The sequence below is a fragment of the Streptomyces sp. NPDC002742 genome (assembly GCF_042888885.1).
Lineage (GTDB): Bacteria > Actinomycetota > Actinomycetes > Streptomycetales > Streptomycetaceae > Streptomyces.
Genome location: NZ_JBIAQF010000015.1, coordinates 55,942 through 112,576 on the forward strand (window position 1 = coordinate 55,942; position 56,635 = coordinate 112,576).

Consider the following 56,635-nt stretch of genomic DNA (forward strand, 5'->3'; position numbering starts at 1 on the left):
GCGCACGACCCGCGTCTTGCCGGTCCAGTCGCCCTCGTTGAGGAACTTGACGATGGTGTGCCGGGCGTCGGGCTTGGCCAGCGGCGCGCACGCGTCCTCCAGGTCGAGGAAGACCTGGTCCGCGGGGAGCCCCTGGGCCTTCTCCAGGAAACGCGGGTTGCTGCCCGGTACGGCCAGACAGGAGCGCCGCGGACGAAGGCGGTTGACCTGGGGAACAGGGCTGGTCATGCGGGGACCTCCAGGGGGTCGAGCTTGTTCGCTTTCCGGATCTCGTCGACGATACGGCCGATGATTCCGGTGATGTCGAAGTCCTTCGGTGTGAAGACCGCGGCCACTCCCGCGGCCCGCAGCTGTTCGGCGTCGGCGTTCGGGATGATCCCGCCCGCGATCACCGGAATGTCGCCCGCGCCGGCCGTGCGCATCTTCTCCAGCACGTCCGGCACCAGCTGGGCGTGCGAGCCGGACAGGATGGACAGGCCGACGGCGTGCACGTCCTCGGCCACGGCCGCGTCCACGATCTGCTCCGGGGTGAGCCGGATGCCCTGGTAGACGACCTCGAACCCGGCGTCGCGGGCCCGCACGGCGATCTGCTCGGCGCCGTTGGAGTGCCCGTCAAGGCCCGGCTTGCCCACCAGGAACCGGAGGTTGCCGGCGCCGAGGTCCTTGGCGGTCAGCTCCACCTTGCGGCGCACCAGCGCGAGCGCCGTGCCCTCCTCGGCGGTGACCGCGACGGGCGCCGACGAGACACCGGTCGGGGCGCGGAACTCGCCGAACACCTCGCGCAGCGCCCCGGCCCATTCGCCGGTCGTGACACCGGCGCGGGCGCACTCCAGGGTGGCCTCCATGAGGTTGGCGGTGCCCTTCGCGGCCTCCTTCAGCCGCTCCAGCGCCTTGCACGGGCGCGGGTGGTTGAAGGGCGGCTGGTAGCGCGTGTCGCGCCAGTTCTGCAGTGCGGAGATCACCCGGGCCTCGACCGCGGGGTCGACCGTCTGGATCGCCGCGTCGAGGTCGGCCGTGAGCGGGTTCGGCTCGGTCGACTCGTAGATGTTGACGCCGACGATCTTGTCGGTGCCGCCCTCTATCCGGGCCCGGCGCTCGGCGTGCGAGGAGACGAGCTGCGACTTCAGATAGCCGGACTCGACGGCGGCCATCGCCCCGCCCATCTCCTCGATCCGGTCGATCTCGGCCAGCGACTCCTCGACGAGGGCCGCCACCTTGGCCTCGATGACGTGCGAGCCCTCGAAGATGTCCTCGTACTCCAGCAGGTCGCTCTCGTGCGCCAGCACCTGCTGGATGCGCAGCGACCACTGCTGGTCCCATGGGCGGGGCAGGCCCAACGCCTCGTTCCAGGCGGGCAGTTGGACGGCACGTGCGCGGGCGTCCTTGGAGAGGGTGACGGCCAGCATCTCCAGCACGATGCGCTGGACGTTGTTCTCCGGCTGCGCCTCGGTCAGGCCGAGGGAGTTGACCTGGACCCCGTACCTGAAACGCCGCTGCTTGGGGTTCTCGATGCCGTACCGCTCGCGCGTGATCTCGTCCCAGATCCGCCCGAACGCCCGCATCTTGCACATCTCCTCGATGAAGCGGACGCCCGCGTTCACGAAGAAGGAGATACGGGCCACGACCTCGCCCCTGCGGTCCTCGGCGATCTGCCCGGACGCGAACACCGCGTCCAGGACGGCGATCGCGGTGGACATCGCGTACGCGATCTCCTGGACCGGTGTGGCGCCCGCCTCCTGCAGGTGGTAGCTGCAGATGTTGATCGGGTTCCACTTGGGGATGTGGTTGACCGTGTACGTGATCATGTCCGTCGTGAGACGGAGGGAGGGCACCGGCGGGAAGACGTGCGTCCCCCGCGACAGGTACTCCTTCACGATGTCGTTCTGGGTCGTCCCCTGGAGCTGGGTGATGTCGGCGCCCTGTTCCTCGGCGACGACCTGATAGAGCGCCAGCATCCACATGGCGGTGGCGTTGATGGTCATCGAGGTGTTCATCTGCTCCAGGGGGATGTCCTGGAACAGCCGCCGCATGTCACCGAGGTGCGAGACCGGCACGCCGACCCGGCCGACCTCGCCGCGGGCGAGGATGTGGTCGGGGTCGTAGCCGGTCTGCGTCGGCAGGTCGAAGGCCACGGAGAGCCCCGTCTGCCCCTTGGCGAGGTTGCGCCGGTACAACTCGTTGGACGCCTCGGCGGTGGAGTGGCCGGCATACGTGCGCATGAGCCACGGCCGGTCCTTCACCCTCTCCGCCTGGGCGGTCTGACGCTCTGTCATGGGTGGACCTCAGACGTTCCGGAAGCGGTTGATGGCGTCGATGTGCTGGGCGCGCTTCTCCTCGTCGCGCACGCCCAGGCCCTCCTGGGGTGCCAGCGCGAGCACGCCGACCTTGCCCTGGTGGAGGTTGCGGTGCACGTCGTAGGCGGCCTGCCCGGTCTCCTCCAGGGAGTAGACCTTGGAGAGCGTGGGGTGGATCTTGCCCTTGGCCACGAGGCGGTTGGCCTCCCAGGCCTCGCGGTAGTTCGCGAAGTGCGAGCCGATGATCCGCTTCAGCGACATCCACAGGTAGCGGTTGTCGTACTCGTGGTTGTAGCCCGAGGTCGAGGCACACGTGACGATGGTGCCGCCCTTGCGGGTGACGTACACCGAGGCGCCGAAGGTCTCGCGGCCCGGGTGCTCGAAGACGATGTCCACGTCCTCGCCGCCGGTGAGCTCGCGGATGCGCTTGCCGAAGCGCTTCCACTCCTTGGGGTCCTGGTTGTGCTCGTCCTTCCAGAACCTGTAGTCCTCGGCGTTGCGGTCGATGATCGCCTCGGCGCCCATCTTCCGGCAGATCTCCGCCTTCTGGTCACTGGAGACGACACAGATGGGGTTGGCGCCGCCGGCGAGCGCGAACTGCGTGGCGTACGAGCCGAGTCCGCCGCTCGCGCCCCAGATGAGCACGTTGTCGCCCTGCTTCATGCCGGCGCCGTTGCGGGAGACCAGCTGCCGGTAGGCGGTGGAGTTCACCAGTCCGGGAGCCGCGGCCTCCTCCCAGCTCAGGTGGTCCGGCTTGGGCATGAGCTGGTTGGACTTGACGAGCGCGATCTCGGCGAGGCCGCCGAAGTTGGTCTCGAAGCCCCAGATGCGCTGCTCGGGGTCGAGCATCGTGTCGTTGTGGCCGTCGGAGGACTCCAGCTCGACGGACAGGCAGTGCGCGACGACCTCGTCGCCGGGCTTCCAGGAGTTGACTCCCGGGCCGGTGCGCAGGACGACGCCCGCGAGGTCCGAGCCGATGATGTGGTAAGGCAGGTCGTGGCGCTTGCTGAGCTCGCTGAGGCGCCCGTAGCGCTCCAGGAAGCCGAAGGTCGACACCGGCTCGAAGATCGACGTCCAGACCGAGTTGTAGTTCACGGAGGACGCCATCACGGCGACCAGGGCCTCGCCCGGTCCGAGCTCCGGCACCGGCACGTCGTCCAGGTGGATCGACTTGCGGGGGTCCTTGTCGCGGCTGCTGAGCCCGTCGAACATCTCCGTCTCGTCCTTGTGCACGGTGATCGCGCGGTAGGACTCGGGGAGCGGAAGTGCGGCGAAGTCGGCGGACGTGGCGGTCCGCGACTGAATCGCGTCCAGGATTTCCTTCACGGTGTTGCCTCCGGCGATACGCGTTCTGAGGGGGAACGCTGAGGGTTACGTCGGTGCTACTGCTGAGGGGTTTGCCGTCGGTTCGGCGGAGGTGGTGCTGTGGCAGCGCTGTGGTTGGCGCAGGAGGTTGCCTGTGACGCAGGCGTCCGGGCGCGCAGGCCATGGGGCTTGCGGGGACAGCCGGCGTACGAATGGTCTCTGCACGCCGGCCGCCCGGACTCCTTCAACGTATGGCACGCCGTGTCACGTGGCAAGGCACGGAGTGCCATAAGTTGCGCTCAGATGAAATCTTTACGTAACACGTGAGCGATGATCGATCAGATCGGTCCGCAAAACACTCAAACCGGGGCACAAAAAACGCCGGACGCGCTCGAAGTGAGCGTGTCCGGCGCGTGGTCGGAGAAGTGGGCCGTCCATGGACGGCGGGGCGCTACGACCGTTCCTTGAGTGCCTGCTCGATGGTGCGCATGACCTGGTCCAGCGGAGCGTCCACGCGGGCCACGGTCACCAGCACGTCCCCCTCCGTGAAGGACGACGCCGGCGCCGGTCGCGGCGCGGTCTCCCGTCCCGCGCCGATTCCGGTACCGAAGGTCTTGCGGACGATGGCGAACGCGTGGTCCAGCTGCGTCTCCACGTCACCCTGGCCGCCGGCCCGCAGCCAGCGCCGCAGGACGTGGTTGTGGGCCGTCACCACGGCCGACGCGGCGACCTCGGCGAGCAGCGGATCGTCGTTGGCGTCGTCGTCGTGCGCGTGCTCGTCGAAGTGGCCCAGCAGGTAGCGGGTGAAGAGGCGCTCGTAGCGGGCCACCGAGGCGATCTCGGCCTCGCGCAGTGTCGGTACCTCGCGCGTCAGCTTGTAGCGCGAGACCGAGATCTCCGGCTGGGCCGCGTACATCTTCATGACTTCCTTGATGCCGCGGCACACGGTGTCGAGCGGATGCTCGTGCGCGGGCGCCGCGTTGAGCACCGCCTCGGCCCGGATCAGGGTGTCGTCGTGATCGGGGAAGATCGCCTCTTCCTTGGAGCGGAAGTGGCGGAAGAAGGTGCGGCGGGCCACCCCGGCCTGGGCCGCGATCTCGTCGACGGTGGTCGCCTCGTACCCCTTGGCCGCGAACAGCTCCATGGCCGCGGCCGCCAGCTCGCGGCGCATCTTGAGGCGTTGGGCCGCCGCGCGGCTGCCCGCGGCGCTCTCCGGCGCGTCGGGCGTGGCTGGTGTACGTGAGGACCTGGCGGGCTGGGACATGCCCCGAACGTACTGCATGTGCGCGGGAGAGCGCGCATGTCCGGGGATCCCCCCGCCCAGGAGGGGCGGGGGGTGTCCGGCGGGGCCCAGCAGGCCGCCCCAGTCGGCGTCGTCGGTGAGCCGGTCGCCCGGACGCTCAGCGGCGGGCATATTCGCGGAAGCCGCGGCCCGTCTTGCGGCCGAGGCAGCCCGCGGCCACCAGGTGCTCCAGGAGCGGCGCGGGGGCGAGTCCCGGGTCGCGGAACTCGCGGTGCAGGACCTTCTCGATGGCCAGCGAGACATCGAGCCCGACCACGTCGAGCAGTTCGAAGGGCCCCATCGGGTAGCCGCCGCCCAGCTTCATCGCCGCGTCGATGTCGTCGAGCGAGGCGTAGTGCTCCTGCACCATCTTGATCGCGTTGTTCAGGTACGGGAAGAGCAGCGCGTTCACGATGAAGCCGGCCCGGTCACCGCAGTCCACCGGGTGCTTGCGGATCTTCGCGCAGACCTCGCGCACGGTGGCGTGCACGTCGTCCGCGGTCAGCACGGTCCGCACGACCTCGACGAGCTTCATCGCCGGGGCCGGGTTGAAGAAGTGCATGCCGATCACGTCCTGCGGGCGCGAGGTGGCGCGGGCGCAGGCGACGACGGGCAGCGAGGAGGTGGTGGTGGCGAGGATCGCGCCGGGCTTGCAGACCTTGTCGAACGTGCCGAACAGCTGCTGCTTGATCTCCAGGTCCTCGGCGACCGCCTCCAGGGCCAGATCGACCTCGGCGAAGTCGTCGTAACTGCCGGTCGGCGTGATCAGCTCCAGGGTCCGCGCCGCCGCCTCGGCCGTCATCCGGCCCTTGTCGACGGAACGGGCCAGCGACTTGCCGATGCGGGCCTTCGCGGTCTGCGCCTTCTCCTCGGTACGGGCCGCGAGGACGACCTCGTACCCGGCCTTCGCGAAGACCTCCGCGATACCGGAGGCCATCGTGCCGGAGCCGGCGACCCCGACCGAGCGGATCGTACGGCCCGGTGCCAGGACGGCGCCGTCCAGCGGCGTCAGCGCGTCCCGCACGACGGCGTCGCTGCCCGGGGCGTCGTACGAGTAGAAGCCGCGGCCGGACTTGCGCCCGGTCAGGCCCGCCTCGCTGAGCTGCTTGAGGATGGGAGCGGGGGCGTGCAGCCGGTCGTGCGACTCGGAGTACATCGCTTCCAGGACGGTCCGCGCGGTGTCCACGCCGATCAGGTCGAGCAGCGCGAGCGGGCCCATGGGCAGCCCGCAGCCGAGCTTCATCGCCGCGTCGATGTCCTCGCGGGAGGCGTACTTCGCCTCGTACATCGCGGCCGCCTGGTTGAGGTAGCCGAACAGCAGCCCGTCGGCGACGAAACCGGGGCGGTCGCCGACCGCGACCGGCTCCTTGCCGAGTTCGAGCGCCAGGTCGGTGACGGCGGCGACGGCCGTCGGCGCGGTCAGCACCGAGGAGACGACCTCGACGAGCTTCATCGCCGGCGCCGGGTTGAAGAAGTGCAGACCGAGCACACGCTCGGGGCGGGCCGAGTCGGCGGCGAGCCGCGTCACGGACAGCGCGTTGGTGCCCGTCGCGAGGATCGTCTCGGGCCGCACGATGGCGTCGAGGGCGCGGAAGACCTGCTGCTTGATGTCGTACGACTCCGGGGTCACCTCGATGACGAGGTCGGCGTCGGCGGCGGCGGCGAGGTCGGTGAAGGTGCGGAAGCGGGCGAGGGCGTCCGTGCGCTCCGCGTCGCTCATGTGCTCGCGGCGAACGGCGCGGGCGGTGGAGGTTTCGAGGGTGGCCACGGCCTGGGAGGCCGCGGCTTCGCTGATGTCGATGCCGATGACGTCACGGCCGGCGCGGGCCAGGACTTCGGCGATGCCGGTGCCCATGGTGCCGAGGCCGATGACGGCGACGGTCTTCAGCGGGGACAGAGGGGTGTCGGACAGGGGAGCGGCCATCGCGGGACTCCTGGAAGAGGTGACGACTGAGGAGCGCACGCGGGTACGCCGACAGGCGCACACCGTGCGGAGGTTGCGGGTGTTTCCGGGCTGACGAGCGCACACGCCCGGTGCCGTCCCGAAGCGCCGACGAACGGGCGCCCACGGGCGGTGAAAGCCGACCGGCCCTGTCCCGGAGCCATGTCGCACTGAGGTACCTGAAGTACCGAACCGACTGCTCTCGCGGCGGCTGCGTCACCAGGCCACCGTGAGGTTAGACGCGAGTGGGTAACTCGCTCTTCTGAGCTTAACTCGCCGGTAACGAGCGCGCCAGTCCCCGACTTTGTGATGTACGTCCCCGCACCTCATGGGCTTGCCTAAGCTCGATCCATGGACGAAGAGTTGCGATCACTCACGGAGCGTTTGCGGACCGAGGCCGGGTCCGGGGCCGTGGCGGCGTTCGAACGTCTTGCGGTGACCGAGGACCCCGAAGTGCTGGCCGCGGCGCTGACCGAGCCCGGACAGCCGCTCTGGGCCCGGGAGTTGGTCGCCTTCCGGCTCGGCACGGCCGGGGACCGGCGGGCCTTCGAGGCGCTCGTCCTGCTCCTCAACCACCGCGATCCGCAGCGCTGCGCGTCCGCCGCGCACGCACTTGCCCGGCTCGGCGACCCGCGCACGGCCCGCGCCGCCGCGGCGCTCGCCACGAACGAGCTGCGGATCGCGTACGCGCTCCAGCCCGTACGGCTGCTGGTCGAACTGCGCGCACCCGAAGCCGTGCCCGCGCTGATCACCACGCTGGAACGCCGGTTGCGCCCGCACGACCCGTACCGCAGGGTCGCCGTCGCCTGCGCGGAAGGCCTGGGCGTCCTGGGCGACCCCCGCGCGCGAGCGGTCCTGAACGAAGCGCTGGCCCATCCGGCGCTCGCGGAGACGGCCGTGCGCGCCCTGACCCGGCTGCCCGGGGAAGAGGTCTAGGCGCGGCCGCCCGTACGTCCGCTCAGTCGAGCCCGGTGCCGGTCAGTACGCGGGCGTACCGGACCTCGGGTATCTCCACTCCGGCCGCCTCGAAGGGCTCCTCGGCGCCGTCGGGGCGGAAACCGGCCCGTTCGTAGAAGCGGCGGGCCCGGACGTTGTCCTTGAGGACCCACAGCAGCATGCGCTCGTGCCCGGCCGCGGCACAGCGGTCCGCGGACTCCCGCAGCAGGGCGCGCCCGACACCCCGGCCCAACAGGTCGGGATGCACGTAGATGGCGTACAACTCGACCTCCCCGGAGCGGACTTCGCCGTCCCGGTGCGGTCCGTGGCAGGCCCAGCCGGCCACGACACCATCGCGCTCCGCGACCAGGTGCACGATGCCGCCGTCGCCCTGTTCGAGGTTGCTGCGGCGGCGCGCCGCGTCCTCGGCGGCGCTGAGCCCGTCCAGGTACGACTGCGGAATCAGGCCCTTGTACGCGCTCTGCCAGCCGCGCACCCGGATCTCGGCCACGCGCGGACAGTCGTCGAGGGTCATCCCGCGAACCCACAGCCCGCTCACGCGCCGACCACGGCGTACGCCTCGACCTCCATCAGGAACTCGGGACGGATCAGCGCGGCGACCTGGACCGCCGAGGCGGCGGGAAGACGGTCCGCGGGTATGTGGGCGGCGCGGGCGGCCCGGATCGCGGGCATGTGTGCCATGTCGGTGACGAAGAAGGTGAGTTTGACGACGTCGTCGAAGGTGGCGTCCGCCGCCGCCAGGCACCGGCGCAGGTTCTCGAACACCTGGCGGGCCTGCGCCTCGGCGTCACCCTCGCCGACGAGATTGCCGTCCTCGTCCAGGGGGAGCTGGCCCGACACCGCGACGAAGCGGCCCGTGCCCGTCACGACGTGGGAGTACGCGGCGGCGGGGGCGAGCCCGTCGGGGGCGGGGATGCGTGTCGGCCTGCTCATGGGTCCATGGTGGACCACGGGTCCGACAACGCCCCCGACGGGCTCGCTCCGGGGGAGGTTCAGCCCCGGTAGCCGAGCAGTCCGTGCAGCGTCGAACCCCGCGACGAGGTGGACGCCGCCTTCATGGTCAGTGGCTTCGGGTCGGGCAGTGTCCTGCACACCGCGTCGGCCTCGCCGCTGCCGTGCGGCACCTTGCCGTCGGTCAGGTAGGCCGCCAGGTACTTGTCCAGGCAGGCGTTGCCGCTCAGCGTGATGCCGTGGTTCCCGCCGCCCTGCTCGACGACCAGGCTGGAGCCGCGCAGCTGGTGATGGACGGTGACGCCCCCCTCGTAGGGAGTGGCCGCGTCGTTCGTCGCCTGGAACAGCAGGGTCGGCGGCAGGCGGCGGTTGGAGATGTCCACAGGCCGGAGCGAGTCCGTGGGCCAGAACGCGCACGGCGCGTTGTACCAGGCGTTGTTCCAGGCCATGAACGGCGCCTTGTCGTACACCGCCCAGTTGTCCTCGCGCCACTGGCGCCAGTCGCGTGGCCAGGAAGCGTCACGGCACTGCACCGACGTATAGACGCTGTAGCCGTTGTCGCCCGAGGCGTCGACGGCGCCGAAGTTGTCGTAGGCCTCGACGAGCGCGTCCGAGTCCTTGCCGTTCACATACGACGCGAACGCCTCGGCGAGGTAGGGCCAGTAGCCGTTGTAGTAGCCGCCCGGGATGAAGGTGTCCTCCAGTTCGGAGGCGCCCACCTTCTCCTGCGCGGGGTTCTTGGCGAGTGCCGCGCGCATCGCGTACCACTTGGCCTCGACCTTGGCCGGGTCGGTGCCGAGTTTGTAGGCCGCGTTGTTCTTGGCGACCCACGCCAGGAACGCCAGATGGCGGTCGTTGAAGGCGTAGTCCTGACTCAGGTTGTCGTCGTACCACACACCGGTGGGGTCGACGATGGAGTCCAGGACCAGTCGGCGGACCCGCTGCGGGTAGAGCTTGGCGTACACGGCGCCCAGGTAGGTGCCGTACGAGTAGCCGAAGTAGTTGATCTTCCTGGCGCCGAGCGCGCCGCGGATCGCGTCCATGTCGCGGACCGCGCTCACCGTGTCCATGTACGGCAGCAGGTTCGCGTACTTCTTGCCGCACGCCTGGGCGAAGGCCTTGGCGCGGCTGAGGTTGGCCTTCTCGATCGCCCGGGTGCTCGGGACGGTGTCGGGACGGACGGGCTTGAAGTGCCCCGGCTTGCAGTCCAGCGCGGGCTTGCTCGCGCCGACGCCGCGTGGGTCGAAACCGATGACGTCGTACTGCGCCGCCACGGCCTTGGGCAGCGTGGAGGCGACGAATCCGGCCAGCGTCAACCCGCTGCCGCCGGGACCGCCAGGGTTGACCAGCAGCGGCCCCTGGTACGTCTTCGCGGTGTGCGGGACGCGCGACAGGGCGAGGGTGATCCGCTCGCTGTAGGGGTTCGTGTGGTCCAGCGGCACCTTGAGAGACGCGCATTGGAGCGTCGGATAGTCACTGGTACCGCACTTTTTCCAGCTGGGCCTCGCGGTCGGGGTGGAGGTGGAGGTGGAGGTGGTGCGCGGTGCGGCAGCGGAGCCGGCGCTCGCGTCGGCGGGGATCGAGGTGATCATCCCGGCCAGCACGGCGGCCGCCCCGCACAGAGCAGCTGCGCGTTTCTTCACAAGGCCTCCCAGGACGGAGGATTTCGAGCCGTGCACGCCACGGCCTTCGCCGTATCGTCCCGGACGGGGGTCCCGGAAGAACGCGTTACGGCAAGACTCGACCCGATTGGATCGCGTGATGCGCTCGGATGCCGTCAGAGCCACTCCCGGCGGCCGTCACGCATGCGACGCCTTCGTAAACGCGTGCGACGGCCCGCTGCGACGGATCGTCGTGACGGCCCGCTGCGACGGATCGTCGTGACGGCTTGTCAGAGCAGCGTCAGCTGAGTCGGTCCGGGGGTGGTGGACGCCGGCGATGCCGTGTGCGCCGGGGGGACCGCGGGCTCGGGGGCGGCGATCCGGCGCGGCGTACCCGCGCGCGCGGGACCGATGCCGTACTCCTGTGCCAGCTCATGGACCTGACGGGTGATCCGGCGCTGGTACCACTTCGGGGCGTAGGCGCCCTCCGCGTACAGCCGCTCGTAGCGCGGTACGAGGTGGGGGTGGTGGCGCTCCAGCCAGGCCATGAACCACTCGCGGGCGCCGGGCCGCAGGTGCAGCACCAGCGGGGTCACCGAGGTCGCCCCCGAGGCCGCGACGGCGCGTACGGTGGCGCGCAGCTGGGAGGGGTGGTCGCCCAGGAAGGGGATCACGGGGGCCATCAGGACCCCGCAGCCGATGCCGTGGTCCGTCAGGACGCGGACGACGTCCAGGCGGCGCTCCGGGGCCGGCGTACCCGGCTCGACGGTGCGCCACAGCTCGTTGTCGGTGAAGCCCACGGAGACCGAGATCCCGACGTCGGTGACCTCGGACGCCTGCCTCAGGAGATCGAGGTCGCGCAGGACGAGCGTGCCCTTCGTCAGGATCGAGAAGGGGTTCGCGTGGTCACGCAGCGCCGCGATGATGCCCGGCATGAGCGCGTACCGGCCCTCCGCGCGCTGGTAGCAGTCGACGTTGGTGCCCATCGCGATGTGCTCGCCGTGCCAGCGGCGCGAGCCGAGCTGGCGGCGCAGCAGCTCCGGGGCGTTGACCTTCACGACGATCTGCGAGTCGAAGTCGAGTCCGGTGTCGAGGTCCAGATAGCTGTGCGTCTTGCGGGCGAAACAGTAGACACACGCGTGCGTGCAGCCCCGATAGGGATTCACCGTCCACTCGAAGGGCATGCGGGACGCCCCCGGCACCCGGTTCACGATCGACCGGGCCCGGACCTCGTGGAACGTGATTCCTCTGAACTCGGGACTGTCGAACGTCCGTGTCGTCACCGCGTCCGCACCGAACAGGGCGGCGTCCCGGGCGGGGCCCCCGGCGGGTTCCGCGGTCAGGTTCTCCCAGCGCATGGTGCCTCCTCGATAGCACTGGACAGAGAATAGAACACATGTTCCCTTGATCGTGCGACCCCGTTTCCCGCGGCCTCCCGTCGGTGCCGCCCACACGCCGCGGGCACCCCGATTTGGGCGGCCGGGGCGCCGGGTGGTTGGCTGACCGCACACCCCCGAGGAACCAATTGCTGGAGGAAGTGCCATGGCGCAGGTCGAAGCGACGACGGAGCGGGTCATCGCGGCGGACGCGGAGGCGGTGTTCGACGCCCTGGCCGACTACAGCGGCACGCGCCCGAAGCTGCTGCCCGAGCACTTCAGCGAGTACGAGGTGCGCGAGGGCGGCGACGGCGAGGGCACCCTCGTCCACTGGAAGCTCCAGGCCACCAGCAAGCGCGTCCGTGACTGCCTGCTGGAGGTGAGCGAGCCCACCGACGGCGAGCTCGTCGAGAAGGACCGCAACTCCTCCATGGTCACCACCTGGCGGGTCACCCCGGCCGGCGAGGGCAGGTCGCGCGTCGTGGTCACCAGCGTGTGGAACGGCGCGGGCGGCATCGGCGGCTTCTTCGAGAGGACCTTCGCGCCCAAGGGACTCGGCCGCATCTACGACGCCCTGCTCGCCAACCTCGCGACGCAGACCGAGAAGTAGACCCGGAGGCCCGGAACCTCGGAGGCCCGGAACCTCGGACAGGTGACTACCGGGGGCCGAGGTGCGGCCCCCGGGCGGCGACTTGGCGGGCGCGCCCGCCAAAAGGCCGTGTCCGAGGGCGTGTTGTGCCCTCACCGGTTCGGGTGGATCTCCCTCTCGCGCGACGGTACGCCGTAACTCGTCACGCTAGGCCCGTTCGGGGTACGCCGCCGGGATCCCGATCTGTGGCACGGTGCAGCACCCCGACGGCACCGCCGTGGCGCGCGCCGCGCTCACCCTCATCGACATCGGGGGACAGCAGATCGGACGGGGCGTCAGCCTTCCGTCCGGCCGCGCTACCGGTGAGCGTCCAGGCGGCCCGGGACCCTCATGCGGACAAACGTCACCGACACTCACCCATGCACGCCCGAACACCCTCACGCGCAGTCAAAGGGCAGCAGTTGCCAACCCTCACCACCGGCCCTGACGGAACGTTCCGGTTCATCGATCTGTCGTCCGGCGAGTACACCGTCATCGCGGCGGGCTATCCGCCGGTGGCCACCGTGCTCCAGGCCGCCGGTGGCGGCCGGACGGAACGGGACCTGCAACTCGGGCACGAGGACTGACCCAAGGTCACGCGCGATCACGGGTATGCGGTCCGGGTCGGCGGGCTGGGTGCGCGATGCGGGTACCCGGGCCGGGCCCACGGGCCGGGCGGACCGGAACAACAGGCGTCCCGAGGGGGCGTGCCGCGCGCCGGAGCCGCCCCCGCGGAGGTCAATTCCCCTATTGCCACACATCGCGACGGGCCGCCGCCGTACGGTAGTGGAGGCGGCACAGATCTTGCGGAGCCGTGGGGAGAGAGGGCCTGGGCCATGGACCGTGGCAGCGAAGTGGGCGCAGCTCCCAGCCGCGGAGCTGGGAACGGCGCGGTGGAGCACGCCGCCACCGGCCGCGTTCCGCTGGCCGTCGTCGTCGTGGATCGTGACGGGCTCGTCTCCCACTGGAGCAGCGGCGCGCGTCGTATGTTCGGCGCCCCCAGAGAGGAAGCCCTGGGCCGCCACGTCCTGGACCTGCTCCCCGTCTCCGGCGCGCTGCCCGAGGACACGGACGGGGCCCCCTTCGGGAGTTACGCGACGTACGACGGGCTCGGTCCCGGTCTGGAGTCCTCCCTGGACGGGCGGCTCTCCTACCCGGCCGCCGGACGCGCCAGGCTCACCGCCGCGGGTCCCGACCGGATCGACGTCCTGTGGTGGGCCTACCCCCTGGTCGGCCCCGGCAAGGAGCGGCTGCTCGTGCTCGCCGCCGACGCGGACGCGATGCGCCACGAGGACGACGACGTCTCCTTCGAGCGCATCGCGCCCGGCTTCGCGCTGCACACCGACTTCCCGGGCGCCGAGGAGCTCGCCCGCCGACTGCCCGAGATCCTGCCCAGCATGAGCGTCGGCGAGAGCGCCCGCATCGTTTCGCAGGTCCTTGAACTGGGTTATCCCGTACTGGAGTTCAGCCAGAACGACCGCGTGCCCGTCACCCCCGACTGGGGAGTGCCCAGGCGTGAGGAACGCAAGGCGCGCCGCGAGCGGGCGGCACGAGCGGCGGCCTCCGGCGTGCCCGTGACACAGTGCCTCCCGGACGACGAGGGCGAGGACCTCGAGTACGTCGCCGTGCGTGAGCGCCTTGAGTTCCTGAACGAGGTCAGTGGGCGCATCGGAACCTCCCTCGACCTGTCGCGGACCATCCTGGAGGTCAGCCGGGCCGTCGTGCCACGCTTCACGGACGTGGCGGGCACCTATCTGCGCGAGCAGGTCGTCGCCGGTGAGGGCTTTCCCGAAGGCGTGCCCGACACCACGACCATGTGGCACCGGGTAGCCCTGGAGCACACGGACGAACCCGGCCGCTGGGACGACGTCGTACCGGTCGGCGAGGCCATGCCCTTCCCGGCGCACACGCCGTTCTTCCAGTGCATGACCACCGGTGAGCCCGTCCTCGTGCCGCGCATCAGCGAGCAGATGGGGCACATGATCGCCGCGCAGTTCGAGAAGCGCGACATCAGGCCGCTCATCACCCACCGCTCCATGCTGGTCGTACCGCTCAAGGCCCGCAATGTGGTGCTCGGGTTCATGATCCTGCTGCGTCACCCGGAGCGCGTCGAGTTCAACGACATGGACCGGGTCACCGGCGCCGAACTGGCCGCCCGAGCGGGCCTGGTGCTGGACAACGCGCGCATGTACACGTACCAGGAGAGCGTCGCCGAGACCCTCCAGGACAGCATGCTGCCGACCATCGCGCCCCGGATGGCCGGCTGTGACATCGCCACCCGCTACCTGCCGGGAACGCTCCTCGGACGCGTCGGCGGCGACTGGTTCGACTCGGTGAAACTGCCCGGCTCGCGCACCGCCCTGGTCGTCGGAGACGTCATGGGCCACGGCCTCAACTCCGCGGCGATGATGGGCCAGTTGCGCACAGCCGTCCAGACCATGGCCGCGCTCGACCTGCCGCCCGCGCAGCTTCTGCGCAACCTCGACGACCTCGCCCAGCGCCTCGGCGACAACTACCTCGCGACCTGCCTGTACGCCGTCTACGACCCGATCGCCGGAGAGCTGCACATCGCCAACGCGGGCCACATCCCGCCGGTGCTGGTCCGCGCCGGGGACGGCCGCAGTGAGCTGCTCGATCTGCCGACCGGAGCGCCCATCGGGGTCGGCGGAGTGCCGTTCGAGGCGGTCCGCGTGCGGGTGGACCCCGGCGACCGGCTCGTGATGTGCACCGACGGGCTGGTCGAGGTGCGCGGCGAGGACATCGGTGTAGGTCTCGCCACCCTCTGCGAATCCGCCGCCCACCCGGCCGCCTCCATGGACCACGCCTGCGACACCATCATCCGCGCGCTCAACACCCGCGGCGGGCGCAAGGACGATGTCGCCCTGCTGATGGCCCGGCTCAACGGAATCGAGTCGGAGGACGTCGCCGTATGGCGCCTCGCGCCCGATCCGGTCGAGGTCGGCAGGGCGCGCGCCGTGATCCGCGAACAACTGCACGTGTGGGGTCTGTCCGGCCTCGCAGACATCACCGAACTGATGGTCGGCGAGCTCGTCACCAACGTCATTCGGCATGCGCAAAGCCGCCGGATCGAGCTGCGGCTCGTTCGCGGTGACGTCCTGCTGTGCGAGGTGGAGGACGACGACCACACGCTTCCGATACTGGTCAGCGCGGGTCCCGGCGACGAGTTCGGGCGAGGTCTGCGGCTGGTCAGCGCGTTGTCCCGCGAGTGGGGGGCCAGCCGCACGGGCGCGGGCAAGACCGTGTGGTTCGAACTGACGCTTCCGCGAAGCTGAGTCGATCCCCCGAAGCCGACTTCGTCCGGAGAAACCGTCACGCTCGCCCGGCGGACGGTTCGTTTCGGTGCCGCGCACACGTTCCCGTGGTGCGGACCCGCTCCCGTGCCGCGCAACCCGCTCCCGTGGTGCGCACACGTTCCCGTGGTGCGGACCCGCGTCGGTGGTGCGGACCCGCGTCCGTGGCGGCCGATCGGCGGGCGGCGGACTCGGCGTGTGAAGGCGTACGGGGTTCGAATGAGCGGTGAAGGAACGCGCCGTCCGCTTGTCGCCGCACGCCGGGCGCGATAGACCGATCGGGCCCGTCGGGTCCCGGCGGGCGCGGTCGCGACCCCGGGAGCGGGTATGAGCGTGAGCAGTCGGTACAGAGGGGCCTGGGAGGGCTTCTGGCGCGAGGCCCCCGGCGAACAGGGCGGGGTCTTCTGGGACGCCGCGCCGGCGCTCACGGCCGCGGTCCACCTCGCCCTCTTCGAGCCGCGCTTGACGGCACCCGACCTGCCCCTCGTGGACGTCGGCTGCGGCAACGGCACCCAGACCCGCTTCCTGGCCGACCGTTTCCCGCAGGTCGTCGGTACCGATCTCGCGCCGGCGGCGCTCGACCACGCCCGCACCGCCGACCCGGCGGGCCGGGCCCGGTACCGGCTGCTCGACGCGGCCGACAGGACCGAGGCCGAGGCGCTGCACACGGAGCTCGGCGACGCCAACGTCTATATGCGGGGCGTGTTCCACCAGGCCGAGCCGGACGACAGGCAGCCGCTGGCGGACGGGCTGGCCACGCTGCTGGGGGAGCGGGGCATGGTCTTCCTGGTCGAGCTCGCGGAGGCCGCGGGGCCGCTCCTGCGGGGGCTGGCCCAGAGCCCGGACGGCCCTCCGGCCAAGCTGGCCCCGGTCTTCCGGCACGGCATCGCCCCGGGCGAGGTCGCGGACGCGGCTGTCCCCGAGTACCTGCGCCGGGCGGGCCTCATGGTCCTCGCGAGCGGTGAGCTTCCGCTCGTCACGACCGAGCACACGTCCGACGGCACCCCCATAGAACTCCCTTCGCGGTGGCTGGTGGCCGGACGCTCCGGGTGACATCAGTGGTCTGGACCGGTGAGAGTTGTCCACAGGCTCTGCCGGGCCCAGGCCGAAGCGCGTACGGTTTCGGGCATGAAGATCCTCATCAGCGCCGACATGGAAGGCGCCACGGGTGTGACCTGGCCGGCCGACGTGCTGCCGGGGACTCCCCAGTGGGAGCGGTGCCGCGCGCTGTTCACCTCGGACGTGAACGCGGCGGTGCTCGGCTTCTTCGACGGCGGCGCCGACGAGGTGCTGATCAACGAAGCTCATTGGACCATGCGGAACCTGCTGCTGGAGAGGCTCGACGAGAGAGCGGAGATGCTCACCGGGCGGCACAAGTCGCTGTCCATGGTCGAGGGTGTGCAGCACGACGACGTGGACGGCGTCGCGTTCGTCGGCTACCACGCGGGTGCGGGCATGGAGGGCGTCCTCGCGCACACCTATCTGGCGAACTCCATCACGGGCGTGTGGGTCAACGACACAAGGGCCAGCGAAGGGCTGCTCAACGCCCATGTCGTCGCGGAGTACGGCGTGCCGGTGGTGCTGGTGACCGGCGACGACGTGGCGTGCGAGGACGCCCTGGGGTACGCGCCGGAGGCGCTGAAGGTCGCGGTGAAGGACCATGTCTCGCGGTACGCGGCCGTGTGCCGCACACCGGCCAGGACCGCCGCGGACATCCGGGCCGCGGCCAAGGAGGCGGCGGCGCTGGCGGTGCGGCACGATCCGGTCGTCGGCGGCCCGTTCACCATCGCCCTGGAGTTCGACGCCGAGCACCTGGCGATGGCCGCCACCGTGGTGCCGGGAGTCGGCCGTGTCGGCGAGCGCAAGATCGCGTACACCAGCGGCACGATGTACGAGGGGATTCGGACCTTCAAGGCGGTCACCACGATCGTCTCGGCCGCGGTGGAGGAGCAGTATGGCTGACGCACTGGCACTCGAAGAGGTCGTCCGGTTCACCTCCGACCTCATCAGGATCGACACGACCAACCGGGGCGGCGGAGACTGCCAGGAGCGCCCGGCCGCCGAGTACGCCGCCGCGCGACTGGCCGAAGCGGGCCTCGAACCCACCCTTCTGGAGCGCACGAAGGGCCGGACGAACGTCGTCGCCCGGCTGGAGGGCACCGACCCGTCCGCCGCCGCACTGCTCGTCCACGGTCATCTGGACGTGGTGCCCGCCCAGGCCGAGGAGTGGAGCGTCGACCCGTTCTCCGGAGAGATCCGCGACGGCGTCGTCTGGGGACGCGGCGCGGTCGACATGAAGAACATGGACGCGATGATCCTCGCCGTCGTCCGGTCCTGGGCGCGCGAGGGCGTACGGCCCCGGCGCGACGTGGTCATCGCCTTCACCGCCGACGAGGAGGCGAGCGCCGAGGACGGCTCGGGCTTCCTCGCCGACGAGCACCCCGGACTCTTCGAGGGCTGCACCGAGGGCATCAGCGAGTCGGGGGCGTTCACCTTCCACGACGGCAGTGGCCGGCAGTTGTATCCGATCGCCGCGGGCGAGCGCGGCACCGGCTGGCTCAAGCTCACCGCGCGGGGACGGGCGGGCCACGGCTCCAAGGTGAACCGGAGCAACGCGGTGACCCGCCTCGCCGGCGCGATCACCCGTATCGGCGCCCACGAGTGGCCGCTGCGCATCACCCCGACCGTGCGGGCCGCCCTGACCGAACTCGCCGCCCTGTACGGCGTGGACGGGGGCCTGGACGACGTGGACGCCCTGCTGCGCAAGCTCGGCCCGGCCGCCGCGCTCGTCGAGCCGACCGTCCGCAACAGCGCCAACCCGACCGTGCTGAGCGCCGGTTACAAGATCAACGTGATTCCGGGGGAGGCCGTCGCGTACGTGGACGGCAGATATCTGCCCGGCGGCGAGGACGAGTTCCGTTCGACACTGGACCGGCTCACCGGGCCCGACGTGGAGTGGGAGTTCCATCACCACGAGGTGGCCCTCCAGGCGCCGCTGGACACGCCGACGTACGCGAGGATGCGAGCGGCCGTCGAGGAGTTCGCACCGGAGGGCCATGTCGTGCCGTACTGCATGTCGGGCGGCACGGACGCCAAGCAGTTCTCCCGCCTCGGCATCACCGGCTACGGCTTCGCGCCGCTGAAGCTCCCGGAGGGCTTCGACTACCAGGCACTGTTCCACGGAGTCGACGAGCGCGTCCCGGTCGGGGCGCTCCACTTCGGCGTCCGCGTTCTCGACCGCTTTCTGCGTACGGCCTAGGGGGACGAGATGCAGACCACGCCATACGGTTCATGGCCCTCGCCGATCGACGCGACGCTCGCCGCCGCGCACGACGGGCATCCCGAGTTCGTCGGCTTCGTCGGCGACGAGGCATGGTGGACCGAGCCCCGGCCGGCCGAGGACGGGCGGCGCACCCTGGTCCGGCGGAGGGCGGACGGCACCGAGGAGCCGGTGCTCCCGGCCCCCTGGAACGTGCGCAGTCGCGTCATGGAGTACGGCGGCAACCCCTGGGCGGGGGCCATGCGCCCCGAGGGCCCGCTGGTCGTCTTCGTCAACTTCGCCGACCAGCGCCTCTACCGCTGCGAACCCGGCGGGGAACCGCTCCCGTTGACCCCCCTCTCACCGGTGGGAGGCGGACTGCGCTGGGTGGACCCGCAGCTACGGGTGGAGCGCGCCGAAGTGTGGTGTGTCATGGAGGAGTTCACCGGGGACGGACCCACCGACCTGCGCCGGGCCGTCGTCGCGGTGCCGCTGGACGGATCGGCGGCGTACGACCGGGACGCCGTGCGGGAGCTGTCCGACGGACGGCACCGGTTCGTCACCGGGCCCCGTCTCTCGCCCGACGGCCGGCAGGTGGCCTGGATCGCCTGGGACCACCCCCGGATGCCGTGGGACGGCACCGAGGTGATCCTCGCGGACGTCACCGAGGACGGCACACTGTCCACCCCGCGCCCCGTCGCGGGGGGCCCGGAGGAGTCCGTCGCGCAGGCCGACTGGGCGGCCGACGGCACGCTGCTCTACGTCAGCGACCGCAGCGGCTGGTGGAACCTCCACCGTCTCGGCGCGGACGGCGAGGCGATCGCGGTCTGCCCGCGCGAGGAGGAGTTCGGCGGTCCCCTCTGGAGGGTCGGACAGCGCTGGTTCGCGCCTCTGGACACCGGCCTGGTCGCCGTCGTCCACGGCCGGGGTGCCACCGCGCTCGGGATTCTGGACGTCGAGACCGGCGAGCTCGTCGACACGGCCGGCCCCTGGACCGAGTTCGCGTCGACGCTCGCCGCGTACGGCAGCAGGGTCGTGGGCGTCGGAGCCAGTCCCCGCAGCGCACACGAGGTCGTCGAACTGGACGCCAGTACCGGGCGGGCCCGGGTGATCGGCGCCGCGCACGACGACCCGGTCGACCCCGCGTACTACCCGGAACCCCGGATCCGCACCTTCACCGGCCCCGCCGGACGCGAGGTGCACGCGCACATCTACCCGCCGCACCACCCCGGCCACGTAGGCCTCGGCGACGAACTCCCGCCGTACGTCGTATGGGTCCACGGCGGGCCCACCAGCCGGTCGCCGCTCGTTCTCGACCTGGAGATCGCCTACTTCACCTCACGCGGAATCGGCGTGGCCGAGGTCAATTACGGCGGATCGACCGGCTACGGACGGGAGTACCGCAACCTGCTGCGCGAACAGTGGGGAATCGTCGACGTCGAGGACTGCGCGGCGGTCGCGCTCGCACTCGCCGAAGAGGGCACAGCCGACCGGCGGCGGCTCGCGATCCGCGGCGGCAGCGCGGGCGGCTGGACCGCCGCCGCCTCACTGGCCACCACCGACGTCTACGCCTGCGGCACGATCCTCTATCCCGTCATCGATCTCACCGAATGGGCCTCGGGCGAGACCCACGACTTCGAGTCGCAGTACCTGGAATCGCTGGTCGGTCCGATCGCCGAGGTACCGGGCCGGTACGCGGAGCGGTCGCCGTCCACGCACGCCGACCGGATCACCGCGCCCTTCCTGCTGCTCCAAGGACTTGACGACGCCGTCTGCCCGCCCGTGCAGTGCGAACGTTTCCTGGCCCGTATCGAGGAGCGGGGCCGCCGTGTCCCGCACGCCTACATCGCCTTCGAGGGGGAGGGGCACGGCTTCCGGCGCGCCGAGACGATGGTGTGCGCCCTGGAGTCCGAACTCTCCCTGTACGCCCAGGTCCTCGCACTGGACCCGCCCGGCATCCCCACGCTGGAGCTGTCCAAGTGAGGCCGCCGCCCGCCGGGGAGCGGACCGGGCGGAGTCCTTCGAGAGACCCGGCGCGACACGACCGCGGCCGGACGAACCATCAGGAACTGGAGCAGCACGAGTGACCCGAACGACCGCACCGATCACCGCCCTGACCCGCCCCTCACGGCTCGCCGCCGGGGCCAGGGTCGCGGTCGTCGCGCCCAGCGGACCCGTCCCCGAGGAGCGACTGGAGGCCGGCCTCGACATCCTCCGCGGCTGGGACCTCGACCCGGTGGTGGCCCCTCATGTCCTGGACCGGCACGCCGAGTTCGGCTACCTGGCGGGGACGGACGCGGACCGGGCCGCCGATTTCCAGGCGGCCTGGTGCGACCCGGACGTGGCCGCGGTGCTGTGCGCCCGAGGCGGTTACGGCGCGCAGCGCATGACCGACCTGCTCGACTGGGACGCCCTCCGGGCCGCGGGCCCCAAGATCCTCCTCGGCTTCAGCGACATCACCGCACTGCACGAGGCGTTCGCCGTGCGGGTGGGGCTCGCCACCCTGCACGGGCCGATGGTCGCATCCGTCGACTTCCTGAAGAGCGCCCGCACGCAGGAGCATCTGCGGGCGACCCTCTTCGAACCCGAGTCGGTACGGACCATCGCCTCCGGCGAAGCCGTCCCGCTCGTGCCAGGGAAGGCCCGCGGTGTCACCCTCGGCGGCTGCGCGAGTCTGCTGGCCGCTGAAGTCGGCACACCGCACGCCCGCGCCTTTGCCCGGGGCGGGCTGCTCCTGATCGAGGACATCGGCGAGGAGGCCTACCGGCTGGACCGGATCCTGACCCAACTGCTGCGCACCGGCTGGCTCGACGGGGTGACCGGGATCGCGCTCGGCTCATGGGTGGACTGCGGACCGTACGACGGACTGCGCGCGGTGTTCGCCGACCGGCTCGGCAGGCTCGGCGTTCCGGTCGTCGAGAACTTCGGGTTCGGGCACGCCGAGGGGGCTCTGACGATGCCGTTCGGCGTCCGCGCCGAACTCGACGCGGACGCGGGCACACTGACACTGGACGAGCCGGCGCTGCTCTGACGGAACGGGCGCCTCCCATTGAGGGTCGCGCCCCCTTCGCGATCCTTCGCGCCCCTTCGCGGCCGTGAGCCGTCCACGGTCGTGCCTCGCTCACGGTCGTGCCTCGCTCGCCGTCATGTCGGGCACGCGCCCGCCTCGGCCACGGTTCGTCGCGGCCCCGGTCACGACGGTCACCGGGGCGACGGGGTCACGGGGACGCGGGGGCGCGGGGTCACCCCGGAGGATGCTCCCGCCGCGCGTACCGGCGTCTTCTGGATCATGCTGAGCCCATGAGCCGGAAGACCTCGAAGAACGCCGGTACGAGCGGCGGCAAGGGCACCCGCGAAGGGCCGATGACGCCGGCCAGGGTCGCCGTCCTCGTCCTGGCCGTCCTCGCCCTGGTCTTCATCTTCGAGAACACCCGCAGCACCAGGATCCGGCTGCTCATCCCCGAGGTGATCATGCCGCTCTGGGTGGCGCTGCTCGCCACGGCGGTGATCGGCGCGGTGTGCGGCGCGTACGCCGCGAGACGCAGACGCTGAAGATCCTGCTCGCGTAAGGTGACGGGATGCCTCAGATCGTCGGCTGCCTCGCCGAGGGCCCCCGCGTGGGCCTACGGCAGTTCACCCTCGAGGACGGTGCGGAGTTCACCGCGCGGGCCAGGGAGAGCAAGAGCCTCCACCAGCCGTGGCTCTTCCCGCCCTGCAGCGTCGACGCCTACGCCGTCTACGCGGGGCGGCTCATCGAGGACCCGACCAAGGCCGGGTTCCTCGTCTGTGAACGGGACGGCGGAGGGATCGCCGGTTTCATCAACATCAACAACATCGTCGAGGGCGGGTTCCTCTGCGGAGCCCTCGGCTACGGCGCCTTCGCGCACGCCGCCGGGCGCGGGCTGATGGCCGAGGGACTCGGCCTCGTCGTGCGGTACGCCTTCGGCGAGATGGGACTGCACCGGCTGGAGATCAACGTGCAGCCGGGCAACGCGGCGTCGATCGCACTCGCCCGGAGCTGCGGCTTCCGCCTCGAAGGCTTCTCGCCGGCCTTCATCCACATCGACGGCGCCTGGCGGGACCACGAGCGGTGGGCGATCACATCGGAGATGGTCGAACCCCGCTGACGGCCGCCCGTGGACGGGTGCGGGTGAGCGCCGCTGAGGCGGGAGCGCTCCTCGCGGACCCGGCGGCCGGCGCCTTTGCGGAATCCTGACCCGATTCTGACGAGCGGACACCCTGGTCAGCAGGCCGATGAGCATGTTCCATGGTCATCGTGACGACGATCCGACGTGACGTACTGACCCTCCCGGCGGCGGAATTGGGCCCGGGCAACCCGCTGCCGCCCCTGCGGACCCTCGACGAGATGCACACCATCGACGACCGCGACCGCGTCGGCCTGCCGGGCGACATGGCCCGGCAGATCGGGTACGAGCCGCTGCGCAGCTTGCTGCCGGAGCGGATACGGGACGGCTATGAGCGAGAACGGCCGCTCCGCGAACTCGACACGATCGTGATCGAGAACGACCGGCTGCGCGCCACCGTGCTGCCCGGGTACGGGGGCCGCATCGTCTCGCTCTTCCACAAGCCCACCGAAACGGAACTGCTCTACACCAACCCGGTGCTCCAGCCGGCCTGCTTCGCCCTCAACGGCGCCTGGTTCTCCGGCGGCATCGAATGGAACATCGGCGCCACCGGGCACACCACCCTGTCGTGCTCACCCGTCCACGCCGCCCGCGTTCCCGCCCCCGACGGCGGCGAGATGCTGCGCCTGTGGGAGTGGGAACGACTGCGCGACCTCCCCTTCCAGGTCGACCTGTGGCTGCCGGACGGCTCCGACTTCCTGTACGTCGGCGTCCGCGTCCGCAATCCTCACGAGAAGCCCGCCCCGCTGTACTGGTGGTCCAACATCGCGGTCCCCGAGGAGCGCCGGGTGCTCGCCCCGGCCGAGGAGGCCTATCACTTCGGCTACGAGCGCCGGCTCCGCCGGGTGCCCGTGCCGACGTACGACGGGATCGACCGTACGTACCCGCTCAACAGCACCTTCCCCGCCGACTACTTCTACGAGGTGCCCGACGGGCGGCGCCGCTGGATCGCCGCGGTCGACGACGCGGGCGCGGGGCTGGTCCAGACGTCCACCGGTGCCCTGCGCGGGCGCAAGCTGTTCGTCTGGGGCTCGGGGCCCGGCGGGCGCCGCTGGCAGGAATGGCTCACCGAGCCGGGGACCGGCGGGTACTGCGAGATCCAGGCCGGACTCGCCCGCACCCAACTCGAACACGTACGGCTCGAAGCCGAGAGCGATGTCTCCTGGCTGGAGGCGTACGGTCCGTTGTCCGTGAGCGCGGAGACGGCGCTCGGGGCGGACTGGGAGGCCGCGCGGGCGGACGTCGAGGGCAGGCTGGACAGCGTCCTCTCCCGGGACACCGTCGACGCCGCGTACGCCGCCTGGCTGCCGCACGCCGACACGGATCCCGGCGAGATCCTCGCCGCCGGATCCGGCTGGGGAGCACTCGAAGTGCTGCGCGCCGCCCACAAGTTGCCCGGTACGCCCTTCGACGAGAGCACGCTGGGCGAGGATCAGGCGCCGTGGCGGGAGCTGCTGCGCTCCGGCGCGTTCCCGGAGCCCCGGCGGGTCGGGCCGCCCGGTGAGACGCTGGTGGCCTCGCACTGGCGCGACATGCTGGAGACGGCACCCGCGGCGCCGATCGCCGAGTACCACCTCGGAGTCGCCCAGTGGCATGCCGGTGACTTCGCCCAGGCCGTGCGGAGTTGGGAGCGTGCACTCGAACTCGCCCCGTCTCTCTGGCCGTTGCTCCGCTGCCTCGCCGTCGCCGACCAGGAGGCCGGCAACCACGAGCGCGCCGCCGACCGTTACGCCGAAGCCTTCGAGGACCTGTGCCGGGAGCGCCGCGACGACGGGGAACGGTGGACCGCGGCGACCGCCGCGCTCGGCCGGGAGGCCATCGAGGCGCTGCTGACGGCTCGTCGCCCGGCGGACGCGCGTGCCGTGTGGGAACGGCTGCGCCCGGCGACCCGGGACCGTGGCCGGTTCCGCCTCGTCGAGGCCGAACTGCTGCTCGCCGAAGGCCGCCGTGAGGACGCACGGGCGATCTTCGACGCGGGCTTCGAGGTCGCCGACCTGCGGGAGGGCGCGGAGACGATCGACCGGCTGTGGTCCCGGCTGAGCGACGAGCCGCTGCCGACGCGCTACGACTTCCGCATGCGGCCGGCGTCCACGCACTGAACCTGCCGCGCTCACGACCTCGGGTGTCCCACCGCACCGTGCGGCGGGACACCCGACGTCCGTCGTGTGTCAGGTCCGGCGCGTCCGCGTCTCAGCCCCGGCGGTCCGCGTACTCGTACACCGACCCGTCCGGATGCACGGCGATGAGGTTGCGGCCCCCGGGTGTCTCCACCGGGCCCGCGACGACGCGGGCGCCGAGGTCGGTGAGGACCCGGCCGGTCTCCTCCACGTCCTTGACGGCGATGGTCGCCGCGACCTTGCGCAGGACGTCGAGTTCGGACTCGGGCCCGCTCATCAGCAGAAAGCAGCCGATCGCGGCGACCGACACGCCCCCGCGCTCGAAGCGGAGCGCCCGGCCGCCCGCGAGCCGTTCGTAGAAGGGGACCGCAGTCTCCAGGTCGTCGACGCAGACGCGCAGCGTGGCTCCCAGAATCTCCATGAGGACGAGCCTAGTTGGGGGCGACGGCAGCGGGAGATCCTTTCGGCCGAACCCCGAACCCCGAACCCCGAACCCCGAACCCCGAACCCCGAACCCCGAACCCCGAACCCCGAACCCCGAACCCCGAACCCCGAACCCCGAACCGCGGACCCCGAACCGCGGACCCCGATCGCCGCTGGTGCCGGCTCGCGAAAAGTCGGGGGTGCCCAGGTTTGGGCGCGTCGGTCGGGGGGACGCGGAAAGCCCCGTACGACGAGCGATTCCGTCAGAGGAGCACCGTGAGTCGACCCCGCATTCTGATCGTCGGCGCCGGCTTCGCCGGGTACCGGACGGCCCGTGTCCTGTCACGGCTGGTCCGGCACAAGGCCGACATCACTCTGCTGAACCCGACCGACTACTTCCTGTACCTGCCGCTGCTGCCGCAGGTCGCCGCCGGTGTGCTGGAGCCACGCCGCGTCACCGTCTCGCTCCCCGGCACGCTGCCCCACGTACGTCTCGTGCTCGGTGAGGCGCGGTCCGAGGGGACCGACCTCGACGCGCGCACCGTGCGCTACAGGGGCCCGGAGGGCGACAGCGGCACACTGACGTACGACCGTCTCGTCCTCGCCGTCGGCAGCGTGAACAAACTGCTGCCCGTACCCGGTGTCGCCGAGCACGCGCACGGCTTCCGAGGGCTGCCCGAAGCGCTGTATCTACGGGACCACGTGATCCGGCAGATCGAGCTCGGCGCCGCGTCGGACGACCCGAAGAGCCGCTCGGCGCGCCGCACCTTCGTGGTCGTCGGCGCCGGATACACGGGGACCGAAGTCGCCGCCCAGGGAAAGCTGTTCACCGACGCGCTGGTGCGCAGCCGGCCCCTGCGTGAAGGGGCGCCACCACGCTGGCTGCTGCTCGACGTCGCCCCCCGCGTGCTGCCCGAACTGGGCGAGAGGCTCTCGCGCACCGCCGACCGTGTACTGCGCCGGCGTGGTGTCGAGGTGCGCACCAAGACGTCCGTCGAGGAGGCGACTTCCGATGGAGTCCGGCTCAGCGACGGGGAGTTCGTCGACACCCGGACGCTGGTGTGGTGTGTCGGAGTACGGCCCGATCCGCTGGTCGGGGGACTGGGGCGGCCCCTTGAGCGGGGGCGGCTCCTCGTCGATCCCCATCTTCAAGTGCCGAGCCATCCAGAGGTGTTCGCCTGCGGAGACGCGGCAGCGGTGCCCGACCTGGAGCGGCCCGGCCAGTACACGCCGATGACGGCCCAGCACGCCTGGCGCCAGGGGAGGATCGCCGGCCGCAATGTCGCCGCATCGCTCGGAATCGGCGAGCGCCGCGCCTACCGTCATCGCGACCTGGGCTTCACCGTCGACCTCGGGGGCGTCAAGGCCGCGGCCGACCCGCTGAACATCCCTCTCTCGGGGCCGGCGGCCGCGGCGGTCACTCGCGGCTACCACCTCGCCGCCATGCCCGCGAACCGGGCCCGTGTCGCGGCCGACTGGCTTCTGGACGCCGTACTGCCGCGCCAGACCGTGCAGTTGGGCCTGGTCCGCTCGTGGTCGGTGCCGCTCGACACGGCCTCGCCCGAGTCGGCGCGGGTGGCGGGAGCGCCCGCCGCAGAGGGGGCGTGTGAAGCACCCGCATCGCCTGAGCCCGTTCAGGGGGCCGTGAGCCGCTCGGAAGGAGCGTCATGAACACCCGCCAACTCATCGATCTGGCACAGCAGTTGCGTGTCGACAGCGTTCGCGCCGCCGATGCCGCGGGATCCGGGCATCCGACGTCCTCGATGTCCGCCGCCGACCTGATGGCGGTCCTGCTCGCCAACCACCTGCGCTACGACTTCGAACGTCCTCAGCACCCCGGCAACGACCGTTTCCTCCTCTCCAAGGGCCACGCCTCACCGCTGCTGTACTCCGCGTACAAGGCGGCCGGTGCCGTGAGCGAGGCCGAGCTGCTCACCTTCCGCAAGGCGGGCAGCCGGCTCGAAGGACACCCGACGCCCCGGCGGCTGCCCTGGGTCGAGACCGCCACGGGATCGCTCGGCCAGGGACTGCCCGTCGGTGTAGGTGTCGCGCTCGCCGGCAAACGGCTCGACCGCACCGGATACCGCGTCTGGGTGCTGTGCGGTGACAGTGAACTCGCCGAGGGCTCCGTGTGGGAGGCCGCCGAGCACGCCGGGTACGAGCACCTCGACAACCTCACCGTGATCGTCGACGTCAACCGCCTGGGCCAGCGCGGGCCGACCCGGCACGGGCACGACCTGGACGCCTACGCGCGCCGGTTCCGGGCTTTCGGCTGGCACGCCGTCGAGACCGACGGCCACGACGTGGAGGCGGTCGACCGCGCCTTCGCCGAAGCGGAGTCGACCGGCGGCCGGCCCACCGTGATCCTCGCCCGCACCCTCAAGGGCAAGGGCGTGGCGTCGGTCCAGGACCGCGAGGGACTGCACGGCAAACCGCTGCCGGACGCCGGTCAGGCGATCGCCGAACTCGGCGGTGTGCACGACCGGCGGGTGGACGTCCGGCAGCCCCCCGCCGCACGGACCGTGCACGCCGTACGGTCCGGACACCTCGACCTGCCGCGGTACGAAACCGGTGACGAGATCGCCACCCGGGACGCCTTCGGACAGGCGCTCGCCGCGCTCGGCGCCGCCCGCGGCGACATCGTCGCCCTGGACGGCGAGGTCGGCGACTCGACGCGCACGGAGTTCTTCGCCAAGGAACACCCCGACCGCTTCTTCGAGTGCTACATCGCCGAGCAGCAACTGGTCGCCACCGCGGTCGGCATGGCCGCGCGGGGCCGGGTGCCGTACGCCTCGACGTTCGCGGCCTTCCTCACCCGCGCCCACGACTTCGTCCGGATGGCCTCCATCAGCGGCTCCGGCATCAACCTCGTAGGCTCGCACGCCGGAGTCTCCATCGGCCGGGACGGGCCCTCCCAGATGGGCCTGGAGGACCTGGCGATGTTCCGGGCCGTGTACGGCTCGACCGTGTTGTACCCGTGCGACGCCAACCAGACCGCGAAGCTCGTCGCCACGATGGCGGACCTGGAGGGAATCCGCTATCTGCGCACCTCACGCGGTGCGAGCCCCGTCGTCTACAGCGCCACCGAGGAGTTCCCGGTCGGCGGCAGCAAGGTGCTGCGCGCCTCCGCCGGGGACCGGCTGACGCTCGTCGCCGCCGGCGTCACCGTCCATGAGGCGCTGGCCGCCGCGGAGATCCTCGACCGCGCGGGGATCCAGGTCCGGGTGATCGACCTCTACTCGGTGAAGCCCGTGGACCGCGCGACCCTGCGCGAGGCCGCCGAGGAGACCGGCTGCCTGGTCACGGTCGAGGACCACCGGGCGGAGGGCGGCATCGGGGACGCGGTGCTCGATGCCTTCACCGACGGCCGTCCCGTACCCCGCCTGGTGCGCCTCGCCGTCCGTGACATGCCGGGCTCCGCGAGCCCCGCCGAGCAGTTGCACGCAGCGGGCATCGACGCCGAGTCGATCGCGGCGGCGGCCCGGCTGCTGGTGGAGACGGCCGTGGTGCGCTGACCGGAGACCGGAGGGCACCATGGTCAGTACGCCGACGGTGCGGACCGGCTCTCCCGCCCGGCGGACGGGGCGAGCCCGGCACGCAAGCTCCGCCGACCTGCTGACGGAGGCCGGGGCGAGTGGATACGCGGGAGGAGACCTGTGAGCGCTCTGCGCTATGTCTACGCGATCTGCCGCCCCTTCGAGGCGGCACTGTCGGCCGAGCTGGCCGGGGTCGCGGGTGTCCCGCCCAAACTGCTGCGGCACGGCGGCCTGATCGCCGTGGTGGGTTCGGTCCCGGAGCGGGAATTCGACGCCGAGCCGCTGCGTCGCAGGCTGGAGGACGTCCAGTGGCTGGAGGCGACGGCTCGCGCCCATCAGGGCGTCATCGACGCGCTCACCGCCGTCACCAGTCCGCTGCCGCTCCGGCTGGCCACCGTGCTCCGGGACGACAGCGGCGTACGCGTGATGATGGAGGAACGCAGGGAGGATTTCCTGCGGACCCTCGACCGGTTCGACGGGCGGGTGGAATGGGACGTGAAGGTGCACGTTCCCCGGACCTCCGCGCATTCCGGGAAAATCGTGGAACGCGCGGATGAATTCACCCGGCGATTGCACGGCACTCTCTCCCGGTGTGCCGAGGAAACCCTGCTGCGCACCCCGCGGAGTCCGGCGCCTTCCGAAGAGGCGGACGCCGAGGTACTCGATGCCGCCTATCTCGTGCCGCGCGCGGAATCGGAGGAATTCGTGGAGCGGGTGAACGGAAGCGCGCGCGACGAGCCGGGTTTGCGGGTGGAGCTCACGGGGCCGTGGGCGGCGTACTCCTTCACGGGTTCCACGGGCCTCACCGGATTCGCCGGCCTTACGGGCTTTGCGCGGAACACGGGGAACGTGAGCGACACGGGGAACGCGCGGAACGCGGGGAACGCGAGCGGCACGGGGAATACGGGGAAAACGACGGATTCGGGGCGCGCGACGTGACCGTACCGCTCACCGGGTGAGCGGACGAACTGCGGCCCGGGGTCCAGAACCGTTCTGGACCTCGGGCCGTCAAGAATCTCTTCTCCTCGGAGAGGAAGGCCTACCACCTGTACCAGCGGCCCCTGCCTCCGGAGGCGCTCGTGCCTCGGACCAGGAATCCGAGCAGCCACAGGACGATGACCACCAGCGCTATCCACCAGAGAATTTTCAGTGCGAAACCCGCACCGAAGAGAACCAGCGCGAGCAACAGGACCAGCAGGATAGGAACCATAGTTTTTGACCTCCTGCTTTCCGTGTTTCCCGATATCGCGGGATCAGGCTTCCTTTCGGCAGAGAATTTCCCCGTGCAGTACGGAGAACCAGCCGTCCGCCTGCCGCCCCCATTGCCGCCAGGCGTCCGACACCGCACGCAGCCGCTCCGTGGTCGCGTGGCCCCCTTCCCTCGCGCGGTCCGCGTACGCCGATGCCAGCGTGCGGTCCGCCCACAGGCCGCTCCACCACTCCCGCTCGTCCTCGGTGGCGAAGGTCCAGGTGCTCGACGTGGCGGTGATGTCCCGGATCCCGGCGGCCAGTGCCCACGATTTGAGACGCCGGCCCGCGTCGGGCTCGCCCCCGTTGGCGCGGGCGACCCGCAGATAGAGGTCCTGCCAGTCGTCCATGCCCGGCACCGCCGGGTACCAGGTCATGGCCGAGTAGTCCGAATCGCGGACCGCGATGAAGCCGCCGGGCCTGGTGACCCGGTGCATCTCGCGCAGCGCCCGCACCGGATCGCCCACGTGCTGGAGCACCTGGTGGGCGTGGACCACGCAGAACGTGTCGTCCGGATACTCCAGCGCGTGGACGTCGGCGACCGCGAAGTCGACGTTGCGCAGGCCGCGTTCGGCCGCCGTCCGGCTGGCCTGGTCCAGGATGCCGGGCGCGTGGTCGACGCCGGTGACATGGCCGTCCGGCACCCGTTCCGCCAGGTCGGCGGTGATCGTGCCCGGACCGCAGCCGATGTCGAGGATCTTCATGTGCGGCTTCAGCGAGTCGAGCAGGTACCCCGCCGAGTTGGCTGCTGTGCGCCAGGTGTGCGAGCGCAGCACCGACTCGTGGTGGCCGTGGGTGTAGACGGCGGTCTCCTGCGGCTTCGACATGACCGTTCCCCTTCTCGTCGTACGGGGCCTCGCCGGGCGTGCGCGCACTCCCCGAGGCGATGACATCACCGTACGCGCGCATGTCGAATTATGAGACTGGCGTCTTGCCATGTGGACTGCGTTGGAGGGGTGTTGTGCCGAGCGGCGTCCCGGCGGGGCCGGGACGCCGGTGCCCGAGCGCGTGCGTGGACGGGGCCGGACCGGGCCTTCGTGGACGTGCGTCAGCGCGCGGGGCGGTAGACGGTCAGAGCCTCGGGGCTCTTGCTCAGTGTCACCTCACCGCCGACCTCGGTGACTTCACCGTCGTAGGCGAGGAGCGTGCCAGGCGCGACACCCTCGACGCGCAGCCGGCGCACCCGTACGGCCGCGTGGGCGGGGGAGCGAGTGAGGGGGCCCGCGAAGGCGGCGGCCAGCAGACGCAGCGCGGGATGGCGCCCGCCGTGCACGACCCGGACGTCGAGGCGCCCGTCCGCGAGATCGAAGCGGCGGGCGGGCGCCAGGCCCATCCGGTGATAGGTGCCGTTGCCGGCGAACAGGAGCCACAACGGGTGGGTGCGGCCGCCGAGTTCGGCCCGCAGCGGGTGGTGGTCGGCGCGCAGCACGCGCAGGGCGCCCAGCACACCGGCAGGCCAGCTGCCGATCACCCCGGACCAGTTCTCCCGCTCGCGCACCAGCTCCGGATAGATGCCCAGGCTGCAGGTGTTGAGGAAGATGCCCTCCCTGCCGCCGGACGCGAACCGGCCCACGTCCACCTGGACGGCCTCGCCCTCCTGGAGCGCGTGCACCAGGTCGCGTTCGCCCTCCACGCCGAGGTCGTGGGCGAAGTGGTTGAGCGTGCCGCCCGGCAGGACGGCGAGGGGGATGCCGTGGCGCAGGGCTACCTCGGCCGCGGCGTTCACCGTGCCGTCGCCGCCGCACACGCCCAGCACCCGGGCGCGGGTGGCAGCCTTCTCCAACTCCTCCTGTATGTCGGAGGGTTCGCACTCCACGATCTCCGCGCGCGGCAGCGCGCCGGCCAGCGCGCCGACCCGCTCCGAGCTGCCCGAGCCCGTGTTGGCCACCATGACCAGGCCCTCGCCCTCGGCCAGCGCGGGCGCGCCGGTGCGCGGCCGGCCGGGCGGGGTCACCTGGTCCCGGGTGGGCACCAGCCCGCGCACGGCGTACGCGGCGCCGACGCCGAGGGCCGCACCGGCCAGGACATCGCTCGGGAAGTGGACGCCGGTGTAGACGCGGGACAGCGCGACCGCCGCGGCGAGCGGTGCGACGGCCGCGCCCCAGCCACGGGACTCCAGCGCCACCCCGGTCGCGAAGGCGGCGGCGGAGGCCGCGTGCCCCGACGGGAAAGAGGTGGTGATCGGCTGCCGCTTCAGCTGCCGCACTGCGGGGACCGGGTCCAGGACGGGACGGGTGCGGCGCACCGAGCGCTTGCCGACCGTGTTGATGGTGGCGGAGGCGAGGGCGAGCGAGGCGACACCCCGCGCGGCGGCCCGGCGGGCCCGCGGAGTACGGCTCGCCGCCACGGCGGCGGCCGTCGCGAACCACAGGACGCCGTGGTTCGCGCCGCGGCTCAGCCTCGGCAGCACGGGGTCGCCGCCCGGCCAGTGCCGCGCGGCGACCGCCTCGAAGAGCCGGCAGTCCACTGCGAGGAGACGGTCCCGAAGGGCGTGGCGGCCCGGTACGAGGGCGGTGAGGTCGACATCCGGGGTCGTGGTCATGCGGGTCCGTCTACCCCGGATCAGGCGGTTCCCGCCCCCGCGCCGGGCCCTCCGCCCGATACGCGTTTGCCCCGCACCCCCGCTCCCCGGAGAATGCCTGCCCATGGGACATCTCGAAGCCGCACACCTTGAGTACTACCTTCCCGACGGGAGGGCGCTGCTCGGCGATGTGTCGTTTCGGGTGGGCGAAGGGGCCGTCGTCGCCCTGGTCGGGCCCAACGGCGCCGGGAAGACGACGCTGCTGCGGCTGATCTCGGGGGAGCTCAAGCCCCACGGGGGGACCGTCAACGTGAGCGGCGGGCTCGGTGTGATGCGCCAGTTCGTGGGCTCCGTACGCGACGAGACGACCGTGCGCGAGCTGCTCGTCTCGGTGGCCCCGCCGCGGATCCGTGAGGCGGCGAAGGCCGTGGACGCCGCCGAGCACGCGATGATGACCGTGGACGACGAGGCGGCGCAGCTGCGCTACGCGCAGGCGCTGTCCGACTGGGCCGAGGTCCGCGGATACGAGTCCGAGACCCTCTGGGACATCTGCACGACGGCCGCACTCGGCGTCCCCTACGAGAAGGCGCAGTGGCGGCTGGTCCGGACCCTGTCCGGGGGCGAGCAGAAGCGCCTGGTCCTGGAGGCGCTGCTGCGCGGCACCGACGAGGTGCTGCTGCTCGACGAGCCGGACAACTATCTCGACGTGCCCGGCAAGCGCTGGCTGGAGGAGCGGCTCAAGGAGACCCGCAAGACCGTGCTCTTCGTCTCCCACGACCGCGAGCTCCTCTCCCGCGCCGCCCAGAAGATCATCAGTGTCGAGCCCAGCCCGGCCGGGGCGGACGCCTGGGTGCACGGCGGCGGTTTCGCGACGTACCACGAGGCCAGGCGGGAGCGGTTCGCGCGCTTCGAGGAACTGCGCAGGCGCTGGGACGAGAAGCACGCGCAGCTCAAGAAGCTGGTCCTGAACCTGCGTCAGGCGGCCTCCATCAGCCATGAGTTGGCCTCCCGCTACGCTGCGGCGCAGACCCGGCTGCGCAAGTTCGAGGAGGCCGGACCGCCGCCGGAGCCGCCACGCGAGCAGGACATCAAGATGCGGCTGCACGGCGGGCGGACCGGAGTACGGGCCGTGACCTGCAAGGGACTTGAGCTCACCGGCCTGATGAAACCCTTCGACCTGGAGATCTACTACGGCGAGCGCGTCGCCGTCCTCGGCTCCAACGGCTCGGGAAAGTCCCACTTCCTGCGGCTGCTCGCGGGCGGCGAAGTCGCGCACACCGGCGAGTGGAAGCTCGGCGCGCGCGTGGTGGCCGGCCACTTCGCGCAGACGCACGCCCACCCGGAACTGGAGGGCCGCACACTCCTCGACATCCTGTGGGCCGAGCACTCGCAGGACCGCGGAGCCGCGATGTCCCGGTTGCGCCGCTACGAGCTGACCGCGCAGGCGGAGCAGCGCTTCGAGAAGCTGTCGGGCGGCCAGCAGGCGCGTTTCCAGATCCTGCTCCTGGAACTGGAGGGCTCGACGGCCCTGCTCCTTGACGAGCCGACCGACAACCTCGACCTGGAGTCCGCGGAGGCACTTCAGGAGGGCCTGGAGGCGTACGAGGGGACGGTCCTGTCCGTCACCCACGACCGCTGGTTCGCCCGCTCCTTCGACCGCTACCTGGTCTTCGGCTCGGACGGCCGCGTACGGGAGACGCAGGAGCCGGTCTGGGACGAGCGCCGCGTGGAGCGGGCCCGGTAGGCGGTGGGACCGGCGGGACCCGTGGGACCGGTGGTCTTCGCGGGGGAGCCCCGTGGAGTGCCGGAAGCCCGGCACCTCCCGGGGAGGCCCGGCACCCCGGATGTTCGTAGAGTGGAGGGAGTAGGTCTCGATCCATGGCTCCCTCCCGGACGCCGTTCGGGGCAGTGTCTGCCCGGGGCGGTGTCCGGACCGCACCGACGGCCACGACGAGCGGGGTAGCACCATGACCGGAGTCGACCCGGACCGGCTGGACGACCAGCAGCTGATGAAAGAGCTGGAGGCCATCCACCGCACCCGTCACGACACGCTGCTGCACGGTTCGAACGACGCGCTGCACACCCACAACGTGCGCATGGCCCAGCTGGAGGGCGAGTACCTGCGCCGCCACCCGCGCCGGCCCGTCTCGGCGGGCCGTACCCGTGACGGCGCCCGGGAGCGTGGACCCGCGGGGGTGCCGCCGGCATGACCGACCCGAACCCGATCCTGACCCGGCAGGCGGAGGCCATGGAGCTCTTCGGCCGCCGTGTCCACGCGATCCGCGACGACCAGTGGGACGCCCCCACACCGTGCACCTCCTGGAGCGTGCGCGACCTCGTCGGCCACCTCGTCTCCGAGCAGGCGTGGGTGCCCGCGCTGGTCCGGGACGGAGCCACCGTCGACTCGGTCGGCGACAGCCTGGACGGCGACCTGCTCGGTCCGGACCCGGTCGCCGCCTGGGACACCGTGGCCGACGCCTCCCGCACCGTGTTCGCCGAACCCGGAGCGCTCGACCGCACTGTTCATCTCTCGTTCGGGGACATGCAGGCGGGCGACTACTGTGCGCAACTGGTCACCGACCTGACGGTCCACACGTGGGACCTGTCCCGCGCCATCGGCGCCGACGAACGACTTCCCGAGGACCTGCTGTCCTTCGCGGTCCGGGAGGTCACCCCGCACGCGGCGGAACTGGAGAAGAGCGGACTCTTCGCGGCCCCGGAGGAGCCACCGCCCGGCGCGGACGTACAGACGAGACTGCTCTGCCTGGTCGGGCGCCGGCCCTGATCGCGTTCGCGCACCCGCTGTGAGCACGTCGTCGTGATCGGTGACGCCGGGCGGTGATGCCGCGGTCACACAGGGCCCCGAGGAGACGGGCGGCCCGGCTCGGGAGATACTGGGAGAGTGTTTGTCCCGCATGCCGCGGGGCAGACGCTGTCGCAGTGCTTCGGACAGGAGGCACGTCCGTGGGAGCGGTCATCCGCGCCATGGGTGTACTCGTCGTCCGGCGTACGGGTGCGTTCCCACGATGACTGTCCATTACACGGCACCATCAAGGGAGTTGCGACGCATCATGCGAACTCGAGCGAGCGCGACGCACCATCCGCACGACGACGCCCCCGACACCGCGGAGGCATTCCGCAGGCTCGCCATGCTCCCCCCGGGTGAGCAGCGCGACACTCTCCGCGCGGAGATCGTCGAGTCCTGGCTGCCGATGGCCGAACGGCTCGCGGGACGCTTCCGCAGCCGCGGCGAGAGCTACGAGGATCTGCGCCAGGTCGCGGCACTCGGTCTGGTCAAGGCCGTCGACCGTTACGACCCCGATCTCGGCAACGCCTTCGAGAGCTACGCGGTGCCGACGATCACCGGCGAGATCAAGCGCCACTTCCGTGACCACATGTGGACCCTGCACGTGCCGCGCCGGGTCCAGGACCTTCGCAACCGGGTCAGGTTCGCCAGCCAGGACCTGTCGCAGATCATCTCGGGCCGCCGGCCCACCGTCGCCGAGATCGCCGAGCACGCCCGGATGAGCGAGGAGGACGTCCTGACGGGCCTGGAGGCGCTGGAGAGCTTCACCGCGCTCTCCCTGGACGCCGAACTGCCGGGCAGCGAGGACGGCTACTCCCTCAGCGACGCCCTCGGTTCGCCCGACCCGGCGCTCGACACCGTCATCGACCGCGAGGCCGTCAAACCGCGGCTCCAGGCCCTGCCCGAGCGTGAACGCGCCATCCTCTACATGCGGTTCTTCAGCGACATGACCCAGAGCCGGATCGCCGACGAACTGGGCATCTCCCAGATGCACGTCTCCCGCCTCATCAGCCGCTGCTGCACCCAGTTGCGCGACCAGATCATGCGCGACGCGGCCTGAGTCCGTCGTCGGCCCGTCGCCCGGCGGAAGCCCGGGGAGCGGTCGGTTCAAGCCGGCCATGCCAGCCTCAGGGCGATGTGACGGGACATCAGATCCATCGCCTGTGCCTCCGCCATCGAGAAGGCGGGCCGGCTTCCGCTCCTGAACAGTGTCAACACCCCACGTACGGAACCGGATGCGCCGGGCAGCGGCACACACAGCAGGGACGTCACGTCGGCGCGGACGAGGACCGGGGCGCCCGAGGCGTCGCGGCCGAAGGACTCCGGATCCTCGGGACGCACCTGAAGAGCCGTGGACCCGCCGCGTACCGCCTCGGCGACGAGGGGACACGCGGCGGGATCCTGCGCGGCCACGGCCGCCACCTCCTCGCCGCATCCGGACGGGCCGAGGACGGCCGTACGCGACAGCCGTCCGTCCCCGGCGTCGGCCACCACCCAGTCCGCGAACCGCCCGTGCAGCACTTCGGCCGCCCGGGCCAGCACCGACGGACGGTCCCCGTCCGGACTGCCGAGCAGTGCCGTGGTCATGGCGTCCACCAGGTCCATCAGCGCCGCGTGCCGGGTCGTCGCGGACAGGCTCGGCACCGCCCGCCCCGGCGCACCTGGCCCCGAGGCACCCGGAGAATGCGAGGAGCCCGTGGAATACGGGGCACCCGGGGAACGCGAAGGGTTCCCCTCGTCCACCGGCTGGAGCACCACGAGTACGGCGGTCCGCGGCTCCCCGCTGGGCCGCAGCGCGGCGAGCGTCGCCCGCACGGGCGCCGACGGCTCCTGCTGGAGACGCACGGTGAGCCCGCGGTCGCCCTCGCCGCGGGCCACCGCCGCCGCCTGCGAGCGGAACGCGGCCCGGTCCGCGTGCGCGAGGAACCCGGTCAGCGGCCGACCGGTGGCGTAACCGGCCCGGACGCCGGTGAACGAGGTCGCCGCGAAGTTCATCCGGCGCACCACGCTCTCTCGGTCGACCAGCACGACCGGCACCGGCACCCGCTGGAACAGCGCCTTCAGGAGCTGTTGCTCCTGGCGGTCCACGGAACCGATGCCGGAGGGACCGGTCGCGGACAGCCGTTGGAAGGCCGGCCACAACTGCTCCGCCACATGGTCGAGTTCGAAGATGGCCGCGTCGAGGACCGTGGGCATCTCCTGGGCGGGTACGGAACGCGCCGCCTTCAACTCCGAGACGCGGCGCACGAAATCCGCGAGTTCTTCACCGAATTCGTCCGTCTGCGCCATGCGATGAACGTAACCCGGCCGAGGCGTGGCGCGGGGGACGGGGGCGGAACCCGCAGGACTTGTCCGGCGCAGGTGAGGGCGCTTGGTTCCGGCCTGGGCGAGAGCGGTCGTTTTCGGCGCGGTTGAGCGGGAAGGCGGAAGGAGAGGAGGAGCGAGCCATGCCGGAATCCGATCAACTCGGCCGTCTGGGACCGGAATCACCTGAGTCCGCCCTTCCCGGGAGGAGGCTCTCGGAACTCGCCGAACAGGCCACGCGCTGTGTCACGGACTGCTGCGGCGCCAGCAGCATGGTGTCCGGCGGCGGCTCGGAACGGCCGGCCGCGGTGACCCACCCCGACCTCGCGGGACTCGTCTCGGTACAACTGCGCTCCGGCGACGGGCCGATCCCGGCCGCTCTGGAACGCGGCCAACCCGTCGACTCGGCGGACCTGCTGGTCGAGGAGCGCTGGCCCGACTACCGGGCCGTGGCCCTCGACGCGGGTGTGCGCTCCAGCGTGACCATCCCCTTTCGCCGCTCCGGGCTGACCGTCACCCTCAGCCTCTACAGCTTCCGGCCCGGCGCCCTCGAAGGCGCCCCGCACGGCGCCGCCCGCGCGCTCGGCGACCACACCGCGACCGGCCTGGTCCGCGACCGCTCCTACCGCGCCGCACTCACCGAGCTCGACCAGCTGGGAACCGCGCTGCGCTCCCGGCCCGTCGTGGACCAGGCCTGCGGCATGCTGATGCACGTCCTGGGCTGCGACGCGGACCGGGCCTTCGCGGTCCTGCGCCGCATCTCCCAGGGCACCAACCGCAAACTGTCCGACGTCGCCGCGGCCGTCGTGGACAAGCGGGGACGTGGACTGGAGCTGGGGACGGAGAAGGAACCGGACTCCCAGACCGGGGTACGGGTGACGGGGCACGGGTGACGGGTGACGGGCGCCGGGTGCCCCCGTGACGGGCGGTGGGTGGCGCACGGGCGCGGCAGTGGGCGTCGTACGGCTGCGGGGCGGCCGTCGTGAGGGCGGCGGCGCCGGACGCCGTACGGGGTGAGGGCAGGACCGGCGGTGGGTCTTGCAGGGGGCGCGTCGGATGCCGTACACGGAGCCGGTCGCCCCTCGCCGCGATGTCACCCGCTCGGGCCCCTGTTTCCCGCGAATGGTGCCCGGCCGTTCGCGCCCGGCGGGACGGCGGGCTCTGATGGGCCCGAGGGACACGACGGCCGTGGCTCTCGGACCGCAGCCCCGCCGAAGGAGCCCCGCTCATGCGCCGTACCGCCCGTGTCCTGTACGCCACCGCCCTGGCCGGCGCCGCCCTGGGCGCCGCCGCGTCGGGTGCGTCCGCGGATCCGGCCGCGGAGGTCAGCCCGGGCTCCGTCGAACCCGGCGGCACCGTCACCATCAGGGTCACCTGCGACGCGATCGGGGGGAGCCCGCCCGACTTCATCGACGCCAGCTCCCAGGGTTTCCAGGAGGGCAAGGTCCAGCTGCACCGCGTCGAGGGCGCCGACCCGAACGCCGGCGGCGCCGCCTCCTACAGCGGCACGGCCCTCATCTCGTCCGGCGGGTCCGGCGAGTCCGACGCGGTTCCCGGCACGGCCGCGGACCCCGCCGCGGCCGGGTCCGGCGCGGGGCGCGGCTCCGCCGGGGTGAGTTCCGGCCCGATGGGTCCAGGCGCGTCAGGCGCTTCCGACGCGAAGAATCCCGACGCCGCGAGCACGGAGGCCGTGGACCCCGCCCCCGGGGGCGCGAACACCGTCGCGCCCGATGCCCTCGCGCCCGCCCCCGTCGCCGGCGACCCTGTGGTCCCCGATCCGCTGACCCCCGGCGCCGTGGGTGCGGAGTCCGCCGGTCCGGACACCGTGGGCCCGGATGACCTGGGCCCGGACACGGTGGGTCCCGACACGGTGGGTCCGGACTCGGTGGGTCCGGACTCGGTGGGTCCGGACTCGGTGGGTCCCGATACCGCGGCTCCCGGTACCGCGGTTCCCGACACGGTGGGCCCCGACAAGGCGGGCCCGGACGCCGGGGGCGCCGACGGCCCGTGGAACGTGGACGGGGTCTGTCCCGCGCCGCCCGGCGGTCAGGGGAAACAGTGGACCGCCTCGTACTCCGTGGCCCGGGGCGGCACGGCGACGCACGGACCCGACGACGGGACCGGCTCCGGCACCGGCGCGGGCATGGGTACCGGCGCCGGTGGGCGTCCGCCCACCGTCCAGCGCGGTGTACAGGCCGGTGAGGGCGGCGTGTTCACCGACTCCGTGCCGGCCCTGATCACCGGCAGCGTGCTGATCGCCGGGGCCGTGGGCGCGGCCGCGTACCGGCTGCACCGGCTGCGCAGGCGGCGGGCGGCACGGTGACGGTCGACGGCACGCCGGCTGACGATGTGACGGGCACGCTCCCGACAGCGTTTCCCAGAGCATTCCCGAGAGCACTCCGGATGGCACTCCCGAGTGAATTTCCTGGCGAACCTCCGGGCGAACCCCCGGGCGAACTCACAAGGGGACGCAGGGGACGGCATGCCTCTGCGTGCTGAGCGGCCCACGGCGCGGGTCGGCGAGCCGCGCGAGGTGAGCTGCGGGAGGGGGCGAAGACACCCGGAACCGTATGGACGAGCAGGCTCCGGGACAGGGAACGGCGGCACCCACGGTGCGGAGGCAGGTATGCGGCGGACGGCGCCGGAAGGCCACGGACCGGTCCGGTACGGGCCGCCGCTGCCCGATCAGGGCCTGCCCGTACTGCCGGAACTCCGCTCCGTGCTGGCCGCGGCCGCGGACCGCTCCGACGCCGAGCTCTTCGGCGGCGGCCCCGCGCTCCTCGACGCCGCGCGCGGCTACTGGACCCGGCGCGGACTGGCAGCCGCACCCGACCGGGTGGTGGCCGCGCCCGGAGCCCCCGCACTGCTGCTGGCGCTGACCGCGGCACTCGGCGGCGACGTCCTCGCGCCCCGCCCGTGCGCCGCGTGGTGGGCGCCGCAGGCACGCCTGCTGGGCAGCTCCGTGTTCCACGTGGCGACGCCCGCGGAGTGCGGTGGCCTCCCCGATCCGTACGCTCTCCTGGAGACCGTCCGCCGAGTCCGAGCGGAGGGCGGCGACCCGCGTCTGCTCCTGCTGTCCGTGGCCGACGACCCGACCGCCACCGTCGCACCGCCCGAGGTGGTGCACGAGACCGTGGAGGCCGCGGCGGGCGAGGGACTGCACATCGTCAGCGACGAGACCTGGCGCGACACCCTGCACCGGCCGCACGACACCGTACTGCTCAGCCCCGCCGAGATGCTCCCCGACGACGTCACCGTGATCTCCGACCTCGCGGGCGCCTTCCTGCCGCAGGGCTGGCCGGCCGCCGTCGCCCGCTTCCCCGACAACGACGGAGGCACGCTGCTGCGTTCCCGCGTCCTCGACGTGCTCACCGTGCTCGGCGCGCGCGTCGCCGAACCGGTCGCGGCGGCGGCCGCGTACGCGCTCGGCGAGCCCGCCGCGGTCACCGAACGGCTCACCGCCGCCGTACGCCTGCACGCGAGCGTGGCCGACGCCGCGCGGCGCGCGGTGGACGCCGCGGGCGCCGTCGTGCGCCCACCGCAGGCCGGCCGGCACCTGTATGTCGACCTCGGCCCGCTCCGCTCCGCCCTCGGCGCGCACGGCGTCGGCGACGCGCAGGACCTGGAGGACTACCTCTCCACCCGGCTCGGCATGCCCGCGCCGGGCGGACACCGCTTCGGCGACGACCTCGCCGCGCTCCGGGTCCGCCTCGGCACCGGGCCGCTGCTCGGCTCCACGGACGAAGAACGGGAGGAATCCCTCAGCTCCCCCTCGCCACTGGAACTGCCGCATGTACGCGACGCGTTGACCCGGTTGAGGTCGGCCTTCGACGATCTCCGCGACGACGCTCAGCGATGGGAGTCTCCTCGATGACGCAGCAGTCCGAGTCGACCACGAGCACGACGACGAAGGACACAGACGATCCCCCTGCGGCGGGTGCGGGCGGCCTGGGAGCGGGCGGGTCTGGCCCGCGAGAACCTGTGGGATCTGGCGGTGGGAGGCTCCCGGGTACTGGAGTGACAGGCCTTCCTGGAGGGGAAGGCGACGGCCCTACGAGCGTGTCCTGCCGCGGAACCTGCGCCACATGCTCGGCGCCGCGCTGATCGCGACCGTCAGCGCCACCGCCGCGACCACGCCCTGCCAGGGCTCGGGGAACAGCGAGCCCCCGAGGATCCCGATGATCTGGTAGGTGGCCGCCCACGCGAGACAGGCCGGGATGTCTCCGCGGGCGAACACACGCAGCGGCATCTTCGCCATCAGGCAGGCCAGCATCACCGGGATGCGGCCCGCCGGCACCAGGCGGGACAGGACGAGGACGGCGATGCCGTGGTCGGCGAGCTTTCGCTGCGCCTGGGCGAGCCGGTCCTCGGGCGCGCGCACCCGGATCGCCTCCAGCCAGCGCGATCCGTTCCTGGAACCCATGCCGCGCCGGCCGAGCCAGTAGAGCGACATGTCACCGAGGAATGCGGCGACCGAGGACACCAGGAACACCATCAGCAGCGCGAAGGGCGACGTCTGGTGGAAGGCCACCACCGCCGCCGAACTCACCAGCGCACCGGTCGGCACCACCGGCACCAGCGCGCCGATCAGCACCAGCAGGAACAGGGACGGATAGCCGAGCGCCTGCTGGGTGGACTCCGGCGGCACGGCCGGGGCCGCGGCGGACAGGAACGTCACGGGAGCGGCGCCTCCGACCGACAGGAGAAGAGAGAGAACCACCGCCCCCACGGCGGATGGGGCAATCACCGGGCGGCCTGCGGACGCACGCTCTCGCCCTGCCCCAGCAGGTGCACCGCGACCTGGGGCGCACGCTCGGCGGCCAGGCGCAAGAACTCCTCACCCGGCGCATGGAATTCATGGGGGCGCACGGCATCCATTCCGATGGGCCAGAACGTGCCGTAGTGCACCGGCACAGCGCTGCGCGGACGCAACGCGGCGAGCGCCTCGGCGGCACGCCCCGCGTCGAGATGTCCCTCCCCGAGATACGGACCCCAGCCGCCCACCGGCAACAGCGCCACGTCGACCGGTCCGACCTCCTCGGCCATGGAGGCGAACAGCCCCGTGTCCCCGGCGAAGTACGTCCGCGCCTCGCCCTCGACCACGTACCCCAGGGCGGGGGAGCGATGCGGTCCGATCGGCAGCCGCCGTCCGTCGTGCCGCGCGGGAACCGTGCGTACGACCAGGTCACCGACCCGGGTGCGGTCACCGGGCGCGACCTCCGTGAGCCGCAGATGGTCCAGCCTGCGCAGCCCCGGCACCGAGCGCCGGGCACCCCGGGGCACGAGCAGCCGAGTACCCGGAGCCAGTCGTGCCAGCGACGGCAGATGCAGATGGTCGGCGTGCAGATGGGAGACGAGCGCGACGTCGGCGACCGCCGCCGGGGGAGGGGGCGGCGCCCCGCGCCTGCGCCGCAGGTGCGCGAGCCGGCGCGCGAAGAGGGGATCGGTGAGCACGCGTGTCCCGGAGTCCTCCAGCGTGCAGGTGGCGTGCCCCCACCAGGTGATCTCCACCGGCACCTCTTTGCCTCCTTCGCACGACTCCCCCCGAGCCTACGGGCAGGAGTAGGGTCTGCGGCGAAACCCGGAGGTGAGGGGGACGCCATGAGAGACGCACGCGCTGCCTCCGGCACGCACGCCCGCAAGCGCTCGCACGAGTGGAGCGGCCCGGCGTCGCGGCCGCCGTCGCTTCGCGTCACGGCGATCGCGAGCCTGACACCTCTGGAGGAGCTCGACGCGGACCCCTTCCTCGTCGACTCCCGCAGCCAGCACGCGATGTGCGCCCGCTGGGCCGCCGAGCACGGCTATGTCGTCACCCGGGAACTTCTCGTACGCGGTCTGCGCCCCGACCACCGCGGTCTGTGGGCGGACGTCGAGGCGGGCCTCGTGGATCTGTTCGTCGCGCCCAGCCGCCGGGTGCTCGAACGGGCACTGGCCTCGGTCGAGGAGTTCACCGCCGAGTGCGTGCGCCGCGGCGTACGCGTCGAGACGGTGGGCACCGCCGAACCGTCGTACGACGCCCAGATGAAGGCCCGCGTCCACCGCCGCCTGTCGATGCCGACGGCCGGATACGACGGCCGTTGATCTCACCGCCGGGCAAGGTTCCGGAGGACTTCCCGCGGTTTTTGGGGACTTGTGGGGATCTCCGGCCGTTGTGACAGGGTGGGAGCAGGCCGCGCGGACCGGGCGGGCCGGGACGTGAGGTGGACTGGGCGTGGACGCAGGACGTTGGCGGCGCTTCGTCAGCGCGGCGGGGCGGAGTATCACGGTGTGGGCCGTGTCCACGCTCACCATGCTCGTCCTCGCCGGAGCGCTGCCCGATTTCCGTCTGCAGTCGGACAGCGGGGACAGCGCGACCCGGATCGCCGTCACCGCGGCGGTCGGCGCGGGCGTCTTCGGCCTTCTGTCCTCGCTGGTGTGGCCCCTGCTCGTGCGGGCCCTGCTGCTCGTCCCCGCCCTGGTGCTCGGTCTTCTCGTCTTCTTCCTGAACGGCTCGCTGCTGCTGATCGCCCTGCGGCTCAGCCCCTCCGGGCACGGTGAGGCGGCCCCCGAGACCGCCGTGGTCGTGGCCGCCGTGATGTCCGCGGTCGCCTCGGCCACCGGCGCCGCCCTCGCCGTACGGGACGACGACGCGTACCGCCGCCGGCTCTACCGCCTCGCGGACCGCCGCCGTCGGCGCTCCGCCGGGCACCCCGGTCCCTCGACGCACGGTGCGGTCTTCCTCCAGCTCGACGGGGTCGGGCACGACGTACTGACGGAGGCGGTCGGCAAGGGACTGATGCCGACCGCGGCCCGATGGCTGGACGGTAACCGTCCCACTCACAGGCTCACCCCGTGGCGTACCGACTGGTCCAGCCAGACCGGCGCCAGCCAACTGGGCATCCTGCACGGCACCAACCACGACGTCCCGGCCTTCCGGTGGTACGAGAAGGACACCCAGGAGGTCATGGTCTGCAACCGTCCGACCGGCGCCGCGGAACTGCAGCGCCGGGCCGTCGCGCACACCGGCGACGAAGGCCTGCTGGCCGTCGGCGGCGCGAGCCGCGGCAACCTCTTCAGCGGCGGCGCCGACGAGCTCGCCCTCGTGCTGTCCGTGGCCGCGCGCAGGGGACGGGACAACCGCTCGCGGGCGGGCTACTTCGCGTACTTCTCCGACCCGGCCAACGCCGTCCGAACGGCGATGTCGTTCGTCGCCGAAGTCTTCAGGGAGACGGGTCAGTCCACCCGGGCCCGGCTCGAACAGAGACGGCCCCGGGTCAAGCGCGGCGGGCTGTACCCCTTCGTCCGCGCGTTCGCGACCGTCGTCGAGCGGGACGTCGTCGTCGCCGCGGTGATCGGCGACATGCTCGCCGGGCGCAACGCGGTCTACGCGGACCTGGTGGCGTACGACGAAGTGGCACACCACTCCGGGCCGCGGAGCCGGGACGCCGAGAAGATCCTGGAGCGGCTCGACCGGTCGCTCGCGCTGATCGAGAAGGTCGCCGAGCACGCCCCGCGGCCGTACCGGATCGTCGTGCTCTCCGACCACGGCCAGAGCCCCGGGGAGACCTTCCTGACACGCTACGGCCTCAGCCTCGGCAATCTCGTCCGGGCCGGCTGCGGGCTGCCCGTGCCCCGCAGGGCTCGGCGGACCCACAGCGGTGCCGAGGCGCGGACCGCCGTACGGGCCGCGCTGCGCAGGCCGGTCGAGGAGCGTGACGAGCGGCGCGGGACGTCGGGGCGCCGCTCGGAGCCCCTGGTCCTGGCCTCCGGCAACCTCGGTCTCGTCTCCTTCCCCGACGTGCCGCACCGGATGAGCCGGGAGGAGATCGACCGCCGCCACCCCGCGCTGCTGTCCACGCTCGCCAACCACCCCGGCGTCGGCTTCCTCCTGGTCCGCAGCGAGGAGCACGGCGGCCTCGTGCTCGGCGCGCACGGCGTCGAGGTGCCGGTGGACCTCCTCGACGACGAACGCCCCGGCCCACTGGCCGACTTCGGCCCCGGTGCCGCCGACGCCGTGCGACGCACGCACTCCTTCCCGCACGCCGCCGACATCATGGTCAACTCCTCGTACGACCCCGCCGGGGGCGAAGTCCTCGCCTTCGAGGAGCAGATCGGCTCGCACGGCGGGCTCGGCGGCGCCCAGGGGCGGCCCTTCCTGCTCTCCCCCGTCGCCCTGTCCGCGCCGGTCGGCGTCGACACCGGACTCGTCCGCGCGGAGGCCGACTTCGCCGGCGTCGACACCGAACTCGTGGGAGCGGAGCGGGTGCACGACGTGCTGCGACGCTGGCTGCGCGAGTGCGACGGCCCCCAGGTCCCGCTCCCGGCCCACCCGGACGAGCGCGCCGCCTGACGGCCCACCAGGTTTCAGCGAGGCGGCGCGGGGCGAGTGCCCACGGTGCCGGAACCGTGTCAGTGATGCGGCCAGAACCCCGACCGGACCCTGCCGAACTCGTTCATCACCTGGAACGTGGGCGCGAAGCCGGGGCTGTGGGACACATCGCTCATGAAGACCGCGCTGCCCAGCGTCCCGGCGAGCGTCATGAACTTGCGCAGCGTGACCTGGTCGTCGCGGAACTCCTTCGCCGGGAGGTGGCTGTGCGCGTCCTCCAGAGCCTTCAGATGCCGCGTCAGCCGGTCCTTCGCCGCCACTTTGTCGTGGTCGTACAGGTCGTCCAGCGCGTAGAAGGTGACCTCGCTGGTCCACAGGCCCACCGCGTGCACCGTCACCGTCTCCTCCGACAGCGTGAGCGCCTGCGACAGATCGATCTCGTGCCGGCGGCTCTCGCGGGCCACGGTGTCCACGTACTGCACGACCGCTGTCCCCAGCCCCGTCAGCTCACGGCCCGGCGGCACCCTGACCTCCAGGACCACCCAGTACGTCTCCTCGAAGGCCAGGTCGGGAGCGAAGATCCGGACGCCCTTCTCGTCGTCGATGATGTCGGGCAGCGCCTTGGTGCCGTAGTCGTCACGGGCCCGGGCGGCTGCCTGTCCTGCCTCACGGAGTACGGCGGCGCGCGCCCTGCGGTCGGTGACCAGGTCGTGGCCGTACAGGTGCCGGATCTCGACCCCGGGATCGATGTCGAGCTTGAGCTGGATGTCGATGGCGGCCAGGTGGTCGCGCCTGCTCAGGTCCCCGAGGAGGTCCGCGCCGATCTGTTCCGGCCGGGTCACGAAGGTCGAGTGGCCGCCGGCCAGTCCCGCGAGGGCGGCCAGCTCGGGCATCCGGGCATCGGAGCCGAAACCGAAGCAGGACAGGGTGAGGTCGCCGCGCAGCTTGGCCGCGATGTTCGTACGGATCCTGATCCAGTCCCGTTCGCCGGACGTCGGGTCGCCGTCGGAGAAGAGATACAGGCAGTTGACGGTTCGCCCGCTCACCGAGTGGCGGCTGATCTCGTCGATCCCGTACTGCACTCCGAGGTTGATGTCGGTTCCGCCGCCGGCGGTCAGCGCGGACACCACGTTCGTGAAGCGCTCGGGGGTCAGGTCCCGCTTGGCGACCGCCGGCAGGACGGTGCGCACACTGTGGTCGAAGGTGATGATGCCCAGGCAGTCGGCGGGACGCAGCGCACGGTAGATCGTCTGCAGGGCGGCCTTCACGGTGTCGAGCTTCTCGCCCGTCATCGAGACGCTGGTGTCCACGGCGAAGACGAAGTTCACGGGCAGCGACTCGGTGGTGGGAGCGTCCTCGGGACGGGCTTCGCCCGCCTTGAGCGTGATCTCCACGAAGTGGGTGGTCGCCTCGCTCGCCTTGAACTCACCGGGAACGGCGGCGAGTCCATGACTCACGGCGACGGCCTCTCCGGCCCGGGGACCGGGCACCTGATCGGTGCGGGCCGCCACGAAGTCGTCGAACCTGATCTGATCCTGCCCGATGATGACGCCCTGCTCGATCAGATCCTTCACTCCGAGCACGGACCGCGTGCCGAAGGCGTTGTTGCGGCGGATGAAGAGGCCGTCGTGGGGGAGGGGACGGCCGGTGTCGCGGGGGGTGTGGAAGGGGCTGCGCGGGGGTGGGGAGGAGGAGAAGCGGCCGACGGACAGCGCGCTGTCGGTCTGGAAGGCACGGCCGTGGTACTCCTGAGCGTGCGACAGGAAATCCAGTACGTCCGGGTCGTCCTCGCCACCTGCCCGCCCGAACGCCGCGCAGGCGTCATCGCCAATGGCCGCAACCCGGTCGGCTGAGTCGTACACCGCGGGCCCGGGCGGGGTTGTGGACCTGGACAGCCGGTTGGCCGACGCGCCGGGGCCCGAGCTCCGGGTCGCAGCGGGCTCCTCCGGAGACCCCGGCCGTCGCCCCGGATGGATCACCCGTCCCTGACGCAGCCATCGCCACAGCAGACCGTCCGGGGTGCCGGGATCCGGGGCGGTGACGTCGGGGTGGACGACGGCGGTCACCGTGCCCGCCGGCCCGAGCGGTGACAGGGAGGTGAGCCGGTGACCGTTGAACGACGCGAAGCGATCACTTCCGAATACCCCCACATCGCGCAGGCCGAGGCGGGCGGCGAAGGCCCGGCACTCGATCTCGCGCCGCCGGCGGCGGAGGTAGTGCGGTCCGAAGCGCGTGGCGGGAGCGATCAGGTCGACCACCAGTAACGCCACCGGGCCCGAGAGCGGTGGTGCCGCCGGTGGTGACTGCGGGTCGCCCACGGCTTCGGGGTCGCACAGACGCAGTACGGCGCCGACCCGCAGCAAGTTCCAGAGTGTGGTGCCGGGCTCAGGCCACCGCGTGCCCGGCCTCTCACCTGGATGGACCACGAGCACCGCGTCGGGGTCCCGCGCGAGCAGCGCGTCCGCCTCCTCCTCGGTCCGTGCGACCGGCTCCCGTGGTGCCAGCCCCAGCGCGGCGGCCTGCCGCCGCGCCTCGGCCGCCGCCCGTTCCCCGGCGCCGTCCCTGCCGTCTCCGGTCGTGGGCGGTCCCACGTAGAGGACGGCTCCTCGCGGGGTCACCGGGGTCTTCTTGTCACCGCGCATGTTCACTCTCCGTCGTACGGGTGGGGAGCGGGCACCGGGCCTCCAGCTCGGTGAGGGTGCGCACTCCACCGTCGAACATTCCCTCGGCCCGCAACCGGCGCAGCCAGGCGTCGAGTTCGCGGTCGAGTCCCGTGCTCTCCTCGGTCAGCCGCGCGGCCCGGTCGCGCTCCGCCTGGTCGTTTCCCAGCAGCAGGAGCATGATCTTCAGTGCCAGGCTGTGCGGATTTCGGGCGTCGAGCTTGAGCGCCTCCTCGACATAGCCGGAGGCGACCCGGATGTTCGAGCGGGCCAGCGCGATCCGCGCCTTCCAGTACCAGAACTCCTCCGAGTCCCGGTCCGCGGGTGAGGCCTCCAGCGCCCGTTCCGCCTGCTCCGGTTCCTTGCGCGTCACATGCCTGAGCACCGCGACGAGCGACCGCTCCGCCTCGGTGACCCCGGCGTCCCGTCGGCGGGACCGCGATCCGGTGGTCACCCTGGCCGCGATGAACAGCACGGCCAGCAGGAACAGCAGGATCATTCCCACGAGCACCACGAACTGCTGGATGCCCTTGCTCTCCGCGAGCGTCGCGAAGATCCCGAGGATCGCGACGGCGAAGGCGAGCACGATCACGGCGCCGAAGAGCGCCGTCGCCTGGGCCGAGGTGAGGGTTCGGAACATCCTGGTGCGGATGATGTCGCGTACGAAGTCCCGGTAGAGCAGATACAGGACGCCGAGTGCGACTCCGCCGAATCCCGCGATTCCCCCAAGGACTTGGAAGAGTTCGACCATGTCATGGACTGTAGGGCCTTGTCGTAACTCCCGTCAGGGGAATCACAGCGACGACCCGGCGGATCGCCGCCCCGTCCGGCGGGTACGGCGGCCCCGGGTGTGATCGGATGGGGGCACGGACCCCGGCAACGGGACCACACCCGAAAGGAATCATCGTGGCAACCACGCGCACCGCACACACCGTGTGGGAAGGCAACCTGCTCGAGGGCAACGGCGTCGTCACCTTCGACTCCTCCGGCATCGGCCAGCAGCCGGTGACGTGGGCGTCTCGGGCCCAGGACGCGAACGGCAGGACCAGCCCCGAGGAGCTGATCGCGGCCGCCCACTCCAGCTGCTTCTCCATGGCGCTGTCGCACGCCCTCGCGGGCGCTGGCACCCCGCCCACCAAGCTCCTCACCAACGCCGACGTCACCTTCCAGCCCGGCGAGGGCATCACCGGCATCCACCTCACGGTGGAGGGCACGGTGCCGGGCCTCGACAACGACGGCTTCGTCGCGGCGGCCGAGGACGCCAAGAAGAACTGCCCGGTCAGCCAGGCCCTGACCGGTACGACCATCACCCTGTCGGCGAAGCTCGCCTGACGTTCGTACGCCGATGCCGCGTCCTCCCCGTGGGGGCGCGGCATCGGCGTGTCCGCCCCCGCCCGGCCGTCCGCGCCATTGACAAGCGGTATCGCGCGTCTTGTGCTTGAGGGCGGGCAGAGCCCTGGCGGAAGGGGACGGACATGGCACGCGCGGTCGGAATCGATCTCGGTACGACGAACTCGGTGGTGGCCGTACTGGAAGGGGGTGAGGCGACGGTCGTCGCCAATGCCGAGGGCGCGCGCACCACGCCCTCGGTGGTGGCCTTCGCCAAGAACGGCGAGGTGCTGGTCGGCGAGGTCGCCAAACGCCAGGCCGTGACGAACGTGGAGCGCACCGCGCGGTCCGTGAAACGGTACATGGGCGATGTGACCTGGCGTTTTCCCGAGACGGGCAGCATCGACGGCACCCGCTACCGCGCGCAGGAACTGTCCGCGCGAGTGCTGCAGAAACTGAAACGGGACGCCGAGGCCTATCTCGGCGAGGACGTCACGGACGCCGTGATCACCGTGCCCGCCTACTTCGACGACGCGCAGCGCCAGGCCACCAAGGAGGCGGGCGAGATCGCGGGCCTGAAGGTCTTACGGATCATCAACGAGCCGACGGCCGCCGCCCTGGCGTACGGGCTGGACCGGGGCGAGGAGCAGACCGTCCTCGTCTTCGACCTGGGCGGCGGCACCTTCGACGTCTCGCTCCTGGAGATCGGCGACGGTGTCATCGAGGTCAAGGCGACCAACGGCGACACCCGGCTCGGCGGCGACGACTGGGACCAGCGGATCCTCGAGCACCTCGCGCAGCGCTTCAAGGCCGCGCACGGCATCGATCTGGGACGCGACAAGATGGCGCTGCAACGGCTGCGTGAGGGTGCCGAGAAGGCCAAGATCGAGCTGTCCTCGGCCACCGAGACCAACGTCAACCTGCCCTACATCACCGCCACCGCCGAAGGCCCGCTGCACCTGGACGAGAAGCTGACGCGTGCCCAGTTCCAGGAGCTGACGGCCGATCTGCTCGATCGCTGCAAGACCCCCTTCCATCTGGCGGTCAAGGACGCCGGTGTGAAGCTGTCCGCCGTCGATCACGTCATCCTGGTCGGCGGGTCGACCCGGATGCCCGCCGTCACCGACCTGGTGAAGGAACTCACCGGCAAGGACCCCCACAAGGGCGTCAACCCGGACGAGGTCGTGGCCGTCGGCGCGGGACTCCAGGCCGGTGTGATCCGGGGGGAGGTGAAGGACGTGCTGCTTCTCGACGTGACCCCGCTGTCCCTCGGCATCGAGACCAAGGGCGGCATCATGACCACGCTCATCGAGCGCAACACCACGATTCCGACGCGGCGTTCGGAGATCTTCACGACGGCCGCCGACAACCAGCCCTCGGTCGGCATCCAGGTCTACCAGGGCGAGCGCGAGATCGCCGCGTACAACAAGAAGCTCGGGGTCTTCGACCTCACCGGTCTGCCGCCCGCGCCGCGCGGCGTTCCGCAGATCGAGGTCGCCTTCGACATCGACGCCAACGGGATCATGCACGTCTCGGCGAAGGACCTGGCCACCGGGCGCGAGCAGAAGATGACCGTGACCGGCGGCTCGGCGCTGCCCAGGAACGACATCGACCGCCTGGTGCGCGAGGCCGAGCAGTACGCCGAGGAGGACCGGCGTCGCCGGGAGGCGGCCGAGACCCGCAACCACGGCGAGCAACTCGTCTACCAGACGGAGAAGTTCGTCCGCGAGAACGACGAGCGTGTCCCCGCCGAGACGCAGACCGAGGTCGCCTCGGCCGCCGCCGAACTGAAACAGCTCCTGGAGGACTCCTCCGCCGACACCGCCGCCCTGCGCGGCGCCATCGAGAAACTGGCCACCGTCAGCCAGCAGATGGGCCAGGCCATGTACGCCCGGGCCCAGCAGCAGACACCCCCGGAGGACCAGCCGCCCACCGGGCACGCCCCGGGCGAGGACGAGGGCGTGGTGGACGCGGAGATCGTGGACGAGGACCGGGACGGGAACACGAAGGACGGTGCGGCCTGAGCCGGCCGGTGTGATGGGCCGGTGGTCGGTCGGACTCGGACAGGTTCGTCGCCCCGGACACGATCGCCGCCGCCCGGACGAACAGTACGTGTGCGCGGTCGCGGCGGGCCGCGCTCCGGCACCGGGGTCGCTCAGTCCTGCCCGGTGACCCCGTTGACCCCGGTGACCCGGGGTCCACCCGGACCGCTCAGTGCTTGCGTCCGACCCCGGCGTACAAGGGCGCGACGCCTTCCCTCGCGGCCACCACGTCCTCCCTCTCCGGGCGCCAGTCGAAGACCGGGACGACTCCGGGGTCGACGAGTTCCAGACCGTCGAAGAACCTGGAGAACTCGTCCCGGGCGCGCGGGAAGAAGGGGGTGCCGCTGCGACGGAACAGCTCGGAGGCCTTCGCGACGCCCTCAGGGCTGATGTCGGCGGTGACCTGCGACAGGACGAGGTGGCTGCCGGGGGCGAGAGCGTCGACGTACTGTTCGAGCAGGCCGTAGACGTCGTCACCGCCGGTGTCGGCGTCCAGGTAGTGGGTGAGTGCGACCATCGACAGCGCGACGGGCTGCTTGAGGTCCAGGCACTCGCCCGCCAGCCGCAGGATGGTTTCGGGGTCGCGGACATCGGCGTGCACGTAATCGGTGCTGCCCTCGGGGGAGCCGTGCAACAGCGCCTCGGCGTGCCGCAGCACGATCGGATCGTTGTCCGCGTACACGACCCTGGCGTCCGGGGCGACCTGCTGGGCCACCTGGTGGAGGTTGGGCTGGGTGGGGATGCCCGTACCGACGTCCAGGAACTGTCGGATGCCGGCCTGCGCGGCGGTGCGTGTCGCGCGGTGCATGAAGCGGCGGTTGGCCCGTGCCCCGCGCACGGCGGTCGAGTCCGTGGCGAGGATCTTGCGGGCCAGCTCCTCGTCCACCGGGTAGTTGTCCTTGCCGCCCAGCCACCAGTCGTAGACACGGGCCGGATGGGGCCGGCTGGTGTCGATCCTGGTGGGTGCGGCTTCGCTTCCGGTCATGCGTCTGCTCCTCGGTCGGCTTCGGGGTGTCCGTGTGCTGCGATCGTCTTCGAGTGGGTGTACGGCCCGGCCGACGTGCCCGGTGGCGACGGCCCGGCCGGCGTGCTCAGTAGCGCTCGCGGCACTCCCGTAGGAGCTCCTTGGTGCGCTGGGCGGAGGCGGAGTGGGCCGACATGTGGTCCAGCACCTCCAGGTGCAGTGCCACCTCCTCGCGTGCGTCGAGGTAGAGGGCGCCGGTCACGTACTCGCTGTAGACGATGTCCGGCAGCTCCTGCTCGGCGAAGCGGAACAGCGCGAAGGAGGTGTACGTCCCCGGGTGCGGGCCGGCCGCGAACTCCGCGACCTGGAGCGTGATGTGATCGAGCGCGACCCATTCCAGCAGCCGGTCCATCTGGTCGCGCATGACCTCACCCCGGATGCTCACCGGACGCAGCAACGCCGTCTCGTCCATGATCACCCAGAGGTGGGGCGGGTTCTCGCGGGTGAGCAGCGCCTGGCGCTTCATGCGCAGCGACACATGCCGGTCGATGGCCTCGGGACCCGTCTGTCCGACCGTCCCGGCCTCCAGCACGGCCCGCGCGTACTCCTCCGTCTGCAACAGCCCCGGCACGAAGTGCGGTTCGTACGAGCGGATCAGTTCGGCCGCGCCCTCCAGGCTGACGTGCATGCTGAACCAGTCAGGCAGAACGTCGTGGTACCGCTGCCACCAGCCCGGTTCGTTCGCCTCCTCGGCGAGAGCCACGAAGACGTCCGCCTCGTCGTCGGCCACCCCGTACGTCGTCAACAGCACTTGTACATAAGGGATCTTGAGAGAGACCTCGGCCATCTCCATCCGCCGCACGGTCGCCGGGGCGACCCGCAGTACACGCGCCGCCTCCTCCCGCTTCAGGCCCGCGGCCTCACGCAGCTCCTGCAGCCGTCGCCCCAGAACCACCTGCCCGACGGTGGGTGCTGGTCGTCGCTCACTCACGCCCGCCTCCCCACGGCCGAAGTATGCGTGCAGTGTGCCATGTCTGTGCAGAACCATCAGAGATTGACTTCAACACGACTGAATCCAGGGCGATTTGAGAGAGGAAACACCTGATGCGCACGGCGCCCGCGGCCGGATCGCGGCGGGGCGGTCAGTGACCGACCGTCACGGACGCAGTGAATGTAGGTACTTGGCAGTCGCCGGGTCCGCGGGGAGGAGTGTCTCGATGGCCAGCTCGGCGACCGTCACGTCCATCGGGGTGTTGAACGTCGAGATGGACGAGATGAACGACAGGACCCGGCCCTCGTGTTCGATCCGCAGGGGGAGCGCGAAGTGGGGGGCCGGGCCGGGCGCCTCGTCGTCCTCGGCCGCGTCCCGGTCCGGGACCGGATAGGCCGCCACCTCCTCGTACAGCGCGCGCAGCGGCGGCGACCGCCGCAGCGCGATCTGCCGGTTCATCTGGGCGAGCAGATGGTCACGCCAGCCGCGCAGATTGCGGATGCGCGGCGCCAGACCCTCCGGGTGCAGGGTCAGCCGAATCGCGTTCAGCGGCGGCACGAGGAGCCGCTCCGGGACGCCCTCCAGCAGCATGGCGATGCCACGGTTCGCGGCGAGAACGTCGTACATCGCGTCGACCACCAGCGCCGGATACGGCTCGTAGCCCTGGATCAGCCGCTCCACGCCCTCGCGCAGCGCGTCCATCGAGGGGTCGTCGAGCGGGGTCTCCGGATAGTGCGGGGCGTAACCGGCCGCGAGCAGCAGCGCGTTGCGCTCGCGCACCGGCACGTCGAGGTGTTCGGCGAGCCGCAGCACCATCTCCTCGCTGGGGCGGGAGCGGCCCGTCTCGACGAAACTGATGTGACGGGCCGAGGAGCCCGCCCGCAGCGCCAGCTCCAGCTGACTCACCCGCCGCTCCTCCCGCCAGCCGCGCAGCAGCGGTCCGACACCCTTCTCGGCGGGGGAACTTGAGACGGCGGCGGGACCGGACGGGACAATGCGCATACGAGGACCGTAGTCGAGGAGCGGCACGTGAACGACCTGTGGAGCCTGTCCTGGGAGGCGGAGGCCCTCCACAGGTTCGTCCCGCACGGCCGACGACACCGCACGAACCTGTCCGCCGCCGGGGCCCGCCACCGATGAGCCGCCCGGCGCCGCCGCGGATGGGCTCCGGGGCCCGCCGTCGATGAGCCGCCCGGCCCGCCACCGATGGGCCCCCGGGTCTCGCGGTCGACGAGTGCCGGGGACGGGTTGCCGGCCGGCCCCGGGGCCGGGTCGAAGGCGAGTTCCCGGGGCCGGGCCGCTGACGCGACAACCGGGCCGGCCGTCGGTGAGCCGCGCCGCTCGCGCCCTGCCAGCCTGCCGGGTGCGGTTGTGGCACGCTGCTGGCCAAGGGATTCACCGCGTACCACCGTGTACCTGCCGTGCGACCCCGCACGTCTCACCCGCCGGACGAAGGGATCCGATCCATGGCCGTCGAAGCGCTGGCACAGAAGGAGATCGAGGAGCGGCTGGCGGAGTTGCCCGGCTGGTCGCTGGAGGGCGACCGGCTCGCCCGTACCTACCGGCTCGGCTCGCACTTCGCCGCGACCGCGATGGTCGTGCACATCGCCCAGGTGCAGGAGGAGCTCGACCACCACTCCGACCTCACCCTCGGCTACAACACGATCACCCTCACCGTGAACACGCACAGCGTAGGCGGCGCCGTCACCGCGCTCGACTTCGATCTCGTCCGCAGGGTGGAGGCACTGGCGCCGGGCCACGGCGCAAACTGACCTCTGTGCTGGACTACGACAAGGAAGCGGACCGGTACGACGCGACGCGGGGCGGCGAGCCACGGGCCGCCGCGGCCGCCGACGCCGTGCTCGCGCTGGTCCCCGACGACGCCCGCAGCCTGCTCGACCTGGCCTGTGGCACCGGCATCGTGACGCGTCGGCTCGCCGCCAGGCCGGGGCTCAGGGTGACGGGCGCGGACGCGGCGTACGGCATGGCGCGCGGGGCCGCCGCGCGTCTGCCGGGGGCCGTCGTCCTGGCCGACTGTCACCAACTCCCTTTCCCTGGGGGCTCATTCGACGCAGTGTCGGTCATCTGGCTGCTGCAACTGCTGGACGACGCGGGCCCCGTCGTGGCCGAGGCGGCGCGCGTCCTGCGCCCCGGCGGTGTGCTCGTCACCACCGTCGACAAGGCCGCGGCCCATCACGTCGGCAGCGACATAGACGCGTTGGCCGGCCCCTATCGCGACGAACGGGCCGCGGACGGGGCCGAACGCGTCACGGCGTACGCCGCCGAGCACGGCCTGGCCCCGAGCGGTACGACCCGTTTCCGGGGCCACGGCCAG

At 71.7% G+C, this 56,635-nt stretch carries 48 protein-coding genes and 1 pseudogene (2 of these 49 running past the window's edge); 28 read left to right on the top strand and 21 right to left on the bottom strand.

Annotation, left to right across the window (positions count from 1 at the left end; all coding sequences use genetic code 11):
• The 5 genes from ACFYW8_RS26450 to ACFYW8_RS26470 form a co-directional block, all read right to left on the bottom strand.
• Positions 1–228, bottom strand: the start of a protein-coding gene (locus tag ACFYW8_RS26450; protein WP_365882031.1) for a CoA ester lyase. The gene continues 747 nt to the left of window position 1, outside the view; only the first 228 of its 975 coding nucleotides appear in the window; the start codon lies at positions 226–228; its stop codon lies beyond the left edge, outside the window.
• Positions 225–2,273 carry a protein meaA gene (locus tag ACFYW8_RS26455; RefSeq protein WP_365882033.1) on the bottom strand — a complete coding sequence of 683 codons (2,049 nt, stop codon included), beginning with the start codon at positions 2,271–2,273 and terminating at the stop codon, positions 225–227. The genes ACFYW8_RS26450 and ACFYW8_RS26455 overlap by 4 nt, the downstream gene beginning before the upstream one ends.
• A 9-nt stretch (positions 2,274–2,282) precedes the next feature.
• Positions 2,283–3,620 carry a crotonyl-CoA carboxylase/reductase gene (ccrA, locus tag ACFYW8_RS26460; RefSeq protein WP_389080865.1) on the bottom strand — a complete coding sequence of 446 codons (1,338 nt, stop codon included), beginning with the start codon at positions 3,618–3,620 and terminating at the stop codon, positions 2,283–2,285.
• A 430-nt stretch (positions 3,621–4,050) separates the two neighbouring features.
• Positions 4,051–4,863 (bottom strand): TetR family transcriptional regulator, encoded by an 813-nt coding sequence (locus tag ACFYW8_RS26465; RefSeq protein WP_261705049.1) that lies wholly within the window; start codon positions 4,861–4,863, stop codon positions 4,051–4,053.
• A gap of 136 nt (positions 4,864–4,999) precedes the next feature.
• Positions 5,000–6,805, bottom strand: coding sequence for a 3-hydroxyacyl-CoA dehydrogenase family protein (locus ACFYW8_RS26470; RefSeq protein WP_365882037.1), 1,806 nt, complete (start codon positions 6,803–6,805; stop codon positions 5,000–5,002).
• Positions 6,806–7,174: 369 nt separating this feature from the next.
• Here ACFYW8_RS26470 and ACFYW8_RS26475 point away from each other — a divergent pair, with 369 nt between their 5' ends.
• Complete coding sequence (locus tag ACFYW8_RS26475) at positions 7,175–7,759, top strand: adenylosuccinate lyase (RefSeq protein ID WP_389080874.1); 585 nt, start codon at positions 7,175–7,177, stop codon at positions 7,757–7,759.
• A 22-nt stretch (positions 7,760–7,781) separates the two neighbouring features.
• Here the strand turns inward: ACFYW8_RS26475 and ACFYW8_RS26480 are convergent, their stop codons facing one another.
• The 4 genes from ACFYW8_RS26480 to ACFYW8_RS26495 form a co-directional block, all read right to left on the bottom strand.
• Positions 7,782–8,294, bottom strand: coding sequence for a GNAT family N-acetyltransferase (locus tag ACFYW8_RS26480; protein WP_389080878.1), 513 nt, complete (start codon positions 8,292–8,294; stop codon positions 7,782–7,784).
• A gap of 20 nt (positions 8,295–8,314) precedes the next feature.
• Entirely contained in the window at positions 8,315–8,713 is a 399-nt protein-coding gene (locus ACFYW8_RS26485; protein WP_365882044.1) for a RidA family protein, read from the bottom strand.
• 59 nt (positions 8,714–8,772) lie between these two features.
• Positions 8,773–10,374: an alpha/beta hydrolase gene (locus ACFYW8_RS26490; protein WP_389080886.1), complete on the bottom strand. Its 1,602-nt coding sequence runs from the start codon at positions 10,372–10,374 to the stop codon at positions 8,773–8,775.
• 248 nt (positions 10,375–10,622) lie between these two features.
• Positions 10,623–11,690 (bottom strand): Rv2578c family radical SAM protein, encoded by a 1,068-nt coding sequence (locus ACFYW8_RS26495; protein ID WP_389080891.1) that lies wholly within the window; start codon positions 11,688–11,690, stop codon positions 10,623–10,625.
• Positions 11,691–11,874: 184 nt separating this feature from the next.
• Between ACFYW8_RS26495 and ACFYW8_RS26500 the strand changes: the two genes are divergently transcribed.
• From ACFYW8_RS26500 to ACFYW8_RS26550, 11 genes and pseudogenes are all read left to right on the top strand, one after another.
• Positions 11,875–12,318 carry an SRPBCC family protein gene (locus ACFYW8_RS26500; protein WP_365872366.1) on the top strand — a complete coding sequence of 148 codons (444 nt, stop codon included), beginning with the start codon at positions 11,875–11,877 and terminating at the stop codon, positions 12,316–12,318.
• Between the two features lie 190 nt (positions 12,319–12,508).
• Positions 12,509–12,923: pseudogene (locus ACFYW8_RS26505) on the top strand (MFS transporter); the annotation flags it as partial.
• A gap of 249 nt (positions 12,924–13,172) precedes the next feature.
• Positions 13,173–15,629 (top strand): SpoIIE family protein phosphatase, encoded by a 2,457-nt coding sequence (locus ACFYW8_RS26510; protein ID WP_389080899.1) that lies wholly within the window; start codon positions 13,173–13,175, stop codon positions 15,627–15,629.
• Positions 15,630–15,974: 345 nt separating this feature from the next.
• Entirely contained in the window at positions 15,975–16,700 is a 726-nt protein-coding gene (locus tag ACFYW8_RS26515; RefSeq protein ID WP_389080904.1) for a class I SAM-dependent methyltransferase, read from the top strand.
• Positions 16,701–16,775: 75 nt separating this feature from the next.
• Positions 16,776–17,609 (top strand): M55 family metallopeptidase, encoded by an 834-nt coding sequence (locus tag ACFYW8_RS26520; RefSeq protein WP_365872372.1) that lies wholly within the window; start codon positions 16,776–16,778, stop codon positions 17,607–17,609.
• Complete coding sequence (locus ACFYW8_RS26525; RefSeq protein ID WP_389080912.1) at positions 17,602–18,906, top strand: M20/M25/M40 family metallo-hydrolase; 1,305 nt, start codon at positions 17,602–17,604, stop codon at positions 18,904–18,906. Before ACFYW8_RS26520 ends, ACFYW8_RS26525 begins: the two co-directional genes overlap by 8 nt.
• 9 nt (positions 18,907–18,915) lie before the next feature.
• A complete protein-coding gene (locus tag ACFYW8_RS26530; RefSeq protein ID WP_389080917.1) occupies positions 18,916–20,889 on the top strand; it encodes an LpqB family beta-propeller domain-containing protein in 1,974 nt (657 codons plus the stop codon).
• 121 nt (positions 20,890–21,010) lie between these two features.
• On the top strand, positions 21,011–21,937 hold the full coding sequence (locus ACFYW8_RS26535; protein ID WP_365872611.1) for an LD-carboxypeptidase: 927 nt from the start codon (positions 21,011–21,013) through the stop codon (positions 21,935–21,937).
• Between the two features lie 269 nt (positions 21,938–22,206).
• On the top strand, positions 22,207–22,458 hold the full coding sequence (locus ACFYW8_RS26540; RefSeq protein WP_389080921.1) for a LapA family protein: 252 nt from the start codon (positions 22,207–22,209) through the stop codon (positions 22,456–22,458).
• A 26-nt stretch (positions 22,459–22,484) separates the two neighbouring features.
• The gene (locus ACFYW8_RS26545; protein ID WP_365872380.1) at positions 22,485–23,033 is read left to right on the top strand and encodes a GNAT family protein; all 549 of its coding nucleotides are present in this window, start codon (positions 22,485–22,487) and stop codon (positions 23,031–23,033) included.
• A gap of 140 nt (positions 23,034–23,173) precedes the next feature.
• Entirely contained in the window at positions 23,174–25,150 is a 1,977-nt protein-coding gene (locus ACFYW8_RS26550) for a DUF5107 domain-containing protein (RefSeq protein ID WP_389080928.1), read from the top strand.
• A 91-nt stretch (positions 25,151–25,241) separates the two neighbouring features.
• On the opposite strand, the gene ACFYW8_RS26555 is transcribed toward ACFYW8_RS26550, so the two are convergent.
• Positions 25,242–25,589, bottom strand: a complete 348-nt coding sequence (locus ACFYW8_RS26555; protein WP_365872384.1) for a VOC family protein — start codon at positions 25,587–25,589, stop codon at positions 25,242–25,244.
• Between the two features lie 278 nt (positions 25,590–25,867).
• Here ACFYW8_RS26555 and ACFYW8_RS26560 point away from each other — a divergent pair, with 278 nt between their 5' ends.
• The 3 genes from ACFYW8_RS26560 to ACFYW8_RS26570 all read left to right on the top strand — a co-directional run bounded on the left by ACFYW8_RS26560 (position 25,868) and on the right by ACFYW8_RS26570 (position 30,066).
• Entirely contained in the window at positions 25,868–27,262 is a 1,395-nt protein-coding gene (locus ACFYW8_RS26560) for an NAD(P)/FAD-dependent oxidoreductase (RefSeq protein WP_389080936.1), read from the top strand.
• The gene (locus tag ACFYW8_RS26565) at positions 27,259–29,106 is read left to right on the top strand and encodes a transketolase (protein WP_389080941.1); all 1,848 of its coding nucleotides are present in this window, start codon (positions 27,259–27,261) and stop codon (positions 29,104–29,106) included. The genes ACFYW8_RS26560 and ACFYW8_RS26565 overlap by 4 nt, the downstream gene beginning before the upstream one ends.
• Positions 29,107–29,247: 141 nt before the next feature.
• Entirely contained in the window at positions 29,248–30,066 is an 819-nt protein-coding gene (locus ACFYW8_RS26570) for a GvpL/GvpF family gas vesicle protein (RefSeq protein ID WP_389080945.1), read from the top strand.
• Between the two features lie 100 nt (positions 30,067–30,166).
• On the opposite strand, the gene ACFYW8_RS26575 is transcribed toward ACFYW8_RS26570, so the two are convergent.
• The 3 genes from ACFYW8_RS26575 to ACFYW8_RS26585 all read right to left on the bottom strand — a co-directional run bounded on the left by ACFYW8_RS26575 (position 30,167) and on the right by ACFYW8_RS26585 (position 32,917).
• The gene (locus tag ACFYW8_RS26575) at positions 30,167–30,337 is read right to left on the bottom strand and encodes a hydrophobic protein (RefSeq protein WP_261705026.1); all 171 of its coding nucleotides are present in this window, start codon (positions 30,335–30,337) and stop codon (positions 30,167–30,169) included.
• A gap of 43 nt (positions 30,338–30,380) precedes the next feature.
• Complete coding sequence (locus ACFYW8_RS26580; RefSeq protein ID WP_389080953.1) at positions 30,381–31,202, bottom strand: class I SAM-dependent methyltransferase; 822 nt, start codon at positions 31,200–31,202, stop codon at positions 30,381–30,383.
• 221 nt (positions 31,203–31,423) lie between these two features.
• Positions 31,424–32,917 carry a bifunctional phosphatase PAP2/diacylglycerol kinase family protein gene (locus ACFYW8_RS26585; RefSeq protein ID WP_389080958.1) on the bottom strand — a complete coding sequence of 498 codons (1,494 nt, stop codon included), beginning with the start codon at positions 32,915–32,917 and terminating at the stop codon, positions 31,424–31,426.
• A 103-nt stretch (positions 32,918–33,020) separates the two neighbouring features.
• On the opposite strand from ACFYW8_RS26585, the gene ACFYW8_RS26590 reads away from it, so the two are divergent.
• From ACFYW8_RS26590 to ACFYW8_RS26605, 4 genes are all read left to right on the top strand, one after another.
• Entirely contained in the window at positions 33,021–34,640 is a 1,620-nt protein-coding gene (locus tag ACFYW8_RS26590; RefSeq protein WP_365872394.1) for an ATP-binding cassette domain-containing protein, read from the top strand.
• Positions 34,641–34,863: 223 nt separating this feature from the next.
• Complete coding sequence (locus ACFYW8_RS26595; RefSeq protein WP_261705022.1) at positions 34,864–35,106, top strand: DUF6158 family protein; 243 nt, start codon at positions 34,864–34,866, stop codon at positions 35,104–35,106.
• Positions 35,103–35,681: a TIGR03086 family metal-binding protein gene (locus tag ACFYW8_RS26600; protein ID WP_389080969.1), complete on the top strand. Its 579-nt coding sequence runs from the start codon at positions 35,103–35,105 to the stop codon at positions 35,679–35,681. The genes ACFYW8_RS26595 and ACFYW8_RS26600 overlap by 4 nt, the downstream gene beginning before the upstream one ends.
• A 286-nt stretch (positions 35,682–35,967) precedes the next feature.
• Positions 35,968–36,762, top strand: coding sequence for an RNA polymerase sigma factor SigF (locus tag ACFYW8_RS26605; RefSeq protein ID WP_389080973.1), 795 nt, complete (start codon positions 35,968–35,970; stop codon positions 36,760–36,762).
• A gap of 47 nt (positions 36,763–36,809) precedes the next feature.
• Here the strand turns inward: ACFYW8_RS26605 and ACFYW8_RS26610 are convergent, their stop codons facing one another.
• Positions 36,810–37,991 (bottom strand): PAS domain-containing protein, encoded by a 1,182-nt coding sequence (locus tag ACFYW8_RS26610; protein WP_389080978.1) that lies wholly within the window; start codon positions 37,989–37,991, stop codon positions 36,810–36,812.
• Between the two features lie 158 nt (positions 37,992–38,149).
• On the opposite strand from ACFYW8_RS26610, the gene ACFYW8_RS26615 reads away from it, so the two are divergent.
• The 3 genes from ACFYW8_RS26615 to ACFYW8_RS26625 all read left to right on the top strand — a co-directional run bounded on the left by ACFYW8_RS26615 (position 38,150) and on the right by ACFYW8_RS26625 (position 41,880).
• Entirely contained in the window at positions 38,150–38,899 is a 750-nt protein-coding gene (locus ACFYW8_RS26615) for an ANTAR domain-containing response regulator (RefSeq protein ID WP_389080981.1), read from the top strand.
• 335 nt (positions 38,900–39,234) lie between these two features.
• Entirely contained in the window at positions 39,235–40,329 is a 1,095-nt protein-coding gene (locus ACFYW8_RS26620; RefSeq protein WP_389080986.1) for a hypothetical protein, read from the top strand.
• A gap of 303 nt (positions 40,330–40,632) precedes the next feature.
• Positions 40,633–41,880, top strand: coding sequence for an aminotransferase class I/II-fold pyridoxal phosphate-dependent enzyme (locus tag ACFYW8_RS26625; protein ID WP_389080990.1), 1,248 nt, complete (start codon positions 40,633–40,635; stop codon positions 41,878–41,880).
• Between the two features lie 177 nt (positions 41,881–42,057).
• Here the strand turns inward: ACFYW8_RS26625 and ACFYW8_RS26630 are convergent, their stop codons facing one another.
• Both ACFYW8_RS26630 and ACFYW8_RS26635 read right to left on the bottom strand, forming a co-directional pair.
• Entirely contained in the window at positions 42,058–42,684 is a 627-nt protein-coding gene (locus ACFYW8_RS26630) for a DedA family protein (RefSeq protein ID WP_389080995.1), read from the bottom strand.
• Positions 42,685–42,749: 65 nt separating this feature from the next.
• On the bottom strand, positions 42,750–43,523 hold the full coding sequence (locus ACFYW8_RS26635; RefSeq protein ID WP_365872410.1) for an MBL fold metallo-hydrolase: 774 nt from the start codon (positions 43,521–43,523) through the stop codon (positions 42,750–42,752).
• An 84-nt stretch (positions 43,524–43,607) separates the two neighbouring features.
• Here ACFYW8_RS26635 and ACFYW8_RS26640 point away from each other — a divergent pair, with 84 nt between their 5' ends.
• Complete coding sequence (locus tag ACFYW8_RS26640) at positions 43,608–44,087, top strand: hypothetical protein (protein ID WP_389081003.1); 480 nt, start codon at positions 43,608–43,610, stop codon at positions 44,085–44,087.
• Positions 44,088–44,295: 208 nt separating this feature from the next.
• Positions 44,296–46,335 (top strand): alkaline phosphatase family protein, encoded by a 2,040-nt coding sequence (locus ACFYW8_RS26645; RefSeq protein WP_389081473.1) that lies wholly within the window; start codon positions 44,296–44,298, stop codon positions 46,333–46,335.
• Between the two features lie 59 nt (positions 46,336–46,394).
• Here ACFYW8_RS26645 and ACFYW8_RS26650 read toward each other — a convergent pair whose 3' ends face one another.
• Entirely contained in the window at positions 46,395–48,956 is a 2,562-nt protein-coding gene (locus tag ACFYW8_RS26650) for a VWA domain-containing protein (RefSeq protein ID WP_389081008.1), read from the bottom strand.
• Positions 48,946–49,725 (bottom strand): hypothetical protein, encoded by a 780-nt coding sequence (locus ACFYW8_RS26655; RefSeq protein ID WP_389081014.1) that lies wholly within the window; start codon positions 49,723–49,725, stop codon positions 48,946–48,948. Before ACFYW8_RS26655 ends, ACFYW8_RS26650 begins: the two co-directional genes overlap by 11 nt.
• Before the next feature lie 155 nt (positions 49,726–49,880).
• On the opposite strand from ACFYW8_RS26655, the gene ACFYW8_RS26660 reads away from it, so the two are divergent.
• Complete coding sequence (locus ACFYW8_RS26660) at positions 49,881–50,306, top strand: OsmC family protein (protein WP_355771011.1); 426 nt, start codon at positions 49,881–49,883, stop codon at positions 50,304–50,306.
• Positions 50,307–50,449: 143 nt separating this feature from the next.
• Complete coding sequence (dnaK, locus tag ACFYW8_RS26665; RefSeq protein ID WP_389081022.1) at positions 50,450–52,327, top strand: molecular chaperone DnaK; 1,878 nt, start codon at positions 50,450–50,452, stop codon at positions 52,325–52,327.
• 187 nt (positions 52,328–52,514) lie between these two features.
• On the opposite strand, the gene ACFYW8_RS26670 is transcribed toward dnaK, so the two are convergent.
• The 3 genes from ACFYW8_RS26670 to ACFYW8_RS26680 form a co-directional block, all read right to left on the bottom strand.
• On the bottom strand, positions 52,515–53,330 hold the full coding sequence (locus ACFYW8_RS26670; RefSeq protein WP_365872422.1) for an SAM-dependent methyltransferase: 816 nt from the start codon (positions 53,328–53,330) through the stop codon (positions 52,515–52,517).
• Between the two features lie 106 nt (positions 53,331–53,436).
• Complete coding sequence (locus ACFYW8_RS26675; RefSeq protein ID WP_389081031.1) at positions 53,437–54,300, bottom strand: helix-turn-helix domain-containing protein; 864 nt, start codon at positions 54,298–54,300, stop codon at positions 53,437–53,439.
• A 165-nt stretch (positions 54,301–54,465) separates the two neighbouring features.
• Positions 54,466–55,302, bottom strand: a complete 837-nt coding sequence (locus ACFYW8_RS26680; protein ID WP_389081035.1) for a helix-turn-helix domain-containing protein — start codon at positions 55,300–55,302, stop codon at positions 54,466–54,468.
• A gap of 464 nt (positions 55,303–55,766) precedes the next feature.
• Here ACFYW8_RS26680 and ACFYW8_RS26685 point away from each other — a divergent pair, with 464 nt between their 5' ends.
• Positions 55,767–56,072, top strand: coding sequence for a 4a-hydroxytetrahydrobiopterin dehydratase (locus tag ACFYW8_RS26685; RefSeq protein ID WP_365872428.1), 306 nt, complete (start codon positions 55,767–55,769; stop codon positions 56,070–56,072).
• Positions 56,073–56,077: 5 nt separating this feature from the next.
• On the top strand, positions 56,078–56,635 hold the 5' portion of the coding sequence (locus tag ACFYW8_RS26690; RefSeq protein WP_389081042.1) for a class I SAM-dependent methyltransferase. Its footprint extends 156 nt past the window's final position; only the first 558 of its 714 coding nucleotides appear in the window; it begins with the start codon at positions 56,078–56,080; its stop codon lies beyond the right edge, outside the window.

Coding starts and splice junctions, on each gene's coding strand:
- ACFYW8_RS26455 (WP_365882033.1), bottom strand. CDS start 2,273: ATGACAGAGCGTCAGACCGCCCAGGCGGAGAGGGTGAAGGACCGGCCG.
- ACFYW8_RS26465 (WP_261705049.1), bottom strand. CDS start 4,863: ATGTCCCAGCCCGCCAGGTCCTCACGTACACCAGCCACGCCCGACGCG.
- ACFYW8_RS26470 (WP_365882037.1), bottom strand. CDS start 6,805: ATGGCCGCTCCCCTGTCCGACACCCCTCTGTCCCCGCTGAAGACCGTC.
- ACFYW8_RS26475 (WP_389080874.1), top strand. CDS start 7,175: ATGGACGAAGAGTTGCGATCACTCACGGAGCGTTTGCGGACCGAGGCC.
- ACFYW8_RS26480 (WP_389080878.1), bottom strand. CDS start 8,294: ATGACCCTCGACGACTGTCCGCGCGTGGCCGAGATCCGGGTGCGCGGC.
- ACFYW8_RS26485 (WP_365882044.1), bottom strand. CDS start 8,713: ATGAGCAGGCCGACACGCATCCCCGCCCCCGACGGGCTCGCCCCCGCC.
- ACFYW8_RS26495 (WP_389080891.1), bottom strand. CDS start 11,690: ATGCGCTGGGAGAACCTGACCGCGGAACCCGCCGGGGGCCCCGCCCGG.
- ACFYW8_RS26500 (WP_365872366.1), top strand. CDS start 11,875: ATGGCGCAGGTCGAAGCGACGACGGAGCGGGTCATCGCGGCGGACGCG.
- ACFYW8_RS26510 (WP_389080899.1), top strand. CDS start 13,173: ATGGACCGTGGCAGCGAAGTGGGCGCAGCTCCCAGCCGCGGAGCTGGG.
- ACFYW8_RS26515 (WP_389080904.1), top strand. CDS start 15,975: ATGAGCGTGAGCAGTCGGTACAGAGGGGCCTGGGAGGGCTTCTGGCGC.
- ACFYW8_RS26520 (WP_365872372.1), top strand. CDS start 16,776: ATGAAGATCCTCATCAGCGCCGACATGGAAGGCGCCACGGGTGTGACC.
- ACFYW8_RS26525 (WP_389080912.1), top strand. CDS start 17,602: ATGGCTGACGCACTGGCACTCGAAGAGGTCGTCCGGTTCACCTCCGAC.
- ACFYW8_RS26530 (WP_389080917.1), top strand. CDS start 18,916: ATGCAGACCACGCCATACGGTTCATGGCCCTCGCCGATCGACGCGACG.
- ACFYW8_RS26540 (WP_389080921.1), top strand. CDS start 22,207: ATGAGCCGGAAGACCTCGAAGAACGCCGGTACGAGCGGCGGCAAGGGC.
- ACFYW8_RS26545 (WP_365872380.1), top strand. CDS start 22,485: ATGCCTCAGATCGTCGGCTGCCTCGCCGAGGGCCCCCGCGTGGGCCTA.
- ACFYW8_RS26550 (WP_389080928.1), top strand. CDS start 23,174: ATGGTCATCGTGACGACGATCCGACGTGACGTACTGACCCTCCCGGCG.
- ACFYW8_RS26555 (WP_365872384.1), bottom strand. CDS start 25,589: ATGGAGATTCTGGGAGCCACGCTGCGCGTCTGCGTCGACGACCTGGAG.
- ACFYW8_RS26565 (WP_389080941.1), top strand. CDS start 27,259: ATGAACACCCGCCAACTCATCGATCTGGCACAGCAGTTGCGTGTCGAC.
- ACFYW8_RS26575 (WP_261705026.1), bottom strand. CDS start 30,337: ATGGTTCCTATCCTGCTGGTCCTGTTGCTCGCGCTGGTTCTCTTCGGT.
- ACFYW8_RS26580 (WP_389080953.1), bottom strand. CDS start 31,202: ATGTCGAAGCCGCAGGAGACCGCCGTCTACACCCACGGCCACCACGAG.
- ACFYW8_RS26585 (WP_389080958.1), bottom strand. CDS start 32,917: ATGACCACGACCCCGGATGTCGACCTCACCGCCCTCGTACCGGGCCGC.
- ACFYW8_RS26590 (WP_365872394.1), top strand. CDS start 33,021: ATGGGACATCTCGAAGCCGCACACCTTGAGTACTACCTTCCCGACGGG.
- ACFYW8_RS26595 (WP_261705022.1), top strand. CDS start 34,864: ATGACCGGAGTCGACCCGGACCGGCTGGACGACCAGCAGCTGATGAAA.
- ACFYW8_RS26600 (WP_389080969.1), top strand. CDS start 35,103: ATGACCGACCCGAACCCGATCCTGACCCGGCAGGCGGAGGCCATGGAG.
- ACFYW8_RS26605 (WP_389080973.1), top strand. CDS start 35,968: ATGCGAACTCGAGCGAGCGCGACGCACCATCCGCACGACGACGCCCCC.
- ACFYW8_RS26610 (WP_389080978.1), bottom strand. CDS start 37,991: ATGGCGCAGACGGACGAATTCGGTGAAGAACTCGCGGATTTCGTGCGC.
- ACFYW8_RS26615 (WP_389080981.1), top strand. CDS start 38,150: ATGCCGGAATCCGATCAACTCGGCCGTCTGGGACCGGAATCACCTGAG.
- ACFYW8_RS26620 (WP_389080986.1), top strand. CDS start 39,235: ATGCGCCGTACCGCCCGTGTCCTGTACGCCACCGCCCTGGCCGGCGCC.
- ACFYW8_RS26625 (WP_389080990.1), top strand. CDS start 40,633: ATGCGGCGGACGGCGCCGGAAGGCCACGGACCGGTCCGGTACGGGCCG.
- ACFYW8_RS26640 (WP_389081003.1), top strand. CDS start 43,608: ATGAGAGACGCACGCGCTGCCTCCGGCACGCACGCCCGCAAGCGCTCG.
- ACFYW8_RS26645 (WP_389081473.1), top strand. CDS start 44,296: ATGCTCGTCCTCGCCGGAGCGCTGCCCGATTTCCGTCTGCAGTCGGAC.
- ACFYW8_RS26650 (WP_389081008.1), bottom strand. CDS start 48,956: ATGCGCGGTGACAAGAAGACCCCGGTGACCCCGCGAGGAGCCGTCCTC.
- ACFYW8_RS26655 (WP_389081014.1), bottom strand. CDS start 49,725: ATGGTCGAACTCTTCCAAGTCCTTGGGGGAATCGCGGGATTCGGCGGA.
- dnaK (WP_389081022.1), top strand. CDS start 50,450: ATGGCACGCGCGGTCGGAATCGATCTCGGTACGACGAACTCGGTGGTG.
- ACFYW8_RS26670 (WP_365872422.1), bottom strand. CDS start 53,330: ATGACCGGAAGCGAAGCCGCACCCACCAGGATCGACACCAGCCGGCCC.
- ACFYW8_RS26680 (WP_389081035.1), bottom strand. CDS start 55,302: ATGCGCATTGTCCCGTCCGGTCCCGCCGCCGTCTCAAGTTCCCCCGCC.
- ACFYW8_RS26685 (WP_365872428.1), top strand. CDS start 55,767: ATGGCCGTCGAAGCGCTGGCACAGAAGGAGATCGAGGAGCGGCTGGCG.